Here is a 48,777-nt window from a genome sequence, read left to right as displayed (position 1 = left end):
GAAATGGCAAAAGGTAAGTTCGAACGTACCAAGCCCCACGTGAACGTGGGCACGATCGGCCACGTGGACCATGGCAAGACGACGCTGACGGCAGCGATCGCCACGGTGCTGTCCGCCAAGTTCGGCGGCGAAGCCAAGAAGTACGACGAAATCGACGCAGCGCCCGAAGAAAAGGCCCGCGGCATCACCATCAACACGGCACACGTGGAGTACGAGACGGCCAACCGCCACTACGCCCACGTGGACTGCCCCGGCCACGCCGACTACGTCAAGAACATGATCACCGGTGCTGCCCAGATGGACGGCGCCATCCTGGTGTGCTCGGCCGCCGACGGCCCGATGCCCCAGACGCGCGAGCACATCCTGCTGGCCCGCCAGGTGGGCGTGCCCTACATCATCGTCTTCCTGAACAAGTGCGACATGGTGGACGACGAAGAGCTGCTCGAGCTCGTCGAAATGGAAGTGCGTGAACTCCTCGACAAGTACGACTTCCCTGGCGACGACACCCCCATCGTGCGCGGCTCGGCCAAGCTGGCCCTCGAAGGCGACAAGGGCCCCCTGGGCGAGCAAGCCATCGACAAGCTGGCCGAAGCCCTGGACACCTACATCCCCACGCCCGAGCGCGCTGTGGACGGTGCCTTCCTGATGCCCGTGGAAGACGTGTTCTCCATCTCCGGTCGCGGTACCGTGGTGACGGGCCGTGTCGAGCGCGGCATCATCAAGGTCGGCGAGGAAATCGAAATCGTCGGTATCCGCGATACGCAAAAGACCACCTGCACCGGCGTGGAAATGTTCCGCAAGCTGCTGGACCAGGGCCAGGCTGGCGACAACGTCGGCCTGCTGCTGCGCGGCACCAAGCGTGAAGACGTCGAGCGCGGCCAGGTGCTGTGCAAGCCCGGCTCCATCAAGCCCCACACCCACTTCACGGCTGAGGTGTACGTGCTGTCGAAGGACGAAGGCGGCCGCCACACGCCCTTCTTCAACAACTACCGTCCGCAGTTCTACTTCCGCACGACCGACGTGACCGGCGCCATCGAGCTGCCGGCCGACAAGGAAATGGTCATGCCCGGCGACAACGTGTCGATCACCGTCAAGCTGATCAACCCCATCGCCATGGAAGAAGGCCTGCGCTTCGCCATCCGCGAAGGCGGCCGTACGGTCGGCGCCGGCGTCGTGGCCAAGATCATTGCCTGATCAGGACATAGGGGTATAGCTCAATTGGCAGAGCGTCGGTCTCCAAAACCGAAGGTTGTAGGTTCGATTCCTACTGCCCCTGCCAGTCACCTGGCATAAAAAAAGCCCGCCAGACACCTGGCGGGCTTCGGTGTCTTGTGAAAGCGCAATTTTTGCAACCGGAATGAAGAATGGCAGCGTCTCAGCAAATTGAAACCGTAAGTACAGGCGCCGACAAGGCCAAGCTGGCCGCTGTCGTCGCGCTGCTGATTGCGGGTATTGCCGGTTTCTACCTTCTGTCCAGGCAGGGTCCCCTGGTCCAGTGGGCGATTCTGATCGTCGCGATCATCGCGGCTGCAGCCGTCTTCGCGGTGTCCGAGTCGGGCCGCCGCTTCACCGGCTTCGCCAAGGATGCCTGGAAAGAAGTCAAGAAGGTCGTGTGGCCCACCCGCAAGGAAACCTTGCAGATGACGGCCTACGTGTTTGCATTCGTTCTGGTGATGGCACTGTTCCTCTGGTTCACCGACAAGACGCTGGAATGGGTGCTCTACGATCTGATCCTGGGCTGGAGGAAATAACATGAATGACGCTGTCGATCAAAACCTCTCGCCTGCCCAGGCGCCTGCATCGTCTGCCAATCCGGATCTGCGCTGGTACATCGTGCATGCCTACTCTGGAATGGAGAAGGCGGTAGAGCGCAACATCACGGAGCGCATCAACCGGGCTGGCATGCAGGACAAGTTCGGCCGGATCCTCGTCCCGACGGAAGAGGTCGTGGAAATGAAGAACGGCCAGCGCAAGACGACCGAGCGGCGTCTTTTCCCTGGCTACGTGTTCGTCGAAATGGTCATGGACGACGACACCTGGCACCTGGTGAAGCACACTAGCAAGGTGACGGGCTTCGTGGGCGGCGCCAAGAACCGTCCTGCTCCGATCTCGGAAGACGAGGTCCAGAAGATCGTCAACCAGATCCAGGAGGGCACCGAGAAGCCCCGCCACAAGATCGAATTCATGGTGGGCGAACTGGTGCGGGTCAAGGAAGGTCCGTTCGCGGACTTCAACGGCTCGGTCGAGGAAGTCAATTACGAGAAGAGCCGCGTGCGCGTCTCCGTGATGATCTTTGGCCGCTCCACCCCGGTGGAGCTGGAGTTCGGACAGGTCGAGAAGACCTGACGGCTCACTGATTGCATGCGCTTTTTGACTCGGCGCACCTAAATGGAGTCAACCAACCCCGGGGAGCCTTCCATGAAGGCGTTATCACCCGCAAGGAGTCGCTATGGCGAAGAAAATCGTCGGCTTTATCAAGCTGCAAGTGCCGGCAGGAAAGGCGAACCCCTCTCCTCCGATCGGTCCCGCGCTGGGTCAGCGTGGCCTGAACATCATGGAGTTCTGCAAGGCGTTCAACGCCCAGACCCAAGGCGTCGAGCCGGGTCTGCCGTTGCCCGTGGTCATCACGGCTTTCGCGGACAAGAGCTTCACCTTCATCATCAAGACGCCTCCGGCGACGACCCTGATCAAGAAGGCGATCAAGCTGGAAAAGGGCTCCGCGAACGCCCTGAGCACGAAGGTCGGCAAGATCACCCGCGCACAGCTGGAAGAGATCGCCAAGACCAAGCTGAAGGACATGAACGCTGCCAACGTGGACGCTGCCGTCCGTACGCTGGCTGGCTCCGCCCGTTCCATGGGCGTTACGGTGGAGGGCCTGTAAATGGCTAAGCTGACCAAGAAGCAAAAGGCCCTGCAAGGCAAGGTCGACAGCACGAAGCTGTACGCATTCGCCGATGCCGTGGTGCTGGTGAAGGAAGCCGCAACCGCCAAGTTCGATGAATCCATCGACGTGGCCGTTCAGCTGGGCATCGATGCCAAGAAGTCGGACCAGGTGGTGCGTGGTGCCGTCGTGCTGCCGAACGGCACCGGCAAGACGACCCGTGTGGCCGTGTTCGCCCAGGGCGCCAAGGCTGAGGAAGCCAAGGCTGCTGGCGCGGACATCGTGGGCATGGACGATCTGGCTGCACAGGTGAAGGCCGGTGACATGCCGTTCGACGTGGTGATCGCTGCTCCCGATGCCATGCGCGTCGTGGGTACGCTGGGCCAGATCCTGGGCCCGCGCGGCCTGATGCCGAACCCCAAGGTGGGTACGGTGACGCCCGACGTCGCCACGGCCGTGAAGAACGCCAAGGCCGGCCAGGTGCAGTTCCGTGTCGACAAGGCCGGGATCATCCACAGCACGATCGGCCGCCGTTCTTTCGACAACGAGAAGCTCCAGGGCAACCTGGTGGCGCTGATCGAGGCGTTGAACAAGGCCAAGCCGGCTACCAGCAAGGGTCAGTACCTGCGCAAGGTGGCTGTGTCCTCGACGATGGGCGTTGGCGTCCGCGTCGATACCCAATCCATCTCGGCGGCCTGACGCCAACACGAGATCTTGAGGTGCCGCAAGGCGCCTCGGTGGTGGGCCGGCGCAGCGATGCGCCGGGCCATCCAAGACCGCTGGTGTGCAGCCCCGGCTGCATTTAAATCCACGGAGCCAGCGCAGATGGCGATCCCGCTGCAGATGGAATTAGATTCCGAAACAGTTGGTCGCTGCAACAAGAGCGCGCACGAGGGATTCCCCGAGTGTGCATATGAAGGAGTAGACCTTGAGTCTTAATCGCAGTGAGAAAGAAGCGGTCATCAATGAAGTGACCAGCCTCGCCGCAAAAGCTCAAACGCTCGTGATCGCGGAATACCGTGGCATCACGGTGGCCGACATGACGAAACTGCGCGTTGACGCCCGCAGCAAGGGTGTGAGCCTGAGTGTTCTGAAGAACACTCTGGCCCGCCGTGCTGTGGCTGGCAGCCAGTTCGACGTGGTGGCCGACCAGATGACCGGTCCTCTGATCTATGGCTTCTCCGAAGACGCTGTGGCCGCCGCCAAGGTGGTGGCCGATTTCGCGAAGACCAACGACAAGTTGGTGATTCGCGGCGGCGCCTTCGCAGGCAAGGCCCTGGACGTGAACGGCGTGAAGCAACTGGCCAACATCCCTTCCAAGGAAGTGCTGCTGGCCCAGCTGTGTGGCTTGCTGATGTCGCCGATCTCCCGCACCGCCGTGGTGCTGGGTGCTTTGGCTGCAAAGAAAGGCGAAGGCGAAGCAGCAGCCGCTTGAGGCTTTGCTGCAGTCGTCCCCTCTTTAAACCAATTGTTAGGAAAAAATTATGGCATTCGATAAAGACGCATTCTTGACCGCCCTGGACAGCATGTCCGTGATGGAACTCAATGACCTGGTGAAGGCCATTGAAGAGAAGTTCGGCGTGAGCGCTGCCGCCATGGCCGCTCCCGCTGCTGCTGGCGGCGCTGCAGCCGGTGGCGCTGCTGCCGAAGAGAAGACCGAGTTCAACGTCGTGCTGACCGAAGCCGGCGCCAACAAGGTGTCCGTCATCAAGGCTGTGCGCGAAATCACCGGCCTGGGCCTCAAGGAAGCCAAGGACCTGGTGGACGGCGCTCCCAAGAACGTCAAGGAAGGCATCGCCAAGGCCGACGCCGAAGCCGCTGTCAAGAAGCTGGTGGAAGCCGGCGCCAAGGCTGAACTCAAGTAATTCGGCTGCTTTGGCAAGGCTGGAGGCTCCCAAAGGGCCTCCAGCCTTTCCGCGCTTCTGAGAAGCGCATGTGCGCAGAGTGCACCAGAAAGCAGGGAGCGGCCGCCCGCCGCGGCATTCCCTCCCTGCTTTCTAGTGTCTTCTGACAACCCGACAACAGAAGACGCCTTGGTTCGGGCGATGTGCAACGCATCGCCGTCCGCCATGGTTGGTAGTGGCCAACCGCCAAGCCCGCAAGGCCGCGCTCCTTGTGGGGCAGTAGTCGTCGAAGACCCCAATCCATGTCTTTGCCCGGAGATCTCATGGCCCCAACATCCACGTACAGCTATACCGAACGCAAGCGCATTCGCAAGAGTTTCGGTAGCCGCGACAGCGTGCTCAAAGTGCCGTACCTGCTGCAGATGCAGAAGGACGCGTACACCGCTTTCCTCCAAGCGGACATGGCACCGCAGAAACGCACCAACGAAGGCCTGCAGGCCGCATTCAACGCAGCGTTCCCGATCGTCTCGCACAACGGTTTCGTCGAGATGAAGTTCGTGGAATACAACCTGGCCAAGCCGGCGTTCGACGTGCGCGAGTGCCAGACCCGCGGCCTGACGTTCGCCTCGGCCGTGCGCGCCAAGGTGCAGCTCATCATCTACGACCGCGAGTCCTCGACGTCGCAGTCCAAGGTGGTGAAGGAAGTGAAGGAGCAGGAGGTCTACATGGGCGAGGTGCCCCTGATGACCGACAAGGGCTCGTTCATCATCAATGGCACCGAGCGCGTGATCGTGTCCCAGCTGCACCGTTCGCCCGGCGTGTTCTTCGAGCACGACAAGGGCAAGACGCACAGTTCCGGCAAGCTGCTGTTTTCCGCACGCATCATTCCCTACCGCGGCTCCTGGCTGGACTTCGAGTTCGACCCGAAGGACATCCTGTACTTCCGCGTGGACCGTCGCCGCAAGATGCCGGTCACGATCCTGCTGAAGGCCATCGGCCTGAACCCGGAATCGATCCTGGCGAACTTCTTCGTCAACGACAACTTCCGCCTGATGGACAGCGGCGCGCAGATGGAGTTCGTGGCCGATCGCCTGAAGGGCGAAGTGGCGCGCTTCGACATCACCGACAAGTCCGGCAAGGTCGTCGTGGCCAAGGACAAGCGGATCACCGCCCGCCACACCCGTGAGCTGGAGCAGTCCGGCACGACCCACATCAGCGTGCCGGAAGACTTCCTGATCGGCCGCGTGGTCGCGCGCAACATCGTGGACGGCGATACCGGCGAGATCGTGGCCAAGGCCAACGAGGAACTCACCGAAGCGCTGCTGAAGAAGCTGCGTTCGGCCGGCGTGCAGGACCTGCAGGTCATCTACACGAACGAGCTGGACCAGGGCGCGTACATCTCGCAGACGCTGCGCATCGACGAGACGGTGGACGAGTTCGCCGCCCGCGTGGCGATCTACCGCATGATGCGCCCCGGCGAGCCGCCGACGGAAGACGCCGTGCAGGCCCTGTTCCAGCGCCTGTTCTACAACCCGGACACGTACGATCTGTCGCGCGTGGGCCGCATGAAGTTCAACGCCAAGATCGGCCGCGACGAATCCACCGGCCCGATGGTGCTGTCCAACGACGACATCCTGGCCGTGGTGAAGATCCTGGTGGACCTGCGCAACGGCAAGGGCGAAGTCGATGACATCGACCACCTGGGCAACCGCCGCGTGCGTTGCGTGGGCGAGCTGGCCGAGAACCAGTACCGCACGGGCCTGGCGCGTATCGAGAAGGCCGTGAAAGAACGTCTGGGCCAGGCGGAGCAAGAGCCGCTGATGCCGCACGACCTGATCAACAGCAAGCCGATCTCCGCCGCCCTGAAGGAGTTCTTCGGTGCGTCGCAGCTGTCGCAGTTCATGGACCAGACCAACCCGCTGGCGGAAATCACGCACAAGCGCCGCGTCTCGGCCCTGGGCCCGGGCGGTCTGACGCGCGAACGCGCCGGCTTCGAAGTGCGCGACGTGCACGTCACGCACTATGGCCGCGTCTGCCCTATCGAAACGCCTGAAGGCCCGAACATCGGTCTGATCAACTCGCTGGCCCTGTACGCCCGCCTGAACGAGTACGGCTTCATCGAGACGCCGTACCGCCGCGTGGTGGACGGCAAGGTGACCGACCAGATCGATTACCTGTCGGCCATCGAGGAAGGCAAGTACGTCATCGCCCAGGCCAACGCCACGCTGGATGCCGAAGGCCGCCTGACCGGCGACCTGGTGTCGGCCCGCGAGAAGGGTGAATCCACGCTGCTGTCCGCCGAGCGTGTGCAGTACATGGACGTGTCGCCCGCGCAGATCGTGTCGGTGGCCGCATCGCTGGTGCCCTTCCTGGAGCACGATGATGCGAACCGCGCACTGATGGGCGCCAACATGTCGCGCCAGGCCGTGCCCGTGCTGCGTCCGGAAAAGCCCATGGTGGGCACCGGCATCGAGCGCGTGGCGGCCGTGGACTCCGGCACGGTGGTGACGGCCAGCCGCGGCGGTATCGTGGACTACGTGGATGCTACCCGCATCGTGGTGCGCGTGAACGACGACGAAGCCGTGGCCGGCGAAGTCGGCGTGGACATCTACAACCTGATCAAGTACCAGCGTTCCAACCAGAACACGAACATCCACCAGCGTCCCATCGTGAAGAAGGGCGACGTGCTGGCCAAGGGTGACGTGATCGCCGACGGTGCCTCCACCGACCTGGGCGAGATTGCCATCGGCCAGAACATGCTGATCGCGTTCATGCCCTGGAACGGCTACAACTTCGAAGATTCGATCCTGATCTCCGAACGCGTAGTGGCCGAAGACCGCTACACCTCGATCCACATCGAGGAGCTGGTGGTGATGGCCCGCGACACGAAGCTGGGCGCCGAGGAAATCACGCGCGACATCCCGAACCTGTCGGAACAGCAGCTGAACCGCCTGGACGAGTCCGGCATCATCTACGTGGGTGCCGAAGTGCAGCCCGGCGATACGCTGGTGGGCAAGGTCACGCCGAAGGGCGAGACCACGCTGACGCCGGAAGAGAAGCTGCTGCGCGCCATCTTCGGCGAGAAGGCTTCCGATGTGAAGGACACCTCGCTGCGCGTGGACCAGGGCTCCTCGGGCACCGTGATCGACGTGCAGGTGTTCACGCGTGAAGGCATCCAGCGCGACAAGCGCGCCCAGCAGATCATCGACGATGAACTCAAGCGCTTCCGCCTGGACCTGAACGACCAGCTGCGCATCGTGGAGGCCGACGCATTCGACCGTATCGAGAAGCTGCTGAACGGCCGCGTGGCCAACGGCGGCCCGCAGAAGCTGGCCAAGGGCACGAAGATCGACAAGGCCTACCTGGCTTCCGTCGAGAAGTTCCACTGGTTCGACATCCGCCCGGCGGAAGACGAGGTGGCGACGCAGCTCGAGTCCATCAAGAACGCCCTGGAGCAGACGCGCCACAGCTTCGACCTGGCTTTCGAAGAGAAGCGCAAGAAGCTCACGCAAGGCGACGAGCTGCCGGCCGGCGTGCTGAAGATGGTGAAGGTGTACTTGGCCGTCAAGCGCCGCCTGCAGCCTGGCGACAAGATGGCCGGCCGTCACGGAAACAAGGGCGTGGTGTCCAAGATCGTTCCGGTCGAAGACATGCCCTACATGGCCGACGGCACGCCTGCCGACATCGTGCTGAACCCGCTGGGCGTGCCTTCGCGGATGAACATCGGGCAGGTGCTGGAAGTCCACCTGGGCTGGGCCGGCAAGGGCATCGGCCAGCGCATCGGTGACATGCTGCGCGACCAGGCCAAGGCAGCCGAGATGCGCAAATTCCTCGAAGAGGTCTACAACTCGCGCGGCCGCAAGGAAGACCTGTCGATGCTGAGCGACGACGAGGTGATGGCCATGGCCGGCAACCTGACCAACGGCGTCCCGTATGCGACGCCGGTGTTCGACGGCGCGTCGGAAGCCGAGATCAAGGCCATGCTGAAGCTGGCCTATCCAGACGACATCAAGGAGCGCAAGGGCCTGACCGACAGCCGCACGCAGGCCTACCTGTACGACGGCCGTACGGGCGAGCAGTTCGAGCGTCCCACGACGATCGGCTACATGCACTACCTGAAGCTGCACCATCTGGTGGACGACAAGATGCACGCCCGTTCCACCGGCCCGTACTCGCTCGTGACGCAGCAGCCGCTGGGCGGCAAGGCCCAGTTCGGCGGCCAGCGTTTCGGGGAAATGGAAGTGTGGGCGCTGGAAGCGTACGGTGCCTCGTACGTGCTGCAGGAAATGCTCACCGTGAAGTCCGACGACGTGCAGGGCCGTACCAAGGTGTACGAGTCCATCGTCAAGGGCGAACATGCGATCGAGGCAGGCATGCCCGAGTCGTTCAATGTGCTGGTCAAGGAAATCCGTTCCCTGGGCCTGGACATCGAACTGGAACGTTCTTAAGAAGTACTAGGAGATAGGGTTTATGAAGTCTCTACTCGACCTGTTCAAGCAATTCACGCCGGACGAGCATTTCGATGCCATCCGCATCGGCATGGCGTCGCCGGAGAAGATCCGTTCCTGGTCCTTCGGCGAGGTGAAGAAGCCCGAGACGATCAACTACCGCACGTTCAAGCCCGAGCGCGATGGCCTGTTCTGCGCCAAGATCTTCGGCCCGATCAAGGACTACGAGTGCCTGTGCGGCAAGTACAAGCGCCTGAAGCACCGCGGCGTGATCTGCGAGAAGTGCGGCGTGGAAGTGACGCAGACCAAGGTGCGCCGCGAGCGCATGGGCCACATCGACCTGGCCGCGCCCTGCGCGCACATCTGGTTCCTGAAGTCGCTGCCTTCGCGCCTGGGCCTGGTGCTCGACATGACGCTGCGCGACATCGAGCGCGTGCTGTATTTCGAAGCCTACGTGGTGACCGACCCCGGCATGACCCCGCTGAAGAAGTTCGGCATCATGTCCGAGGACGACCATGACGCGAAGCGCAAGGAATACGGCGACGAGTTCATCGCCAAGATGGGCGCGGAAGGCATCAAGGACCTGCTCGAAGGCATCGACATCGATCTGGAGATCGAGAAGCTGCGCGGCGACCTGACCGGCTCCGAAGTCAAGGTGAAGAAGAACGCCAAGCGCCTGAAAGTGCTGGAGGCGTTCAAGAAGTCGGGCATCAAGCCCGAGTGGATGGTGCTGGACGTGCTGCCCGTGCTGCCGCCGGACCTGCGTCCGCTGGTTCCGCTGGACAGCGGCCGCTTCGCGACCTCCGACCTGAACGATCTGTACCGCCGCGTCATCAACCGCAACTCGCGCCTGCGCCGCCTGCTGGAGCTGAAGGCTCCGGAGATCATTGCGCGCAACGAGAAGCGGATGCTGCAGGAAGCCGTCGATTCGCTGCTGGACAACGGCCGCCGCGGCAAGGCGATGACGGGCGCCAACAAGCGCGCGCTGAAGTCGCTGGCCGACATGATCAAGGGCAAGTCCGGCCGGTTCCGCCAGAACCTGCTGGGCAAGCGGGTGGACTACTCCGGCCGTTCCGTGATCACCGTGGGCCCGACGCTCAAGCTGCACCAGTGCGGCCTGCCGAAGCTGATGGCTCTGGAGCTGTTCAAGCCCTTCATCTTCTCGCGCCTCGAGCAGATGGGCATTGCCACGACCATCAAGGCCGCGAAGAAGGAAGTCGAATCCGGCACGCCGGTGGTCTGGGACATCCTGGAAGAGGTCATCAAGGAGCACCCGGTCATGCTGAACCGTGCTCCGACGCTGCACCGCCTGGGCATCCAGGCCTTCGAGCCGATCCTGATCGAAGGCAAGGCCATCCAACTGCACCCGCTCGTCTGCGCGGCTTTCAACGCCGACTTCGACGGTGACCAGATGGCCGTCCACGTGCCGCTGTCGGTGGAAGCGCAGATGGAAGCCCGCACGCTGATGCTGGCCTCCAACAATGTGCTGTTCCCCGCTTCGGGCGAGCCCTCCATCGTGCCTTCGCAGGACGTGGTGCTGGGCCTCTACCACGCCACCCGCGACAAGATCAACGGCAAGGGCGAGGGCCTGATCTTCTCCGACACGGGCGAAGTCCAGCGCGCGCTGGATGCCGGCCAGGCGGAGCTGCATGCCCGCATCAGCGTGCGCCTGACCGAATGGACCAAGGACAAGGCCACCGGCGAGTTCGTGCCTTCGACCTCGCTGGTCGACACGACCGTCGGCCGTGCACTGCTGTCGGAGATCCTTCCCAAGGGCCTGCCCTTCAGCAACATCAACAAGTCGCTGAAGAAGAAGGAAATCTCCAAGCTCATCAACGTGAGCTTCCGCAAGTGCGGCCTGAAGGAGACCGTGGTGTTCGCGGACAAGCTGCTGCAGAACGGCTTCCGCCTGGCCACGCGCGCCGGCTTCTCTGTGGCGATCGACGACATGCTCGTGCCGCCGCAGAAGGCCGACATCCTGGCACGCGCCGAATCCGAAGTGAAGGAGATCGAGCAGCAGTACGTCTCCGGTCTGGTGACCGCCGGCGAGCGCTACAACAAGGTGGTGGACATCTGGGGCAAGGCCGGCGACGACGTGTCCAAGGTGATGATGGACCAGCTCAAGGTCGAGAAGACCACCGACCGCCACGGCAAGGAAGTGAACCAGGAGTCCTTCAATGCCATCTACATGATGGCCGACTCGGGCGCCCGGGGTTCCGCCGCGCAGATCCGCCAGCTGGCCGGCATGCGCGGCCTGATGGCCAAGCCCGACGGCTCCATCATCGAGACCCCCATCACGGCGAACTTCCGTGAAGGCCTGAACGTGCTGCAGTACTTCATCTCCACCCACGGCGCCCGGAAGGGCCTGGCGGATACGGCGCTGAAGACCGCGAACTCCGGCTACCTCACCCGCCGCCTGGTGGACGTGACGCAGGATCTCGTGGTGACCGAAGAGGACTGCGGCACGAGCAACGGTTCGGTGATGCGGGCCATCGTCGAAGGCGGTGAAGTGATCGAGTCGCTGCGCGACCGCGTGCTCGGCCGCTCCACGGCCGAAGAGGTGCTGCACCCCGAAACCCGTGCCGTGCTGGTGCCGGCCGGCCAGATGCTGGACGAGGACACCCTCGAAGAGCTGGAAGCCGCCGGCGTGGACGAGGTGAAGGTGCGCACCGCGCTGACCTGCGAGACGCGCTACGGCCTCTGTGCCAAGTGCTATGGCCGCGATCTGGGCCGTGGCGGCCTGATCAACCTCGGCGAAGCCGTGGGTGTGATCGCTGCCCAGTCCATCGGCGAACCCGGCACGCAGCTGACGATGCGTACGTTCCACATCGGTGGTGCCGCTTCGCGTGCCGCCATCGCCTCGAGCGTGGAAGCCAAGTCCAACGGCGTGATCGGCTTCAATGCCACGATGCGCTACGTGACCAACAGCAAGGGCGAGCTGGTCGTCATCGCGCGGTCGGGTGAAGTCATCATCCAGGACGAGCATGGCCGCGAGCGCGAGCGCCACAAGGTGCCGTACGGCGCGACGCTGACGGTGAAGGCCGACCAGCAGGTCAAGGCCGGCACGATCCTGGCCAACTGGGATCCGCTGACGCGACCGATCATCACGGAATTCGCCGGCCAGGTGAAGTTCGAGAACATCGAGGAAGGCCTCACCGTCGCCAAGCAGGTGGACGACGTGACCGGCCTGTCCACGCTGGTCGTGATCGATCCGAAGCGCCGCGGCTCCGCCAAGGTGGTGCGCCCGCAGGTGAAGCTCGTCGATGCGAACGGCGCCGAGGTGAAAATCCCCGGTACCGATCACTCGGTGACGATCGGCTTCCAGGTTGGCGCGCTGATCCAGGTGCGCGACGGCCAGGACGTGGGCCCCGGCGAAGTGCTGGCGCGTATTCCGGTCGAAGGCCAGAAGACCCGCGACATCACCGGGGGTCTGCCCCGCGTGGCCGAGCTGTTCGAAGCCCGCTCGCCCAAGGACAAGGGCATGCTGGCCGAGATCACCGGCACGGTGTCCTTCGGCAAGGAAACCAAGGGCAAGGTGCGCCTGCAGATCACCGATCCGGACGGCAAGGTCTGGGACGAACTGGTGCCCAAGGAAAAGAACGTGCTGGTCCACGAAGGCCAGGTGGTGAACAAGGGCGAGCTGATCGTCGACGGCCCGGCCGATCCGCAGGACATCCTGCGCCTGCTGGGCATCGAGGAGCTGTCGCGCTACATCGTCGATGAAGTGCAGGACGTGTATCGCTTGCAGGGTGTGAAGATCAACGACAAGCACATCGAGGTGATCGTTCGCCAGATGCTGCGCCGTGTCGTGGTCGAGAACCCGGGCGAGTCCGGCTACATCGCCGGCGAGCAGGTCGAGCGTTCGGAGATCCTCAACACCAACGAACAGCTGCAGTCCGAGGACAAGATCCCCGCGACCTACAGCAACGTGTTGCTGGGTATCACGAAGGCATCGCTGTCCACCGATTCGTTCATCTCGGCCGCTTCCTTCCAGGAAACGACCCGCGTGCTCACCGAGGCTGCCATCATGGGCAAGCGCGACGAGCTGCGCGGCCTGAAGGAGAACGTGATCGTGGGCCGCCTGATCCCGGCGGGTACCGGCCTGGCCTACCACCAGGCACGCAAGGCCAAGGAAGCCATGGACGACGCCGAGCGCCGCGCCATCGCCGACGCCGAGGCTGCCGAGATGGCCACGACGGCCCCCGAGGAAGCCCCGGAAGTCGAAGGCTCCGGCGTGGAAAGCGGCTCGGCCGAGTAACCCACGGCCGCGCCTGCAAGCCGAACGGCCTGCCGCAACGCTCCCGCTCTGCCGCCCTTGGCAGGCCGGGAGCGTTTTTTCAGGCGCGGCGGCGGTTGCTGGCGGGCCGTGCCCTTTTTCTTTTTTTGATTTCGCGCCTTCGCGGTGGTCCGCGGGGCCCTTGCCATTGCTGCGATGCTGACGACCTGGATTTTTCTGGCGGTGCTGCTGTTTTGGGCGGTGGGCGCCTACAACCGGCTGGTCCGGCTGCGCTCCGCGGCCATTCAGGCGTTCGGCGGCCTGGACGTGCATTTCGTGCGTATCACGGGCATGCTCGGCGAGTACGAGGCGGCGCAGAGCCCCGCGCTGCCCGCGCAATCGGAGGTGCGCACGGCCCTGTGGGCGGCGACCACCCAGTTCGGCGCCTGCCTGGCCGTGGCGCGCGCGCGTCCGCTCGATGCCGGGGCCGCTGCGGCGCTGGCCGCTGCCCGCGAGGTGCTGCGCACGGCCTGGGCCGCGATGGTGCGGGCGGCCCGTGAACCGCGCGAGGGCGCTGCCGGGCCCGACGGTGGCGAGGCGAGCGCGCCGGACTCGTCGCTGACGACCGTGGCGGTCCCGGGCGAGGACGCCCTGGCGCTCTGGGAAACACGGTGGCAGGAGCTCTGGGCCCATGCGGCCCTGGCGACCGGGCAGTTCAATGATGCCGTGGCTTCCTACAACGGCGCCATCCGGCAATTTCCCGCCCGGCTGCTGGCCTGGCTTTTCGGCTTCCATGCCGCGCAGGCGTTCTGACGGCGGCTGCGGCGTTCCTGATTTTTTCCTTTCTTCGTTCGCCCTTTCGCGGCCCTCCATCCATGCCAGCCTCCCCCGCGCATCCTTCCACTTCCCGCCCGGATTCGCCCGCAGGGGCCATTCCCCTGTGGCGGCAGCTCGACGCGGTCGTGGATGCCGTGATGGCGGTGCGCGGCGGCCAGTCGGGGACCGCGGCCCTGGCGGCAGTGGATCCGGTGCTGCGCGCCGGGGTGCAGGCGCTGTTCTTCGCGGTGCTGCGCCAGCTGGGCCGAGCGGAGGCGCTGCGGGCGCAGCTGGCCCCGCGGCGGCCCAAGCCGCGCGTGGATGCGCTGCTGTGTTCCACCCTGGCCCTGGGCTGGCAGGCGGGTGCCGCTCCCTATGAGCCGTTCACGCTCGTGAACCAGGCGGTGGAGGCGGCCAAGCGCCATGCCGCAACGCGCGGGCAGGCGGCTTTCGTGAATGCCTGTCTGCGGCGCTTCCTGCGCGAGCGGGATGCGCTGGTGGCTGCCACAGATACGGATCCCGTCGCCCGGTGGAACCACCCCGCGTGGTGGATCGAGCGCCTGCGGAAGGACCATCCCGGCCATTGGGAGCAGATCCTGCGCGCCAACAACGCGCAGGCCCCGATGGCGCTGCGCATCCACCGTGGCAAGGTGGACATGGCCGGCTACCTGGCTGCGCTGGAAGCGGTGGGCATGAAGGCCTGGCCGGTGACCGACACCGGGCTGGTCCTGGAGGCTCCGCAGCCCGTGCAGCGGCTTCCCGGGTTCGCCGACGGCTGGGTTTCGGTGCAGGATCTCGCGGCCCAGCAGGCCGCCCCCCTGCTGCTGTCCGGCCTGGACCTGGGGCTGCCGCTGAGGGTGCTGGATGCCTGCGCGGCGCCGGGCGGCAAGACCGCACACCTGCTCGAATATGCCGGTGCCGGGTCGCCGGTCCAGGTGACCGCGCTGGAGATCGACCCGCTGCGCAGTGCGCGCATCGGCGAAACGCTCCAGCGGCTGGGCCTGCAGGCGCAGGTGCTGGTGGCCGACGCCGGGCGCCCGGAGGACTGGTGGCAGCAGGCCTGCGGCGGAGAACCCTTCGACGCCATCCTGCTGGACGCACCCTGCACGGCGTCGGGCATCGTGCGACGCCATCCGGACGTGCGCTGGCTGCGGCGCCCCGGGGACATCGCGCAGCTGGCCGCCCAGCAGGCGCGGCTGCTGTCCACGCTCTGGCCGCTGCTGCGGCCGGGCGGTCGCATGCTGTATTGCACCTGTTCCGTGTTCCGGGCGGAAGGCGATGACACGGTCCAGTCGTTTCTTGCGAACAACAATGATGCCCATTTGCTGCCTTCGCCCGGACATTTGCTGCCCCGGGATCCCGGCGATGGCGGCAGCGTCCGCGAGAATCCACCCCGTGAGCATGACGGTTTCTTCTACGCACTTCTGGGCCGGCAGCCCGCCTGAGGCCCTGCCGGCGCGGGGCTGGCGCGCGCGCCAGCAGTCCGCATGGGCCGCCGTACGGCGCCGCGCCTGCTGGACGCTCCTGCTGTGCCTGGGGCTGTGGCTTTCCCTGCCGGGGCCGGCTGCCGCGCAGGCCGGGAACGACAAGCTCACAGACCTGAAGCTGGAGGCCGCGGATACCGGCCTGTACCTTTCCGCCGCCCTGCATTTCGAGCTGCCGGACCTGGCGGAGGATGCGCTGCTCAAGGGCATCACCCTCTATTTCGTGGAAGAGGCCGAGGTGCTGCGGGAGCGCTGGTACTGGTCCGACAAGACCGTCGCGCGCGCCACCCGCTACCTGCGGCTGAGCTACCAGCCCCTCACGCGCCGCTGGCGGCTCAACCAGTCCACGGTGCCGTTTCCCGCGAGCGGGCTGGGCGTGGCTCTGGGCCAGAGCTACGACGAGCTGGAGGAAGCACTGGTGGCGATGCAGCGCATCGCGCGCTGGAAGATCGCCGATATCGACGACATCGACCGCCAGGCCGCGCACCTGGTGCATCTGCGCTTCCGGCTCGACATGTCGCAGCTGCCGAGGCCGTTCCAGATCGGCGCCATGGGGCGTTCCGGATGGGATCTCGCGATTTCGCGCACCGAACGCCTGGCCATCGAGCCGCAGCCATGAGCCCGACGCCTTCCGATCCCGCATCGCCCCGGGAACCCGTGACCGTCCGCAGCGGCCGGCAGGCCCGCGCCGCGCGCTGGGCACTGGGCGTGTCCGTCGCCGTGATGAGCGCCATCGGCCTGGTGCTGCTGTTCCTGCTCACCGTCTCGACGAACAACCGGGCCATGTACGAACGCAACTACGCGTGGCTCTTCGGGCTGAACGTGCTGGTGGCGCTGCTGCTCTTCGCGGTGTTGATATGGGTGGCGGTGCGCCTGGTGGTGCGGCTGCGCAAGGGCCGCTTCGGCAGCCGGCTGCTGGTGAAGCTGGCGGGCATCTTCGGGCTGGTGGGACTGGTGCCGGGGCTGCTGATCTACGTGGTGTCCTACCAGTTCGTGTCGCGGTCCATCGAGAGCTGGTTCGACGTGAAGGTGGAGGGGGCCCTGTCCGCCGGGGTGAGCCTGGCCCGGGCCACGCTCGATACGCTGGCCAGCGACATGGCGTCGCAGGCGCGCACCGCCAGCATCCAGCTGGCACCGGTGCCGGATGCGGCCGCGGGCCTGGTGCTGGAGCGCATCCGCGACCAGCTGGGCGCGACGGACGTGGTGCTTTTCAACTCGGCGGGGCAGCCGGTGGCGAGCGCCGGGCAGTCCCGCTTCGACCTCAATCCCGAGCGGCCGGCGCCGCAGCTGCTGCGCAATGCCCGGCAGCAGCGCTCGGCCTTCCAGATCGAGGGGCTGGACGAAGCGGCCGACCCGCAGGCCGTGCAGAACGCGCGGGTCAAGACGCTGGTGATGGTGGGCACCACGACCGTAGGCCTGCTGGAGGAGCCGCGCTACCTGCAGGCCACGATGCGCCTGCCGCAGGTGGTGGTCGCCAACGCCCTGGCGGTGCAGGAGGCGAACCGCGAATACCAGGAGCGCGCGCTGGCCCGCGGCGGACTGCGGCGCATGTACATCGGCACGCTCACGCTCAGCCTGTTCCTGGCGGTGTTCGGCGCGGTGCTGCTGGCCGTGCTGCTGGGCCGGCAGCTGGCGAGGCCGCTGCTGGTGCTCGCTGAAGGTGTGCGCGAGGTGGCCTCGGGCAACCTGAGCCCCAAGGCAGTGCTGCAGACGGGCGACGAGCTGGGCGGGCTGACGCGCTCCTTCGCGGTCATGACGCAGCAGCTGGCCGACGCGCGCTCCGCGGTGGAGCACAGCATGGGCGAGGTCGACGCCGCGCGCGCGCGCCTGCAGACCATTCTGGACAACCTGACGGCCGGCGTGATCGTGCTGGACGCGCAGGGCCGCATCCAGTCCACGAACCCGGGCGCGACCCGCATCCTGCGTGCGCCCATGGCAGCGTTCGAGGGCCGGCCGCTGGCGGAGGTGCCGGGGCTGGCGGCCTTTGCGGCGGCCGTGCAGGCGCATTTCGACGCCTTCCTGGGCGACCGCGAGCAGCAGCACGGACTGGACCACTGGCAGCACCCGTTCGACCTGCACGTGGGCGGAGGGGACCCCGCCCATGCGGGGCCGGCCGGCAACGGGACGAGCCTGGTGGCGCGGGGCGCGGAGCTGCCCGACGCGCTGCGGCTGCTGGTGTTCGACGACATCTCGGAAATCGTCTCGGCCCAGCGCGCCCAGGCGTGGGGCGAGGTCGCGCGCCGGCTGGCGCACGAGATCAAGAACCCGCTCACGCCGATCCAGCTGTCGGCCGAGCGGCTGGAGATGAAGCTGACCGGCAAGCTGGGCGCCCCGGAAGAGGCGGTGCTGGCCAAGTCGGTCAAGACCATCGTCGACCAGGTGGATGCGATGAAGCGCCTGGTCAACGAGTTCCGCGACTATGCGCGGCTGCCCGCGGCCGAACTGCAGCGCCTGGACCTGAACGGGCTGGTGGGCGACATCCTGCACCTGTATGGCGCGGAAACCGCCACGGTGCCGGTGGAAGCCGAACTCGACCCGCGCTGCCCGGCGATCGCCGGCGACGCCCAGCAACTGCGGCAGGTGATCCACAACCTGCTGCAGAACGCACAGGATGCGAGCGAGCAGCGCGCGCGCGAGCAGGGCGTGGCGCCCGCCCCGGTGCGCATCGCCACGCGCTGGAGCGAGACCTCGCGCCGGGTACGCCTGACGGTGAGCGACGCGGGCACGGGTTTTCCGGCACACATCCTGCAAAGGGCCTTCGAGCCCTATGTCACCACCAAGCCCCGCGGCACCGGCCTGGGCCTGGCGGTGGTGAAGAAAATCGCCGACGAACATGGGGCGCGCATCGATCTTTCCAATCGCGTGGAGGACGGCGTGATCCGGGGGGCACAAGTGTCGCTATCATTCGCGCCTGAACACCCCGTGGTTTATTAACAACACGTTACACGCAGCCCCGCTGCAGCATCCCTACCCATGGCAAACATATTGGTGGTTGACGACGAACTCGGTATCCGCGATTTGCTGTCCGAAATCCTGAACGACGAAGGACACAGCGTGGATCTGGCCGAGAACGCCACCCAGGCCCGGGCCGCCCGGTCGGCGAACGCCTACGACCTGGTCCTGCTCGACATCTGGATGCCCGATACCGACGGTGTCTCCCTGCTCAAGGAATGGGCGACCGCCGGGGCGCTGACCATGCCCGTCATCATGATGAGCGGGCACGCCACCATCGACACCGCGGTGGAGGCCACGCGCATCGGGGCATTCTCGTTCCTCGAGAAACCGATCACGCTGCAGAAGCTGCTCAAGGCCGTGGAGCAGGGACTGGCCCGCACGGTGCCCGCGCCCGCGGCGGCCGCACCGGCCGCGGCGCCTGCGCTGTCCGCGACGCCGGCGTCGGCCGCTGCTGCCGCCTCTGCATCCGATGCTTCCCAGGCCCCCACGTCGGCCAATGCGGGAGGACCGGGGCTCGCCTCCAGCGGCCCCAGTGCCCACCAGGGGTTCGACCTCGACCGCCCGCTGCGCGAGGCGCGCGACGGCTTCGAGAAAGCGTATTTCGAGTTTCACCTGGCGCGCGAAGGCGGCTCCATGACCCGCGTGGCCGAGAAGACGGGGCTGGAGCGCACCCACCTGTACCGCAAGCTGCGGCAGCTGGGCGTGGACCTGGGGCGCAGCAAGCGCAGCCAGTGACCGGGAGGGCACGGACGACGATTTTTCAGAAAATTCGTGGCCTGGGTTCCAGGGGCGTTTTTTCTGGCTATAATTCAAGGCTCAGGCCCGGTAGCTCAGTTGGTAGAGCAGCGGATTGAAAATCCGCGTGTCGATGGTTCGATTCCGTCCCAGGCCACCATCTTCCTTTCTCAGACGATCCCAAGTCAGCCCAAAAGTCCTTGTAAATCAAGGGCTTAGCCTGAAAAGGCGGCTCAAGCGGTATCGCTGAATCCCACAAAGTCCTGTTTTTGCGTGTACCCAACGGTGTACCCCAGACTGCTTTTCAACCGCAGTCGATTTTGGGTACACCATGGGGCAACTCAACGAGCTTCAGATCAAGGCGGCGGCGCCGCGTGACAAGGAATATTTGCTGGCGGACGGCGACGGTCTCTACCTTCGCGTGCGGCCGACCGGCAAGGTGTGGGTCTATCGTTACAAGCAGCACGGCAAGGAGGCCAAGCTCAGCATCGGGCACTACCCGGTGGTGACGCTTGCGGCGGCGCGAAAGAAGGCGCGTGCCGAAGCCGAGAAGCGCGCCGACGGCGTCGATCCCCGCGAGGCGCGGCGCGTGGAGGAGGAGCGCGATCGCGTTGCCCACCTCAATACCTTTGAGCGGACGGTCCGCGCCTGGCATGCCCAGGCGAAGAAGGACCGCGAATGGTCGGCCAGCTATGCCGAGAGGGTGATGCGCCACCTGGAGCTGCACATCTTCCCGTGGATCGGGGCGCTGGCCATGGAAACCATCGTGCCGACCGAGGTGGTCCGCTGCCTGCACCGCATCAAGGAACGCGGCAATCTGGAAACGGCGCAGCGCGTGCGTGAAGCGGTGCAGCATGTATTCCAGTACGCCGTCGACGTGGGCACGCTGGATCCGGCCAGGAACTTCGTGAACAACCGCACCGGCGGCCTGCCGCCGCCGCGAGCCCGCCACTATGCGGCCATCACGGATCCGCAGAAGCTCGGCCAGTTGCTTCGCGACATACGTGCCTACAACGGCAACGTCATCACGAGCGCGGCCTTGCAGTTGTCGCCCTTGCTCTTCCAGCGGCCTGGACAGCTGCGGCTGGCGCATTGGGAGGATGTGGATCTGGACCAGGCGGTGTGGCGTTGTCCGCCCGAGAAGATGAAACTGCGGGAATGGAAGAAGCGTGACATACGCACCCCGGCTCACCTCGTGCCGCTGCCGACGCAGGCGGTCGAGATCCTGCGCGACATCCATCCGCTGACCGGCCCCAGTGGGCCGATCTTCCGCCGCATGGCCAAGCGCTCCGAGAAGACGCGCTACATGAGCGACAACACGGTGAACAGCGCGCTGCGCACGTTAGGCTATGACACGAAGGAGCAGATCACAGGCCATGGCTTCCGCGCCACGGCGCGGACCACTACCGAAGACTGAGACCGTCAAGCTGACCTTTACGTGCTCGGCCAGTTTGAAGAACGACCTCGACCGCTACGCAGCATTGCATGCCCAGACATATGGTGAAAGCGTCGACGCATTGGCGCTGATTCCGCACATGCTGGAGGCGTTCATGGCAAGGGATCGCGGGTTCAACGCTCATTCGTCCAAAAAACCTGCTGCGTCTCTAGCTGTGGCGAAACCGCTATCGTGACTCGATAGTGGCGCCTGGTCACAAGCGCCTCTATCGGCGATTGCGTCGCTTCGACGACTGGGATGCCTTTGCCTTCCGTTTGTCCTTTTTCCTGTCCCGTTTCGGCGATTGCGTCGACGACCTTCCCGGCTCCGAGAGCGGACGCAGGGAAGGAAATTCTGTCGCATAGCCGTTGTGGGTTGTCAGTCCACTGCCGAGTATTCCGAACTCCCTCCGGAATTTCTCGACCTCTGCTCTTTGCTCAGATGTGTATTCATCGCACGTGAATACGATGACGTCTTCGGACGACATGTCATAGTCTTTGGCGGGATGATCGAGGCCGAGGCCGATGAATGTGTTGGCCTTCGGGAACTTGAGCTTGGCGCTGCGACAGTACAGATACAGCATTGCCACCCGGGCCCTTCTGTATTCGTCGTCGGTCTCGGTCTGGAGTTTGGGTGTGACGAGAAAGATGTAGACGAGGTCCGGCTGCTCGTGCGTTGTGAACAGGCGTGCCCGCCGCTTCTTGGGCTCCTTGGCGGCTGCGGCCAGCATCTCGACCAGCGCCTCGGTGAGGAGGTGACGGCGAAATCGCGGTTCGGCTGCCATCAGCCGCAATCCCTGCTCTGTCTCGTGGTTGGGCTGATTGACCTCCTTGTGAACGAGCCTCGGGTCGCCCAATCGAATGAGCCGTTCGAGCATCTCGTCCCATGCGCGGCTGCGTTCGTCCTGAAGTTTCTTTTCCACATATTCGGGCCGCTTCTTGAGGCCGGAGTAGTGCGAATCGTCATACATGACGAGGTCAGGTCTCTCGGGGCCGATGCCGTCGGGCAGAAAGTCGTGTTCGCTATCGTCCCCCTGTGAAATATAGACCGCCATCAACTGCTCTTCACCGGTGGCCATCACCGTCATCGACGCATCGCTTAAGAAAGCCTCTCTTGCGACAAGGTACTGCACGAAGTCAGTGATGGTGTCGACCTCATCCATCACCACTTCCAGAGAGAACTCGTCGAGCACGTGCACGAAGTGCTTGGAGCGGTCCAGCACTCCGATGGTGAACGCAGCCTGCTCGTGGGTGCGGCCTTCGATGCTGCTGTTGATCTGGAGAGTGCCAAGGCCGTCAGCGAATGCCTTCAAGCAAGCTTGCCGGCTACCGCGCGTCACCGCGACCAAGTGGTAGCGCGCACGCTCGGCAGCCGGCAGCACTATTGGCAACGGCCGCTTGCAAGCAGCGTCCAGAAAGATGCGGTCGGGGCAGCGCCTAAGCCAGCTCATGGCGCCATGCAACTGCTTCGCTGATTCGGTCACGGCGCGCTTGAACCACCGCGGCCAGGCGATCTTCAGGTCCTTGTCTTCCTGGAACGCGATGTGCTTGTCGGAGAAAATGATGACGTCATCGCCAAAAACCACGAGCACGTCGGCAAATTCTTTAGCACTGCCCTTGCCTTCATGCATGTCCTGTGCCGTATGCAGGTTCGCGTGCGCCCAGAGACTGAGGAATGATTTGCGGCACAAGCGCATCAGGAGCCGCTCGGACTCATTGACACCCTCGGCACTCGAAAGGTCGAACACGCCGGGGAAAGGAGGAGGGCTGCGATCGTTCTCTAGTGGCATGGGCGTCATCATGCCGGCATCTTCCTGGACACCAATGCGAAGCACGACAAAATCGGCCGACGTGCACATAGGAGCAGGAGATGAAGCGCAGCGAACTGTATGTGAAGGTCTGGGCGAAGCCGATGACTCAGTTGGCGGCCGAACTGGGCATTTCGGATGTAGGCTTGGCCAAGGCCTGCCGCCGTCATGCGGTGCCAGCCCCGCCTCGGGGCTATTGGGCCAAGCTCAAGGCGGGCCAAAAACCTGCGCAAACCCCGTTGCCCACGCCTGAGCTGGACGTTGTCGTGCATTTCGCGACGAACGATCCGGAGGAGCGAGAGCGACAGAAAGTCATGGAGCGCAAGCGCGCCGAAACGCTGAAGGAAGATGCCGCTGCCGCGGTGGTGAATGTCGCCGCCCAGTTTTCTGAGGTTCTGGATGATGCGCACCCGCTGGTCAAATCAACCCAGCGGTATTGCGACCGCATCCCCAAGCTGATCGTGCAGTACAAGCGTCGAGGCGTTAGCGCGTGGAGCTCGACGAAACAGGAGGACCGCCCGCCAAGCGACAACCATGGCAGATACAGCCTTCTTCATCACGGATTGCTGGACATCACGGCTTCGTTGGAAGCGATGGACTGGGTGCTGCGGTTTCACGCCTCGATCTTTCGAGGCCTTGTGGCTGGAGGCATGGCGATCGCCCGCCGTGAAGCGCCGACGGGGCGTCCGATCGGCCGATCTGAAGGTCCGGCCATCGAGGCTCGATTCAAGGGCGAGACTTTCACCATTCAATTCATCCCAGGGCTATCGGCGGGTCTACTTGGACTCTGACGAACTTGCGGAGAAGAGAAAAGAACACTCCTGGGCGCGCGACTACGAGAATCGACCTTCCGAAAAGCTCTCCTTCAGCATCTCGGGGACCGAATACCGTGCGAGCAAGACATGGCAAGGCACGCAAGAGAAGCTTCAGGGTCAGGTTGACGAGATCGTGCGGACCGCCTTCCAGTTGGTGCCACTGCAGGTGGAGTTGCGAAAGGAGCGTGAGGCCGCAGCCGCGGTTGCCAGGCGAGAGGAAGAGGCCCGCGCGTTGGAGCGCCGGCTGAAGGGGGCAGGTCAGAGCAGCTCAAGCAAGCGTTCCTTATGATGGAGGCTGACGAGCGTGTTCGGCGCCTGAAGGACTTTCTGGCGCAACTCGAGCAGATGGCCGACGGGCTTCGACCTCCCTACGATGAGCGAGCCAAGGTCTGGGTGCAGGTGGTCGCGAAGGAACTGGCCGCCAGAAATCCGATGGAGGAGATCTTGCAGCGCTGCCTGTCTGTCCCGTCGTGGAGTACGTGGCCGCCAGACTGGTGGCCGGCGGAGCCAGATGCTCACTCTTCATCCGACGCATCAACTTGATCTAGCGGTCGCGTCGGGCCTGGATCAAGGGGGGGGCGTTGTGTGAGCTTGGCTGGAAGCGTCAGAAGACGCCGCACTTCTCGAACTCTTCTCGCAGCCGTGTCAAAACATCCGCCAGATCTATGGCTTCAAGTCGGTTCTTCCTCAAGAATGCCGCCCATTGCGTCCTCTTCGCCCCGTCGTCAGAGAAGCTATCGCTCAATCCGGTAGGAAGGCTGCTGGGCATCGCGAGTTTCCGACGCTCGAACGTGGCCGCAATGGCACGCTGCAGTTCGGTGATGTCCAGGGTCCCCTCGGTCATCAGCACCCAGAGATCGAAGTAGTCCTTCATTCGGGTATTGGCCATGCCCAGCAGGCAGACAGCATGGAACTTCTCGGCCACAACGGTGTACTTGGGATAGCTGCGCAACTGTGGGGCGGGCAAGTCATCGAGTAGCACAGGGTAGCTGACGGCTTCCGGCGCGGGAGTCACTGCATCGCCGAATCCGATGTCCACCTGCAGGGCGATGCGCGCGCCGTCCAGCGTCGCTCTCAGGTCGACCCGTACGCCGCCGTAGCCGGCTTCCTTGCGGATGACGGTCCCTTGCACCGAGGCAGCATCGAAGATGATCCCATCCTCCGCCGCGATCTGGCAGATATCATGGAAGGCTTTCACCGCCGATTCGACGTCGTCTGGACCGAACCCCAACAGATCGGCGTCGCGGGTGGGCCGATGCGGCTGGTCGTACCAGAGCGAGAACAGCAGTGCTCCCTTGAGCAGGTAGTTGGAGGCATGGGGCGAGATGGACAACCGGTACAGCAGACGCTCAAGGCCATAGTGGGTGAGCGTCAGGTTGAAGTCCTGCTTCTTGGCATCCGCATGCTGCTTCAAGCGTGCTCGGACCGAGGCTGCGATGTTGCGGCTCACGTGGTGACGCTTTCGAGGTAGGGGCGCATCACATTGGATACGCGGTCGATCGTGGCGTAGTGCCAGAGCGCGTCAACTGTCGCCTTGCGCTGTGCCAATCCCTCGCGCAACGCTTCCAGCGCCACGTCCAGGCCGATCTTGTTGCGAAACTTGAAGCAGTCGGCAATGGTCTTGGCAGCGTTGAAGACAGGGACGCTGACGCCATCGATCTGCATGGGCTCGATGCCTTCGGACAGGGCAGGGCCAGACATGCGGATGGCGCGCAGCGCAGGCTGGTCGAGCTTGGGTGTTGGTGAGTTGCGGGGGATTGCGATCCACACTTCGAACGGCGCTTGCGTGCCGATCCCATGGACGCGCAGCGCCGACAGCAGGCAGACGACGCCCTGCGGCACGCGAAGGGTTGCTTCTGCAAGAGAGCGGTGCTCGCTGAGTGTGCGCCCCGGCAGGCTGTAGACGCCCCGGGCAATTCGTTCGAGTCGGCCTGCGGCGACCAGTCTGGTGAGCGTCATCGTTGGGAGGCCGTGCTCTGCCAGATCGCGCGCGCGCAGGAGTGGCCGTTGCTTGGCCAGCGCGAGGACGGCTTGTTCGAGAGTCGCAACAGATGCCATGCTGAAGTCTGTTGCTTTTGCTAGTTACTTGTCAATAAAAGATGAAAATATGCAACGCGGCCGCCGCATTCAGTCCAGCGAAGTGGGATAATTTGCGGAAGCGACGAGGTTCCAAACCGGAATCGAATCGCTGCTACTGGTCTGGTGTACCCAGCGGCGTACCCAGGAACCAGGACAGTCAGGGAAAAGTGAGTGTTGGTGCGGGTTGCAGAGGTTTTTTCGAAGCAGTCCCAGGCCACCAAAACGCAAAGCCCCTGATCTTTCACGAGGTCAGGGGCTTTTTGCTTGGCAGCAACGGCGACCGCGGCAGAAGCGTGAACGCCGTCGACGCCGCCGCCAGCATGCCGGCGATGCAGAGCATCACCGCCTGATAAGGGTCATGGCCGTGGTGCTGTGCCCAGGCGGCCAGCAGCCCGGTCAGCCACTGCATCAGCGCCACCCCGAGGAACATCGACATGGTGTAGAGCGACAGCGCACGGCCCGTCATCTGGGCCGGGTAGGACGAGCGCACGTCGGCGTACTGGAGCACGCTGTAGCCCGACAGCAGACCCATTGCGAAGATCAGCACGACCGTGGCCGCGGCCTGGTGCAGGAACGCCATCAGCAGGAAGAAGGCCCCCATGAGCAGCGAGAAGAAGGTGATCCACCGGCGGCGGCGCTGCGCACCCGGGTCCAGGCGGCCGAAGAGCGCGGGAACGAACAGGGCGATCAGCGACAGCACCAGGGCCACGTTGCCACTCTCGACCAGCGAGAAACCGAACCGGCCCATCAGCAGCGGCCCCAGCCACAGGCCGCGCAGCGTCAGGAAGGCGGCATAGCAGCACATGCCGAGGATCAGGATGCCCCAGGTGTGCGGCATGCGGAACAGGTCTGCGAACCGGCTCGCCGCCTGCCCCCAGGATTCTTTCGGCCGGTCGTTGGCGTGGGATTGCGGCAGTTCCGGTTCATGCACGCGCAGGTAGATCAGCAGCCAGGACAGCAGCGAGAGCGCCGCCAGCACCCCGAATCCCAGCCGCCAGCCGCCGTGCTGCACGAGCCAGGCCAGGGGCGTGCCCGTGAAGATCAGGCCCAGGCCGCCCACGCCCATGCCCACGCCCGAGAAGAACGCGAAACGCTGGGCCGGAAAGTGCCGGGAAATGAAGACGGTGCAGGCCAGGAACGCCGGCGAGCAGCCCACGCCGATCAGCAGTTGCCCCAGCATCAGCCAGCCGTAGCTCGGCGCAGCGGCGGACACCGCCGCGCCGATCACCGCCAGGGGGAAGGCCACCAGCACCGTGCGGCGCAGGCCGTACAGGTCCATGCCGATGCCCATGAGCAGCTGGGCCACGCCGAACGACAGGCCGAACAGGCCGGCGAACGCACCCAGCGAATCGGGCGAGATGCCGAAGTCGGCCTGCAGGCCCGTGGCGATGATGCTCGTTACCGTGCGGAAGGCCTGGCTCAGCGCGAAGCCCGACAGCAGGCACAGGAACATGGCCCACAGGGCGCGGGAGGGCGGAGCGGGGTCTGCCGCAGGCTCTGCAGGACGGGTGGAGGGGGCGGGCACGGCGAAGGGGGATGGGCGGACGGCGGTGGAGGCGGGCCGGCCTCCTTGAGTGGGATTCTCGCCGGCTTGTGCAGGGTTTGCAGGCCGGCGGAAAAGCCCGAGCCCAGCGAATCCGCGCCCGGTTGGCGGTCACGGTGCGGACATGCGTGGGACCGCCATCGAACATTCATTCATGGTGCTCCATCCTGGCTGGCCAATCGGTGCGCAGCATTCTGCAAGCCGTCCAGGATGCTGCCAGCCAACTGCTCGGGAAATTCCATAGGCAGTTTTGCCCGCACCGCCGCGATCACCTGGGGCGTGCGCGCGGCCAGGTCATCGAGGATGAACGCAACCTCCCGGCCGTCGTCTGTCACGATGCCATGGCGGGCTCCCAGGGCCAGCCAGTTCCGGCGCAGGATGTCGCGCATCTTCCAGTGCGCATTCTTCGAGCGCACCGCCATGGCCATCCGGGCCTTGAACGGTGAGAGCTTTCCGGGCCCCTCACCGAGCACCGGCCAGGCCGACAGCACGTCGTAGAGCGGGGTGAGCTGGTACCGCCCGCCAGGCCTCTGGTGCAGGCTGAAATTCTTGGCGTGGCCGTCCGTGGCGCAGAGCATCCAGAACAGCACCTGCGCCTGGAAGAAGGTTCGGCGGTCATGCTCTCGCGTCACCGAACCTGCCAGTAGGTCCAGGATGCGGTCCATGCCCGGGCCGCCATCGGCTTCGTACCTGGCATCGGGATGCGTGCCGGTGGCCTGGCACATGTCCTCCTGGGGAAGCCGGACGAGGCGGCGATCGCCCGCAGGGCTGTTCCACCATGCCCGGTCGAAGCGTTCGACCGCCAGGGCCTTCATGTCCTCGAACTGCAGGAGTTCACACACCGCCACGGGCAGACCGAATTCGCGCAGGATCAGCGAGCACAGCCACTCGTTCTCGACGGAGTCGCGCATGTCGATCCTCAGGCCACCGATCAGTCCCAGGGGCAGTTTGAGGATGTGCGTGGTCGGCGTGCTTGCGCGGGGCAGGTGCCATTGCCCGTCGTGGTGGAGCAGTGCGGTCTTTTCCTGGGCCCCTGCGATGGAGATCCGGAAACCGTCGTCGCTGCCCACCATGCCCAGGATGTTCGTGGCCGTGGTGCCGCGCAAGATCTGCGCGACCTGTGATTCGCTCAGGGGCTCTGCCCGCAGGGGGACGATGCCCGCCGAGGCTCGGCCCGCAGGCAGGATTTCCAGCGCACCCACGCAATCGCGGCCGACCTCTGCCAACAGGTCGAAAGCGTCGGTGGTGCCGGTCCGGTAGCGCCGGGCGATCCGCTCGCGGATGTCCCTGCTGTCGGGCAGCAGATTCTCGAAGTAGGTACGGACCTGGGGGCCGCGATGCGGCGCATTGCCCGGGGTGAAAGGCAGGGACAGAGACAGCGCTCGCCCTTGCTCCGACCGGGTCCACGCGGTGTCGTACTGCAGGGTGTCAGGCGCGTTCGGAGACAGGTGCCAGGTGCCGACGAATGCACCGTTCATCCAGAGATCCAGAGAGCGCTTGTGCGAACGGCGACCCATGGCGTTCACCAATTCGGGGTGTCGTCCACCACCTGCCGCGACTCCGGACTCGGGGACGGTGCGGAATTGTCGAGCACCATCTCCACGCCCAAAACGCTCAATAGCTGCAACAACCGTGCTGCACCCATGTTCCCGGCATTGCGCTCCAGTGCGGAATACGTTTGCTGAGTGACACCCAGGCGCAAGGCCACATCGCTTTGCGTCAGCCCACTCTGCTTGCGGAAGGCCTGGAGCAGGGCGGGCAACTGATCTGCCGTGCGTACCGTGAATCCGGGCATACAAACCCTAGGCTGTATTTAGAATTTACATATTATAAGCAGTAAACTGGAATTACAGCTTTTGACCTGTAAATTGCTTTTCTTTCAGGGACGCCCGTGCACGGCACGGCACCGTCATTCCGAGGCCGATTTGTCCTCCTCCTCGCCCCGGATCTCCCCCGCGTTGAACGCCTGCCGGTACCGTGCCGCCGCCGGATACGCCGCGCGGCGCACGCGCATGATCGAGCCCAGGGGGCGGTGCGCGGCCAGGCCGCGCCAGGGGCTGAAGGACAGGCGGTCGTCTTCCTGCGGGCCGTGCTCCGGGTCCCAGGTTGCCTGGGCGGGCACATGGACGCGCGCGACGGCCACGTAGGGTGACAGGTCCTGCGGCCATTCCACGGAGGCGTCCTCCAGCGGCATCTTCTCGATGTCCACGCACAGTTGCACGCGCAGCTCCCAGGTGCCGCCGTGGGTGCGCAGGGTGCCCGACACCGCATCGCGCAGTGCGTGCGGGCTGGCGGAGAGGTCCATGGGCGCTTCCTTGAGGGCCGCGATCTCCGGCGATACGGGGGCCAGGCAGAGTTTGGCCATGTAGGGGCCGAACAGCAGCGGCACCTGCGTGAAATAGGTTTCCCCCAGCGGATGGGTGGCCGGGTGCCCGCCCATGGCCTTGAGGGTCGCGCTTTCGCCGCCGGCCTGCTCGACGAGGCTCTCCAGCCCGCGCAGCGCGGCCGAGAGGATCTTCTTGGCCTGCGGTGCCTTGTCGGTGGTGGCGGCCAGGAGTTTGAGGCTGCGCAGGAACTGCTTCGCCGTGGCCGCGGTGAAGACAGGCCCGTTGACCATGAGGAAGTCCTGCTCGGCGAGGCCGTCGGCCGGATCCAGCCGGGGGCCGTCCGCGCCCAGCACCTTGAGCGCCAGGCCGCGCGGCGTGGATACGCCGTCGTCCAGCAGGTCGCCCGGCGTGCTGGAGATGCGCATCACGACATCGTGCGTGCCGGGCCGTGCGAACAGGCCCTGCGCGAGCGGCGGCAGCAGGGGCAGCACTTCCAGGGTGCCGTGCAGGATGCCGTGGGACTTGGCGTGCACGCTGCGGTAGGCACGGCCTTCGTCCCGGGCGACGGTCTCGCTGATGCGGCGCATGGCCGCCAGCAGTTCCGCGTTGGTCTGCGCCTCGTCCTCTTCGGGCACCTCGTAGTCCGGGCGGTAGGGCAGGGGATGAGACGGCGGCGGCGTGGGGGTGGATTGGGGCATGGCGGCCTCGCGGAAAAGGTGTGGGGAAGAAACGTTGGGTTCAGGCGTGGGCCGGAGGCATGAGGGCGCTCGCCGGTGCCTGCTCGACGCGGACCGGAATGCACTTGGATGCGGGAACGTGGCTCTTGTCCGCGTGGTGGCCCAGCGGCACGAGCAGGTTGCATTCCGGGAAGTAGCCCGCCACGGAGCCGGCCGGCAGGTCGAAGGGCACGGCCTGGAGGCCCGAGAGCCGGCGCGAATGCCCGTCGTCCACGGCGGTCGTCACGTGCACGGCGTCGCCCTGCGCGAGGCCGCGGCGGGCCATGTCGTCAGGGTGCATCAGCAGCACGTTGCGCGTGCCATGGATGTTGCGGAAGCGGTCATCCAGGCTGTAGACGGTGGTGTTGAACTGGTCCTCGCTGCGCAGGGTCATGAGGTTCAGTACGTCGGCCTCCTGCTCCGCGCCGGCATCGGCAGGGGGCACCACGAAGCAGGCCTTGCCGCCGGGGGTCTTCCAGTTCCGCTCACGGGCGGCGTTGGGCTTGGGCAGTCCCCCGGGCTCGCGCAACCGGTGGTGGAAGTTCCGGAAGATGTCCGGCCAGGTGGCTTCGATGGCGGTGCGCACGAGCGTGTAGTCGCCCGTCCAGGCCTCCCAGGGAACGTGGGGATTCCCGGGCAGCGTGGCCCGGGCGATGCCCGCGACGATCGCCGCCTCGGAGCGCAGCGTGGGCGCGGCGGGGTCGGCGACGCCGCGCGACGGGTGGATCACGCCCATGGAATCCTCGATCGACACCGTCTGCGGACCGGTCGCCTGCGTGTCCACCTCGATGCGGCCGAGGCAGGGAAGCAGGTAGGTGTCCTGTGCGGGAACGACGTGGGTGTGGTTGAGGCGCGTGGCCACGTGCACGGCGAGCCGCAGGCGGCCCCAGTCCGCTTCCAGCCGGCGCGTGTCGGGCACGGCGCGCACGAAGTTGCCGCCCAGGCCGATGAAGGCGCGCACCGAGCCGTTGATGATGCCCTCGCAGGTCGCGATCGTGTCGCGGCCCTTGTGGCGCGGGGGCTCGAAGCGGTAGAGCCCGGCGAGGCGGTCCAGGGGCGCGAGTTCGGGCTTTTCCGTGATGCCGACGGTGCGCTGGCCCTGCACGTTGGAGTGGCCGCGCACCGGGCAGATGCCCGCGCCCGGCTTGCCGATGTTGCCGCGCAGCAGCAGCAGGTTGCTGACCATCTGCACGTTGGCGACGCCGTGGCGGTGCTGGGTCAGGCCCATGCCGTACACGGCGATCACCGTGCCGGCCTGCGCATAGGTCTGCGCGGCCTGCGAGAGCGCGGCGCGCGAGAGGCCGCTGTCCCGTTCGATGTCGTCCCAGCGGCTCGCGCGCATCGCGGCGGCGAACGCGTCGATGCCCTGCGTGTGCTGCGCGATGAAGTCCGCATCCAGCACCCGGATGGCACCGTGCATCTGCGCCTCGTCGTCGGCCTCGATGAGCCATTTGCACAGGCCCGTGAGGGCGGCGAGGTCGCCCCCGTTGCGCACCTGCAGGTACTGGGTGCTGATCGCCGTGTCCTTCGGCGTGAGCATGTCCACGGGCGACTGCGGGTTGGCGAAATGCAGGAGCCCTGGCTCCTTGATCGGGTTGAACGTCACCACGGGCATGCCGCGCTCGCGCGCTTCCTGCAGCGGATGGAGCATGCGCGGGCTGTTGGTGCCCACGTTCTGGCCGAAGAAGAAGATGGCCCCGGCGTGCCCGAAATCCTCCAGCCGCACGGTGCCCACCGGCACGCCGATGGTTTCCGGCAGCGCCACCGAGGTGCTCTCGTGGCACATGTTGGAGCTGTCGGGCAGGTTGTTGTTGCCGTACAGCCGGGCCAGCAACTGGTACATGTAGCTGGTTTCGAGCGAGGCGTGTCCGGAGGCGTAGAAGATGGCCGTGTCCGGGTCTTCGGCGCGCAGTTCCTTCAGCGCACGGCCGATGCCGGCGAAGGCTTCGTCCCAGGTCACGGCGACGTACCGGTCCTGCGCGGCGTCGTAGCGCAGCGGCTCGGTCAGGCGGCCTGCGCTTTCGAGGTCGAGGTCGGACCACTGCCGCAGTTCAGACAGCGTGTGGCGTGCGAAGAAGTCCGGGCCTGCGCGCTTGTCCGTGAGCTCCCACGCCGTCGCCTTGGCACCGTTGTCGCAGAACTCCGCGGCACGCGGCCTGGCCGGTTTGCCCCAGGCGCATCCTGTGCAGGCGAAGCCGTCGGCCTTGTTCTGGTGCCGCAGGGCATTGAGCGTGGTGAGCGGTGCGCCTTCCTTGAGGACGCTGACGGCGACGGCCTTCATCGACCCCCAGCCGCCAGCGGCGTGCGGATAGGGCGGTATGGGATCGGTAGGGGAGACGGCACGGGAACTCATCGCGCCTCCCTGGCCGGAGCACTGCCCGCCGTGTGGCGGACAAAAAGGGAGGAGGCGTGATGGAGGCGCATGCGGGCCACGGCGGTGTGAAGGGGTGCTCCACTGTGCGCGTGGCGGTCCGGCCGCAGGCGTCAGCCGGACCGTGGCGGCGGAGTAGGAGGCCATGCCGAGCTCGGCAGGGGCCCCACCGGAAACCGTTGCGTCGTTCTGTACGCGCCCGGCCCGGATGGCCTCAGCGCGGCAGGGCGATGCGCAGCACGTCGAAAGGCAGCTGCGGAGGCGGCGCCTTCTGCCTGTCGAGCTGCCCGTTCACCACCAGCAGTGCGGAGCCGTGCAGGGCGGCCGTGGTCGGGTACTTCAGCCGCGGATCACGCAGGCGTTGCACGATGCGGCCGCTGCCCCAGTCGCTGGTGAGGGCGACACGCACCAGTTCGTTGTTCGCGTTGCGCATGACGTAGAGATCGCCGGGGCCTGCGAGCACGAGCCCGTCCCCGTTGCGCAGGTCGCCGCCTTCGAGGCGGACTTCGGCCACGTCGCGCGTGCCGGTATCGATGCGCCAGAGCTGGCCGGTCGCATGCTGCACGGCGAGCAGGCGGTGGCCGTCCGCGGAGGCCACGATGCCGTTCAGGTTCATCTGGTTCGGCTGGTAGCGGATCGGCGTGTTGCGCAGATCGAGCCATGGTTCCAGCGCGGCGGGCGCACCGGGTGCCGTGGCGATGCGCCAGAGCACGGGCCGGAAGGAGTCGGTGACGTACGCATGCTGGGGCGCGAGCGCGATGTCGTTGAGGAACGCCTGTCCGTCCTTCGGCCCTTCGATGACGGCGAGCGTCGCGGCGCTCTGCAGGTCCACCACGGCCACGGTGTCGGTGGCGCCGCCCGCCACCCACAGGCGGCCATTGCCGTCCACCTTCATGCCCAGGGCGGCCTGGCGGCCCGGCGAGCCGCCGAGCTGGAAGCGCTCGGCCTTCTGCGTGCCCCGTGCGATGCGGTAGAGGTGGCCTTCGGTGCTGGAGCCGACATAGGCGATGCCCGTGCGCGGATCGACGGCGATGCCTTCGGGATAGGCGTTGGCGCCTTCGAGGGTGGCGCGTCCCTGCACCATGCTGGGCGCGGCCGGCTCGATCAGGCCGCAGGCCAGGCGGCTGCCGGAGTTGCCGGCCGGGTCGCTGGCGTAGTCGTCCTGCTTCTCGTGGACGATGAGGGTGCGCCCGAGCACCGAGGTCTTGCCCGCGAGCAGGGTCACGTGCGGGTTGGTGAACCGCAGCGATCCCCTGCCGTCTGCGCCCACCTGGATGTTGGGCGCCTCGCCCGCGTGCGCCTCGTACGGCGACTGGCCCGGGCGGCCGTGGTTGCGCGTCGTGTAGGGATCGAAATGGCCGCCCGCGGCACCGAAATCGACGACGCGCCCCGTGGCGGCATCGGGCCCGGGAGCGCACTCGCCGTTCGCGTGGATGTGGAAACCGTGCAGGCCCGGGGCCATGTCCTGCACCTCGATCGCGATCTCCACGCCGCCGCCCTGCGGCAGTTGCGTGAGCAGGGCACGGCCGGCCGGGGCGCCTGCGGCGGTTTTCAACGCCACGACGGCCGAGGTCGCATCGGGCGCGCCCATGTCGGTCGCCGTGCCGTCGCTGCCGGGGATGCCGATGGCGTTCTGCGCGGTGGGCATGTCGTAGTTCTGCAGGGCGGCGCAGCCACCGAGCAGCAGGGCGGCGGCGCCCGTGGCGCAGGCACCGGCGAGGGAGGAGAGGCGGAAGGGATGGTTCATGGCGGCACGCAGGGAATGTGGGGAAGGAGCGAAGTCCGCCGGTCAGCGGTTGCCGTGGCTGATGCGGTAGATCACGCCGTTCTGGTCCTCGGCGAGCAGCAGGGCGCCGTCGCGCGCCTGGGCGAGGCCTGCGAGGCGGCCGAACTGCGCGGGCCGGCGGGCCTTGTCCTGCTCCGCGGGCGCTGCAGCGGGGCCGGGCTGCGATGCCACCGCGGCGGGCGTGGACATGAGCCAGCCCGTGGCGAATTCCTCCGTGCCGGTGGGGCGGCCGTCGGCGTCGAAGCGCACCCGCACCACGTTGTAGCCGCTGGGCTGCGAGCGGTTCCACGAGCCGCGGAAGGCGACGAAGGCATCGCCGCGGTACTGCTGCGGGAACTGCTCGCCCGTGTAGAAGACGAAGCCGATCGGCGCGGCATGGGCGGTGTACTGCAGCAGCGGTGCTTCGGTCGTGGGGCAGAAATCCGCCTTGGTGGTGTTCGGCGGTTCGTTGACCTGGAACTTCGTCACCTGCCGGTCGCCCCAGCAGTAGGGCCAGCCGTAGTGCTTGTTGGGGAGGATGGCATTGAGTTCTTCGGGCGGCGTGTCGTCGCCCTGGAAGTCGGAGCCGTGGTCGAAGCCGTAGAGCACGCCGGTGCGCGGATGCCAGCCGAAGCCGATGGTGTTGCGCAGCCCCTGCGCCACCACTTCGCGGCCCGAGCCGTCCGGGCGCATGCGCAGCATCGTGGCCGATTCCCCGTTGGTCTCGCGGCAGTTGTTGCAGGTGGAGCCCACGGTGAGGTACAGCCAGCCGTCGGGCCCGAAGGCGATGGTGCGGTTGGGGTGCTGGCCGGCATCGGGCAGGTCGTCGGCGAGGATGCGCGGGGCCGAGAGCGTGCCGTCCGGCTGCACGTCGGCCACCATGAGCTTCTTGTCGGTCACGAGGTACAGCTTGCCGTCACGCAGCGCAAGGCCGTGTGCGTACTTCGCGTTCTGCAGCACCACCTTCTGCTGGTCCGCGCGGCCGTCGCCATCGCTGTCGCGCAGCCACAGCACGTCGCCCTGCTCGCGGCGGCTGGCGTACACGTCGCCATTGGGCGCGACGGCCAGCCAGCGCACGTTGTTCAGGTCCCTGGCGAACACCGACACCTTGAAGCCGGCGGGCACGCGCAGCTGCCCGAGCAGCGACTCATCGAAGCGCACGGGCGTGGGTTCGAGCACGCCGCCCGTCACGGGGGTGGGGCCATCGCCGGGCGGGAGCTGCGCCTGCGCGGCGAGGCTGCAGGCGGCGAGGGACAACAGGGTGGCGGCGGCACGGAGCGGGAATGCAGGGAAGGGCATGGATCGGCTCGCTGGTGGGCCCAACGATGGGTGGGCGGGTGGAATGCGGGTGTCGGTGGCCCACGCATTCTTCGAGTCCCGTTCGCTGCAAGTCGGTCGGCCAGGAGCCTTCCGCTGTGTAGGAGTGGCTGCGTTGAAACCGCGTTTTCGTAACAGCGATCAACGGCTGGCCTGAAGCGACAGCCTGTCAGTGGTCTGCCGCTGCAGGGCTGGATGGTGCCGGTGGCTGTGAAGGGGGTGGCGCGGGAGGGAGGTCTCCGGGCGGACGCGGCAGTTCATCGGGGACCTGGTGCAAGGGGTGGTGCGCGGGATCGGTGGCCATTGGGGTGTCTCCTGGACGTAGATATGCGGGCGGTCGTGAAGTGCCCACTCTGGAGGCGTGTCGGGCCAGGTCGCGTAGGACTGCCGCGCCCGCACCTGCATCGCTAACCTCGTGGCGCTCATGTTTGTATCTTTATTTTTCTGACGTAACTATATGAAAATATAATTACTCATCAGTGAGGCATGACTGATTGCCCTCTGAAGCAAGAAATTGGCGCAGCTCCGTCAGAGCGACGCGCCAGTCAGAGCCAATCCATCCCTGTTGAAAGTCTTCATGTACCGATTACGACTCATCGCGATGCTTTCCATCGCGCTGCTCCTTGGCGCGTGCGCGTCGCCCCTGCGGACGAGCCTGACCCCCGAGCAACGCGGCAAGGTCACCGAACTCACGGCCCATGTGGTGGTGGTGCAGGACGAAGTGATTGCCGCTGTGCAACCGTCTACGGCCGGGGCAGCCAATGGCCTTATCGGCGCCATGATCGACAGCCACATCACGAACAACCGGGTAAAGGAGTCTCAAAGCGCGCTCGGCCCTTTCTATGCCGCCATCGAGGATGTGGATTACCGCAAGGAATTCAACGAATCGATCCAGAAGGAACTTTCCGCCTATCCGATCAAGATCAGCCGGTTTACGACGACGCCCCGCTTCGTGTCGAAAGACGAACTCGCCCGGTTGCGCTCCGATCTCCAGCCGGGACAGGCGTTGCTGGTCATCCTTCCCAGATACACGTTAAGCATGGACTTCCGCACGTTCGACGTGGAGTCAATGGTTGGCATCTGGCTGCGGCCCGGCGAATCGGATTCCCAGATGCCGAGCCAGTGCGGGCAAATTCGCTATCAATCGGCGCCTGTGGGGCCTGGCGACAGGGAATCGCTCGCGCTGTGGGCGGCGCAAGGGGCGGCTCCTTTTCGCAATGCCATGCGCGAGTCCATTGCAGAAACCGTCCGGATGGTGATGCTGGACATCGACGTGGCCGCCAAAGCGCCTGATGAGAAGAATCTCCAGACTTTCCCGTTCAACCAGGGTATGGGTAAAGGGGAGATCAAGGGCCAGGTACTGAAGACGGGCAACGGCCGGGCCATCCTGCTGGGCTCCGACATGAAGCTCTACTCCTTGCCGCACAGCGGCAGCCTCGCGACGACAGCGCAGCAATGATTCCGGGAACCGACATGCATCAAATAACCAAACGGATTACCGGCCTGGCCGTTCTTCTGCTCAGCACGGCCGCTGCTGCGCAACCTGCAGTGCCTGACACCGACTCTGCATATGCCGTGAAGATGACATACGACCCGAGCGAGAGCGAGGCGGGCACCATGTCGTCCTTTCAGGCCAGCCCTTGTGTCCTGCACATCGCACCTGCTTCAGATGCCCGGCAAAACAAGGAAACCATAGGGCAGTCGTTCAGCGGCCCACTTCTGGCGGAAGGCGTCAGCCCGTGGATGACCGAGGGACTCAAGCAACTCAAAGCCTTCGGTTACACCATCGGGAGCACGCCGCCGGACGGCGCTCCTGCAGCAGATGGCCTGACTGTGCGGACTACCTTGACGCGGGCATACACCTGGCATGTCGGCATGAAGATTTTCAGCATGGTGGCGGTGAAGGCCGAATTTGCGGATCGCAACGGTGTGCTGCAGCAGAAGTATTACCGCGCCCATGGCGACAAGTCCAATATCTGGGGGGCGTAAGGCGAGTACGTGACGACGCTCAACTATGGTCTGAACAACCTGCTGCCTTTTCTGGCGCGGGACATGCAGTCGCTGTGCAAGGGAGAGAAGGTCGAGGGCTATACCTACGCCGGACCTGACGGGCTGCCAAAATAAGCGAAGGGGTGCGCGGCGGGGTTGGGTGGCTCGGCAACACCGGGAGGGCAGGAGGAGGACATGCGTTACTGGTGGGTCAATCAGAACCAAACATACCGCCATGAGGTGCGGGGCGGATATCTTTGGTCGCCCAAGCGCAAGGCCAACCAGGCAAGAAATCCGTTTTACGATTTCATGCGCGAGGTGGCTCCTGGCGATGTGGTCTTTTCATTCGCGGACACCGTGATCCGAGCCATCGGCATCGCAGAATCGCATGCGTACGAGGCCCCAAAGCCGTTGGAGTTTGGGCAGACCGGAGCCTACTGGGGTCAGATCGGCTGGCGCTTGGATGTGCATTTCCATCCCCTTCGGGCGCCTATGCGGCCCGCCTCCCACATGGCGGTGCTGGCACCACTGCTACCGGAGCGATACGCCCCTTTGCGGCCCAACGGAGTGGGACTGCAGAGCGTGTACCTGACGCGCCTTCCTGAGCGTCTGGCGGCGGCCTTGATCGATCTGCTCGGGGCTGAAGCCCATGACTTGGTGAAAGGCTTCCGTGTCGCAGACAGACCTCAAACTATCGTCTCTGCGGTGGGGCTTGTCCAATGGGAAGAGCACGAGCTTCAACGCGTCCAGACCGACGCCAGCTTGTCCGAGACAGACCGCCAAGCCCTGGTGCTGGCGCGCAGAGGACAAGGCGTCTTCAAGGGGCGTGTCATGGCTATAGAGCGAGCTTGCCGGATCACGGGTGTGACAAGGGAAGAGCACCTGCGAGCCAGTCACTGCAAACCCTGGCGAGATGCCACAAACGAAGAGCGGCTCGATGGTGAAAATGGTCTGCTTCTCACCCCAAGCATGGATCATCTGTTCGACCGTGGGTTCATTGCGTTCGACGACGATGGGCAGGTGATCTTCTCTCCGGTCGCGGATCAGGATTCGCTGGTCCGCATGGGGCTTGATCCCCGGCGGCCTTGGAATGTCGGTGCCTTTTCAAGCGGGCAGAAGCGCTTCCTCGAATTCCATCGCGAGAATGTGTTGCTGCGCTCCAGCTTTTTGGAGCATCTATGAAATGGCCTGGGGCTCTCGGTGTGGCGCGGCAACGCATGACCAGCAAAGCCTTTGGTTCTTATGGACCAGGGGCTTTTTGCTTGGTGGGTGCAGCTCGGCGCGGCCTCGGGGGATCATGAGCGGGCCACACGCCTGCGATCAAAAGAGGTTGGCAGCTTCCAAGAGGCTGGCCCCGCATGCCTTTCGCAATCGAGGTTCAGATGTGCTCGGGAAGCCCCGGCAGCACCACCATCACCAAGAGCCCTTCCTGGGTCGGATGGTGACGCTCCGTCCGGAGGGTGATGAGACGTCAACGATCGGGGCTTTATTCGTGGACTGCCTGGCTGGCTTGCGGGGTTTGTTGGCCGAAGCCGTGAAGGACAAGGGAGCCGCATCCGATTGGCTTGCGGTGGCTTCGAGCGTGTGGTCATCCCTCAACACCAGGGATGCGCGCAATGCGGAGAGCACCTTCATCAACTGTTCGACGCTCACGACGCCCGGGTTGCCTTCGATCTCTGCGACACGGGCCTGCCCTACGCCCAGCATCTGTCCGAGGGCGGCCTGGGTGAGGCCGCGCGCCTTCCGGAGTGCTCGCAGATGCTCGCGGAGCTGGCTGGTCAGGTGGAGGGGATAGTCCATGTGGTTTTATCGGCAAAGGCCAATATATATGCCAAAGCCAATTTTTTCAAGATACTGGCTTTGGCATATTTTTGCGGTGTATCGGGCATTATCGCAGGAGTCACAACCCTTCCAAGTCATGCGTGGTGGCCCGCACTGGCTACGCTGGGGATTTGATTTGCATTGGTTTTGGATCTCTATGATGGATGCTTTTTGTTTGGGTTGATAGGAGAGAGGGAATGGTAAGTTTCAAATCAAGCCAGCCGAAGCGGAGTTTTCGCTGGAAAGAGCGACTGGAAGGAAAAAAACAAAAGGAACCGCTTGCAATCAGCCGCCTGCGGAGAATTGAATCCATGATGAGTGGGTTGCCGTGGAAGTGGGTGGGTGCGCTACTCTTTGCCATTGGCTGCTTGCCATTGTTTGGCTACCTCGTTGTCATTGACTACATTCCCCCGAACCTCCTTGGTATCATTGGGTTGGCGAGCATCGCCTCCATCTGGCTTTTGCTGCTCTGGCTCGGTACGACAGTCGTGATGTTCGGGGTCACGGTTGCGGCATTTTTGTATGAAATCAAAAAGCTGGACTGGCGAACTACCGTTCTGGGGCAGCTTGGCCCCTTGTGCGTGATGATATGTTGGCTCTTTGGGCCGCAAGGGCTGTGGGTGCGCATCCTGTTTCCTATCTGCGCAATTGGGTCAAGCTTTATAACTCTTGTGAGACTGGGGGGTGGGAACCCCGAAAAGAGCAAATGGGAGACCTTCCTCGCATTCGCAGCATTGCTTCTTGGCGGTACGCTGGTATCTCTTGCCGTGTTGTTGGTCGTGACACATTCATCAATGCTCGGGTATCGCGGCAGTTCTAATGGCTGGTGGACGCTTGTATCGTGGGGTGGCGCAATCGCTGTGTTGATTTGTGCGAACGCGGCTTCGATGCATGTTCAAGCGGCACCACTGGCCATTTGGACTTTTTGCTTTGTCTGTTCGGGGTTGATGGTGCTAATTTTAGGTGGGCCAAGTTATGTGACGGCGGCGGTCGCTGCGAGGGTGGGGTTGCGATTGCCTGGAATCGCTGAAGTGATGGTTCCGATGAATACTTGCCTGTCGGCAATGGCTGTGACAGAGCGAAAGTGGAAGCTCGCAGAGAAAGGGCCAGTGCCTCCGTGCGAAGCCGCATCGAACACACTGCTGGTTGAGGTTCAACTGCGATGGGGCGATCGCTGGTTGGTTGCAATGAAATCCATCAACGGAATGCGATTGCCTGAGCCCAGCATCAGGATGACGATCCCCGACAAAGACACGGAATTGATTCTTCGCTGAGTTGCGTAAGGTGCTGTCGCTCAAGACGGCAGGGCGTGTCCCTCTTGGCCTTTCCGCAATTCCTCCGCCCTGCGGCGAATGGCCTCGCTCTCCTCCGGCCGCATTGTCTCCAGCCGCGCCAGCTGTGCCTCCATGCGTGGCACGCCTGCCAGCAGCTCCCGGTGCCGCAGCAGGAAGTCCCAGTAGAGCGTGGTGAAGGGGCAGGCCGTGTCGCCCAGGATGGCATCCGGGTCGTGGCGGCAGGTGGTGCAGGGGCCACCCATGCGCTGGATGTACTTGCCCGTGGCGATGTAGGGCTTGCTGGCCATCAGGCCGCCGTCGGCGTATTGGGACATGCCGAGGGTGTTGGGCAGTTCCACCCACTCGACGGCATCGACATAGACCGCGAGGTACCACGCATGCACGGCCTGGGGCCGCACGCCCAGCAGCAGGGCGAAGAGGCCCGTCACCATGAGGCGCTGGATGTGGTGGGCGTAGCCGTGGTCCAGCGTCTGCCGGATGGCCTGGCGCAGGCAGGCGAAGGGGGTGTCGCCGGTCCAGTACCAGGCGGGCAGGGGCGCATCGGCACCGAGTGCGTTGCGGTCCAGGTAGGACGGCATTTCGGTCCAGTAGATGCCACGCACGTATTCGCGCCAGCCCAGGATCTGGCGTATGAAGCCTTCGGCGCTGGCCAGCGGTACTTTGCCGCTTCGGTAGGCGGCCTCGGTCGCCGCGACCACCTCGCGCGGATGGATCAGCTTCAGGTTGAGCGCCGCGGACAGGTGGGAGTGGTAGAGCCAGGGCTCGCCCGGCCACATGGCGTCCTGGAAGGGGCCGAACGCCGGCAGCCGGTGGTCCACGAAGTCTGCGAGCGCATGCAGGGCCTGCGCGCGGGTGACCGGCCAGGCGAAGTCCTCCAGGAGGCCCGGGTGGTCGCCGAAGCGCCGTGAGACCGCCTGCAGTACCTCGCGGGTGAGGGCGTCGGGCTCGAACCCGCAGCGCGCTGGCACCATTCCCGGCCCTTGCGGGCCGAAGGGGCGCCGGTTGTCCTTGTCGTAGTTCCACGCACCGCCTTCGGGCCGGTCTCCGTCCATGAGCACGCCGTGCCGGCGGCGCATGGCCCGGTAGAACGTTTCCAGGCGCAGCGGCCGTCCGCCCAGTTGGCGCCGGAAGTCGGCGAACTCGCGCACGGTGGCGAAGAAGTGGCGGTCGGGGCGGGTGTCCAGGGGCAGCGTGGCATCGGCCGCGACGGCGGACAGTGCCTTCCAGACGCGCCAGTCCCCGGGGGCAGTCATCACGAGGCGCTGCGGCCGGTGCGTGCGGATCGCCGCGCGCAGCGCATCGGCCAGCGTGCGGCACGGTGCTCCGCGGTCGTCGTCCAGGTGCCGATAGTCCAGGGGGCGACCCATTGCCCGCAGTGCCTGCGCGAAATGCCGCATGGCGGCGAGGAAGAGGGCGATGAGCGGCCGGGAGGACCAGACGTGCGTGGATTCCTCTTCCACCTCCGCCATCCAGACGAGGTCCTGCTGTGGATCGAACCCGTCGAAGGCCGCTGCGCCCGGATCGAGCTGGTCGCCCAGAACGAGCACCAGGCTGCGCACCGGCCAGGCGGGTGTCGTCATGGCGGGCGGCGGTGATTCCATGCCCGGGAATATAGGCCGCCCGGAAGCCGCAGCGGGAACAGGGCGTTTAGGGCGCGGGTTAAGATGCCCGCAACGCTCCGGGGTGCACGCTTGTGCTGAGATCCACACCCGAGAACTTGAACCGGGTCATTCCGGCGGAAGAAGAGCTGTCACCACCATCCTCCAGCCTCCGCAGGCGCGCCGCGTGGCGTGCACGGCATGGCCGGGCGTGACCTTCGGAGCATCGTTCACAGGTCACGAAGGAAGAAGCTCCATGGACAAGGTCGCTGCGCTGGTCGCGGACATCCTCGCATTCATCGCGATGGAGGAAGAAGGCGGCTGCACCGACGCACAGTTCGACACGCTGGCTTTGCGGCTGTTCGCCCACCAGTATTCCGCCAATCCCGCCTACCGCACCTTCTGCCAGCGCCGCGGCGCCACGCTGCGCAGCGTGGAGCGCTGGAGCGACATTCCCGCGGTGCCGATCGACGCCTTCAAGGCGACGGAGCTGCGCAGCGAGCCGCCGCGGCCGGACGAGCGCGTGTTCATGACCAGCGGCACGACCCGGGGCGCGGAGGCGCGCGGGCGGCATTTCCACCCGCGGCTCGATGTGTACGACCTGTCGATGGCGCGCAATTTCCAGTGGCGCTTCATGCGCGGGGCCGGTCCCATGCCGATGGGCATCCTGTTCCCCGACGAGCATTTGATGCCGAATTCGTCGCTGGCGCACTACCTGGCGCTGGCCCGGGCCGTGTTCGGCAGCCCGGTCAGCCGGCATTTCGTGGGCGCGCACGGCATGCACGTGGTGAGCCTGTGCGCGGCGCTGGAGGCCGCGGAGCGCACCGGCACGCCGTATGCGCTGCTGGGTGCGAGCTACAGCTTCGTGCACCTGATGGAGGCGCTGCACGAGAAGGGCCGCCGCTTCCAGTTGCCGCCGGGCAGCCGCGTGCTGGACACGGGCGGCTACAAGGGCCAGTCGCGCGAGGTGCCGCCCGAGGATTTCTACGCCGGGCTCTCGTACACGCTGGGCGTGCCGCGCGAGCTGTGCATCAACATGTACGGCATGACGGAGCTGAGCACGCAGTTCTATGACGACGGCAATGCCGTGGTGCCCTCGGTCAAGTCGGGGCCGCACTGGATCCGGTCGCGGCTGGTGGACCCGGCCACGGGCCGCGACGTGCCGGCCGGCGAGCGCGGCATCCTCGTGCATTGCGACCTGGCCAACTACAACTCCGTGACCACCATCCTGACCGAGGACGTGGGGGCGTGGGCCGAAGGCGGCTTCCTGCTGCTGGGCCGGGCCGAAGGCGCGCAGGCCAAGGGCTGTTCGCTGGCGGTGCAGGACTTCATGCGGGCCACCGGGAAATGACACCCGGGGCGGCCACGACCGGCATGGCCGTGCAGCGGGTGCGGGCGGGCTACCTGCCCGGCATCGATGCGCAGGACGTGGCCTGGCAGGTGCTGCCTTTCGCCCAGGGCGCCGCCCGGCTGGAGGTGGAGGTGCCCGTGCTCACGCCCGCGCAGATGGACGCCCTGGCCCGCCGCGTGCGCGAGGCCGCTGCCCGCCATCTGCAGCCCATGGCGGTGGAGCAGGTCATTGGCGTGATCGACCGGGCCATCGCCCGCCTGCTGGACCGCAGCGATCCGGTGCGCCGGCAGGCCGAGGTGCTGCTGCCCCTGGTGAGCGGCTACGACGCCGAGATGGTGCGCCTGGGGCTCACGGGCTTTGTCAAGACCTTCCGCGCGCCGCAGCTGCGGCGCTTCGTGGCGGAGGATTTTGCCAACCCGCTGGTGCTCGACGGCTTCCAGCCTGCGCCGAAGGGCGGCGCGGTGCGTGCCTTCGGGCCGGGCCTGCTGGTGCACAGCTGGGCGGGCAATGTGCCGGCGCTGGCGCTCTGGAGCTTCGTGTGCGGCCTGCTGGTGAAGGCGGGCAGCATCGGCAAGCTGCCCAGCGCCGAACCGCTGTTCGCGGGCTGGTTCGCGCAATTGCTGGCCGAGGTGCATCCGCCGCTGGCCGACTGCTTCGCCGTGGTGTGGTGGAAGGGCGCGGGCGGTGACGACGCGGCGTCGCTCTATGCCCAGGCCGACACGGTGCTGGCCTATGGCGGCAACGATGCTCTGCATGCCATCCAGCAGCGGCTGCCCGTCACCACGCGTTTCCTGCCGCACGGGCACAAGCTGGGCTTCGGCGTCGTCTCGGCGGCCGCACTCGATGCGCTGGAGGCCCCGGCCGTGGCGCGCCGGGCCGCGTGGGACGTGATGCGCTACGACCAGCAGGGGTGCTACTCGCCGCATGTGTTCTACGTGCAGCGCGGTGGTGCCGTGTCGCCGCGCGCCTTCGCGGGCTATCTGGCGGGCGAGCTGGCGCAGCTGCACCGGCGCTTTCCGCGCCGGGCGCTGGACGTGGAAGAGTCTGCCGCCGTGGCGGACTGGCGGCAGGCGCTGGAATGGCGCGGCCTTTCTGCGGCCGGCGGTGCCGCGGCCGACGAGCTCATCGGTACGCCCGACGACCCCTGGAGCGTGGCCTATCGCGACGCCCCGCAGCCGCTCGCACCCACGGCACTGCAGCGCAGCGTGCAGGTGGTGGCCGTGGATGCGCTGGACGACGTGCCGCGTGCCATCGCCGGCCACGGGCCCTTGCTGCAGACCGCCGGCATCGCGGCCACGCCGGAAGAGTTACAGCACCTGGCGGCGCTGCTGGGGGCGGCGGGCGTCACGCGCATCAGCGCCATCGGCGCGATGAGCGTGCCCGAGGCCGGCTGGCACCACGATGGCCGTTTCAACCTGCTGGACCTGGTGCGCATGGTGGAGATCGAGCACTCCGCCGAAAGTGCGGCAGAGACGTTCGCGCCGTATGCCGATTGAGCCGACGGAGACCGCTGCGATGAATGGCGCCGGGCAGGGAGGCGGCGAGGCTTTCCTCGATATCGAGCAGGCCGTGTTCGCCTACCCCGGGCGCGCGCCGGTGGTGGATGGCGTGAGCTGGCGCATCGGCGCGGGCGAGGTACATTGCCTGGTGGGCCGCAGCGGCTGCGGCAAGACCACGCTGCTGCAACTGGCCGCGGGCCTGCTGCGCCCGCAGTCGGGCCATGTGCGCATGCGGGGCAGCGAGGTGTCCGCACCCGGGCCGCAGCTGGGTTTCATGTTCCAGGCGCCCACGCTGCTTGAATGGCGCAGTGCCATCGACAACGTGCTGCTGCCGGTGTCGCTGCAGCGCCGGCCGCAGGCGGCCGACGTGGCGCGCGCGCAGGCGCTGCTGGACCAGCTGGGGCTGGGCGCCCATGCGCGGCACCATCCGCGCCAGCTTTCGGGCGGCCAGCAAAGCCGTGTGGCGCTGGCGCGTGCGCTGGTCCTGGAGCCCGCGCTGCTGCTGCTCGACGAGCCTTTCGCGGCGCTGGACGCCATCACCCGCGCCGAGCTGCAGGACGACCTGCTGCGCACCTGCCGGCAGCGCGGCACCACCGTGCTGTTCGTGACCCACGACATCACCGAGGCCGTGTACCTGGGCGACCGCATCGCCGTGCTGCACGCGGGCCGCGTGGCGGACGACATCCGCATCGACCTGCCCGCGCCGCGCACCCAGGCCATGCGGCACGACGCGCCCTTCAATCGCCTGTGCGCGCGGGTGCGCGCCGGCCTGGACGGAGCGGGCGCATGAGTGCATCCCGCATGCAGGGCGCACCTTCGTCCGCCTGGCCATACCGCGCCCTGGGCGCCGCGCTGCTGCTGGCGCTGCTGGGCGCGTGGGAATGGGTGGCCCGGCATTCTGGACTCTCGGCGCTGGTGCTGCCCGCGCCCTCGGCCATCGCGGCATCGCTGTGGCAGGGGCTGCTCACGGGCTACTTCGAGCCCCATGTGCGGGCCACGCTGGCGGCGCTGCTGCTGGGGCTGGCGGGCGGTGGCCTGGCGGGACTGGCGATCGGCATCGCGCTGGCCGAGTCGCCGCTGCTGGAGCGCGTGCTGCGGCCCTACGTGGTGGTCAGCCAGGTGGTGCCCAAGCTGGCGCTGGCACCGCTGTTCGTGCTGTGGTTCGGCTTCGGCATCCCGTCCACCGCGCTCATCACCGGGCTGATCTGCTTTTTCCCGCTGATGGAGAACACCTTCACCGGGCTGCAGCAGGCCGATGCGCAGCGCCTGCAGCTCTTTCGCATGCTGGGCGCCACGCGCGCGCAGACGCTGCTGCGCCTGAAGCTGCCGCTGGCGCTGCCGGCCATCCTCGCGGGCCTGCGCATGGCCGTGGTGCTGGCGCTGGTGGGGGCCGTGGTGGGCGAGTTCATCGGCGCCAGCCAGGGCCTGGGCGCGGTGGTGATCGCCGCGCAGGGGATGATGGACACGTCCCTGATGTTCGCGGCGCTGGTGCTCATCGCGGCCATCGGGCTGCTGCTCTACCAGGCCACGCTGTGGCTGGAGCGCTGGCTGCTGCGGCCCTATGCCGACCGTTCATGAACGTTCTTTTCCCTTTCTCTTTTTCGACGACATGCAACGACCTGAACTCCTCTCGCGCCGCACGCTGCTGGCGGCTTCCGCCGGCCTCGCGGCCACGCGCTGGGCGGGCGCCGCAACGCCGGCGGCCACCCCGCTGGGCAAGATCACCGTGGCGGGCTGGAGCAAGCCCATCAGCGAGATCACCAACCTGCTGGCAGAGCCCGATAAGGGCTTCTTCAAGGCGCGCGGCGTGGAGCTGGCCTACCTGCCCGGCGGTGGTGGCGGCGATGCGTTGCGCAACACGCTGAGCGGGCAGGGCGACGTGGCCTTCACCGACCCGGGCTCGTTCTTCATGGCGCTGGACAAGGGCGAGAAGCTCACCGCCATCTACGACATCTATCCGCAGAACGTGTTCAACGTGGTGTCGCTTCAGTCCTCGGGCATCCGCACGCCGGCCGACCTGAAGGGCAAGCGCATCGGCGTCTACAGCCTCTCCAGCGGCACGCGGCAGAACCTGCTGGTGCTGCTGCACCAGGCGGGGCTGAAGGAGTCGGACGTGACCATCGTGGTCACCGGCCTGCTCAATTTCGCGCCGCTGCTGCAGGGCCAGGTCGATGCCACGGCGGCCACCGACACGGGCCTGGCCGTGGGCCGCCGCAAGGGCCTGGGCGCCGTGAACGTGATGCAGGTGCGCGACTACCTCAATGTTTCCAGCGATCTCTTCGTGGTGCGCAGCGAGGTGCTGCCACAGAAAAAGGCGCTGTTGCGCGCCTTCCTGCAGGGCTACCTCGACAGCGCCGCATGGATGATGGCCCAGCCCGAAGAAGCCGCCGCGCTGGCCGTGAAGGTCGCGATCGACGGCACGCAGCAGGATGCGAACCTGGAGGTGATCCGGCTGCGCAACGCCTCCGCCCAGCCCTCGGTGCCGGGCCGGCCGCTGGGCGCGTTCAACCTCGCATCGCTGCAGAAGGCGGCCGATGCCTACCGCGCGCTGGGCCTGGTGCAGCGTGACATCCGCGTGGCCGACGTGGTGGACGCCAGCCTGCTGCCCGCCGCGTGAGCCCATAGGCCTTGAAGAGCGAGGAGCACGCCATGAAGTTCAAGGGCCAGGTCGTTCTGGTGACGGGCGCGAGCCGGGGCATCGGCGCGGCCATCGCGCGGGCCTTCGCGCAGGAGGGCGCCACCGTGGTGGTCAATCACCTGTCCAACGACGCTGCGGCCGCCGAGACGGTGGCCGCCTGCCGCGCCGCCGGCGGCGATGCCTGGGCCGCGCGCGCCGACGTGGGCGATGCCGATGCGGTGCGCGCCATGGTGGATGCGGTGGTGCTGGAGGCCGGCCGCATCGACGTGGTGGTCAACAACGCCTTCCGGCCCTATGCCTTCGATGCACGGCGCCGCGCGCTGTTCGACGGCCTGCAGTGGAGCGACTACCAGGCCCAGTTCGACGGCGCCGTGGGCGGTGCCTTCAACGTCTGCCAGGCGGTGCTGCCGCACCTGCGCCAGCGCGCGCGGGGCAGCATCGTGAACATCGCCACCAACCTGGTGGAGCACCCCGTGGTGCCCTACCACGACTACACCACGGCCAAGGCCGCGCTGGTGGCCTTCAGCCGCAACCTGGCGGCCGAACTGGGGCCGGTCGGCATCCGCGTCAACTGCGTGGCGCCAGGGCTGGTCTATCCCACGCAGGCGAGCCAGTCCACGCCGGAGGCGCTGCGCGACGCGATCACCGCTGCCACGCCGCTGCGGCGCATCGCACGGCCCGAGGACGTGGCGGGGCCGGTGCTGTTCCTGGCCTCGGAGTGGAGCGGCTTCATGACCGGGCAGGTGCTGTTCGTCGATGGCGGCCTGGTGATGAAGTAACGGCGACGCCTGCGGCAGTGCGGGGGCGTGCGTGACCCGCGTATGAATGCGCACGGGACGCCCAGGTGATTTGAAGTCGCGGGCGCTTTCGCTACAGTGCCGGCATGGCTTCTTTCTCGCGTTCACTGCCCCTGGCGGGCGCCACCAATTTCCGTGACCTGGGCGGCTATGCCGGGCAGGACGGGCGCCCGGTGCGCTGGCGCCGCCTGTTCCGCTCCGACCACCTGGCCTGGCTCACCGCGCAGGATGCCGA

43 protein-coding genes and 2 tRNA genes (1 of these 45 cut by a window edge) are annotated in these 48,777 nt (G+C 66.0%); 33 read left to right on the top strand and 12 right to left on the bottom strand.

Going from position 1 to position 48,777, the window contains the following annotated elements; genetic code table 11:
- The first annotated feature begins 3 nt into the window (after positions 1-3).
- From tuf to BLR05_RS17050, 18 genes are all read left to right on the top strand, one after another.
- The gene (gene tuf / locus BLR05_RS17135) at positions 4-1,194 is read left to right on the top strand and encodes an elongation factor Tu (protein ID WP_011793521.1); all 1,191 of its coding nucleotides are present in this window, start codon (positions 4-6) and stop codon (positions 1,192-1,194) included.
- A 9-nt stretch (positions 1,195-1,203) separates the two neighbouring features.
- Positions 1,204-1,279, top strand: a tRNA-Trp gene (locus tag BLR05_RS17130).
- A gap of 85 nt (positions 1,280-1,364) precedes the next feature.
- The gene (secE, locus tag BLR05_RS17125) at positions 1,365-1,751 is read left to right on the top strand and encodes a preprotein translocase subunit SecE (RefSeq protein ID WP_092836378.1); all 387 of its coding nucleotides are present in this window, start codon (positions 1,365-1,367) and stop codon (positions 1,749-1,751) included.
- Position 1,752: 1 nt separating this feature from the next.
- Entirely contained in the window at positions 1,753-2,346 is a 594-nt protein-coding gene (gene nusG, locus BLR05_RS17120) for a transcription termination/antitermination protein NusG (protein WP_092836377.1), read from the top strand.
- Positions 2,347-2,449: 103 nt separating this feature from the next.
- On the top strand, positions 2,450-2,881 hold the full coding sequence (rplK, locus tag BLR05_RS17115) for a 50S ribosomal protein L11 (RefSeq protein WP_013596801.1): 432 nt from the start codon (positions 2,450-2,452) through the stop codon (positions 2,879-2,881).
- Positions 2,882-3,580, top strand: a complete 699-nt coding sequence (rplA, locus tag BLR05_RS17110) for a 50S ribosomal protein L1 (protein WP_092836376.1) — start codon at positions 2,882-2,884, stop codon at positions 3,578-3,580.
- A 229-nt stretch (positions 3,581-3,809) separates the two neighbouring features.
- A complete protein-coding gene (gene rplJ / locus BLR05_RS17105) occupies positions 3,810-4,316 on the top strand; it encodes a 50S ribosomal protein L10 (RefSeq protein WP_011797539.1) in 507 nt (168 codons plus the stop codon).
- Positions 4,317-4,365: 49 nt separating this feature from the next.
- The gene (gene rplL, locus BLR05_RS17100) at positions 4,366-4,746 is read left to right on the top strand and encodes a 50S ribosomal protein L7/L12 (protein ID WP_092836375.1); all 381 of its coding nucleotides are present in this window, start codon (positions 4,366-4,368) and stop codon (positions 4,744-4,746) included.
- A 302-nt stretch (positions 4,747-5,048) separates the two neighbouring features.
- On the top strand, positions 5,049-9,173 hold the full coding sequence (gene rpoB / locus BLR05_RS17095; RefSeq protein ID WP_092836372.1) for a DNA-directed RNA polymerase subunit beta: 4,125 nt from the start codon (positions 5,049-5,051) through the stop codon (positions 9,171-9,173).
- Positions 9,174-9,195: 22 nt separating this feature from the next.
- Positions 9,196-13,431, top strand: a complete 4,236-nt coding sequence (gene rpoC / locus BLR05_RS17090; RefSeq protein ID WP_092836370.1) for a DNA-directed RNA polymerase subunit beta' — start codon at positions 9,196-9,198, stop codon at positions 13,429-13,431.
- A 174-nt stretch (positions 13,432-13,605) separates the two neighbouring features.
- The gene (locus tag BLR05_RS17085) at positions 13,606-14,202 is read left to right on the top strand and encodes a LemA family protein (RefSeq protein WP_092836368.1); all 597 of its coding nucleotides are present in this window, start codon (positions 13,606-13,608) and stop codon (positions 14,200-14,202) included.
- Positions 14,203-14,264: 62 nt separating this feature from the next.
- Positions 14,265-15,650: a 16S rRNA (cytosine(967)-C(5))-methyltransferase RsmB gene (gene rsmB / locus BLR05_RS17080; RefSeq protein ID WP_092836366.1), complete on the top strand. Its 1,386-nt coding sequence runs from the start codon at positions 14,265-14,267 to the stop codon at positions 15,648-15,650.
- Complete coding sequence (locus BLR05_RS17075) at positions 15,607-16,308, top strand: DUF4390 domain-containing protein (protein WP_244160123.1); 702 nt, start codon at positions 15,607-15,609, stop codon at positions 16,306-16,308. The genes rsmB and BLR05_RS17075 overlap by 44 nt, the downstream gene beginning before the upstream one ends.
- Entirely contained in the window at positions 16,305-18,623 is a 2,319-nt protein-coding gene (locus BLR05_RS17070; RefSeq protein WP_092836365.1) for a sensor histidine kinase, read from the top strand. Before BLR05_RS17075 ends, BLR05_RS17070 begins: the two co-directional genes overlap by 4 nt.
- Before the next feature lie 39 nt (positions 18,624-18,662).
- Positions 18,663-19,379, top strand: a complete 717-nt coding sequence (locus tag BLR05_RS17065) for a response regulator (RefSeq protein ID WP_092836363.1) — start codon at positions 18,663-18,665, stop codon at positions 19,377-19,379.
- An 84-nt stretch (positions 19,380-19,463) separates the two neighbouring features.
- A tRNA-Phe gene (locus tag BLR05_RS17060) sits at positions 19,464-19,539 on the top strand.
- Positions 19,540-19,710: 171 nt separating this feature from the next.
- Positions 19,711-20,796, top strand: a complete 1,086-nt coding sequence (locus tag BLR05_RS17055; RefSeq protein ID WP_244160122.1) for a tyrosine-type recombinase/integrase — start codon at positions 19,711-19,713, stop codon at positions 20,794-20,796.
- A complete protein-coding gene (locus BLR05_RS17050; protein WP_092836361.1) occupies positions 20,756-21,010 on the top strand; it encodes a DUF2274 domain-containing protein in 255 nt (84 codons plus the stop codon). The genes BLR05_RS17055 and BLR05_RS17050 overlap by 41 nt, the downstream gene beginning before the upstream one ends.
- A gap of 30 nt (positions 21,011-21,040) precedes the next feature.
- On the opposite strand, the gene BLR05_RS17045 is transcribed toward BLR05_RS17050, so the two are convergent.
- Positions 21,041-22,615 carry a hypothetical protein gene (locus BLR05_RS17045; RefSeq protein WP_143015945.1) on the bottom strand — a complete coding sequence of 525 codons (1,575 nt, stop codon included), beginning with the start codon at positions 22,613-22,615 and terminating at the stop codon, positions 21,041-21,043.
- A 68-nt stretch (positions 22,616-22,683) separates the two neighbouring features.
- Between BLR05_RS17045 and BLR05_RS27245 the strand changes: the two genes are divergently transcribed.
- From BLR05_RS27245 to BLR05_RS17030, 3 genes are read left to right on the top strand one after another with little or no spacing between them, the layout of a single operon-like run.
- Positions 22,684-23,412, top strand: coding sequence for a hypothetical protein (locus tag BLR05_RS27245; RefSeq protein WP_092836357.1), 729 nt, complete (start codon positions 22,684-22,686; stop codon positions 23,410-23,412).
- Complete coding sequence (locus tag BLR05_RS17035) at positions 23,402-23,725, top strand: hypothetical protein (protein ID WP_092836355.1); 324 nt, start codon at positions 23,402-23,404, stop codon at positions 23,723-23,725. The genes BLR05_RS27245 and BLR05_RS17035 overlap by 11 nt, the downstream gene beginning before the upstream one ends.
- The gene (locus tag BLR05_RS17030; protein WP_092836353.1) at positions 23,722-23,979 is read left to right on the top strand and encodes a hypothetical protein; all 258 of its coding nucleotides are present in this window, start codon (positions 23,722-23,724) and stop codon (positions 23,977-23,979) included. The genes BLR05_RS17035 and BLR05_RS17030 overlap by 4 nt, the downstream gene beginning before the upstream one ends.
- A gap of 61 nt (positions 23,980-24,040) precedes the next feature.
- Here BLR05_RS17030 and BLR05_RS17025 read toward each other — a convergent pair whose 3' ends face one another.
- The 9 genes from BLR05_RS17025 to BLR05_RS16985 all read right to left on the bottom strand — a co-directional run bounded on the left by BLR05_RS17025 (position 24,041) and on the right by BLR05_RS16985 (position 35,536).
- Positions 24,041-24,886 (bottom strand): nucleotidyl transferase AbiEii/AbiGii toxin family protein, encoded by an 846-nt coding sequence (locus BLR05_RS17025; protein WP_092836350.1) that lies wholly within the window; start codon positions 24,884-24,886, stop codon positions 24,041-24,043.
- A complete protein-coding gene (locus tag BLR05_RS17020) occupies positions 24,883-25,494 on the bottom strand; it encodes a type IV toxin-antitoxin system AbiEi family antitoxin domain-containing protein (protein WP_092836345.1) in 612 nt (203 codons plus the stop codon). The genes BLR05_RS17025 and BLR05_RS17020 overlap by 4 nt, the downstream gene beginning before the upstream one ends.
- Before the next feature lie 262 nt (positions 25,495-25,756).
- Positions 25,757-26,968 (bottom strand): MFS transporter, encoded by a 1,212-nt coding sequence (locus BLR05_RS17015; protein ID WP_377777390.1) that lies wholly within the window; start codon positions 26,966-26,968, stop codon positions 25,757-25,759.
- A 242-nt stretch (positions 26,969-27,210) separates the two neighbouring features.
- Positions 27,211-28,575: a type II toxin-antitoxin system HipA family toxin gene (locus BLR05_RS17010; RefSeq protein WP_167361283.1), complete on the bottom strand. Its 1,365-nt coding sequence runs from the start codon at positions 28,573-28,575 to the stop codon at positions 27,211-27,213.
- Positions 28,576-28,580: 5 nt separating this feature from the next.
- Positions 28,581-28,853, bottom strand: coding sequence for a helix-turn-helix domain-containing protein (locus tag BLR05_RS17005; RefSeq protein ID WP_092836340.1), 273 nt, complete (start codon positions 28,851-28,853; stop codon positions 28,581-28,583).
- 114 nt (positions 28,854-28,967) lie between these two features.
- On the bottom strand, positions 28,968-30,083 hold the full coding sequence (locus BLR05_RS17000; RefSeq protein ID WP_092836338.1) for a catalase family protein: 1,116 nt from the start codon (positions 30,081-30,083) through the stop codon (positions 28,968-28,970).
- A 40-nt stretch (positions 30,084-30,123) separates the two neighbouring features.
- Complete coding sequence (locus tag BLR05_RS16995) at positions 30,124-32,454, bottom strand: FdhF/YdeP family oxidoreductase (RefSeq protein ID WP_092836336.1); 2,331 nt, start codon at positions 32,452-32,454, stop codon at positions 30,124-30,126.
- 232 nt (positions 32,455-32,686) lie between these two features.
- Positions 32,687-34,219, bottom strand: coding sequence for a superoxide dismutase family protein (locus BLR05_RS16990; protein WP_092836334.1), 1,533 nt, complete (start codon positions 34,217-34,219; stop codon positions 32,687-32,689).
- A gap of 42 nt (positions 34,220-34,261) precedes the next feature.
- Positions 34,262-35,536: a PQQ-dependent sugar dehydrogenase gene (locus BLR05_RS16985; RefSeq protein ID WP_092836330.1), complete on the bottom strand. Its 1,275-nt coding sequence runs from the start codon at positions 35,534-35,536 to the stop codon at positions 34,262-34,264.
- A gap of 583 nt (positions 35,537-36,119) precedes the next feature.
- On the opposite strand from BLR05_RS16985, the gene BLR05_RS16980 reads away from it, so the two are divergent.
- Genes BLR05_RS16980 through BLR05_RS16970 form a run of 4 tightly spaced genes read left to right on the top strand, consistent with a single transcriptional unit; the run spans position 36,120 to position 38,725 of the window.
- Entirely contained in the window at positions 36,120-37,013 is an 894-nt protein-coding gene (locus tag BLR05_RS16980) for a hypothetical protein (RefSeq protein ID WP_230681072.1), read from the top strand.
- Positions 37,010-37,543 carry a hypothetical protein gene (locus BLR05_RS16975; RefSeq protein ID WP_244160121.1) on the top strand — a complete coding sequence of 178 codons (534 nt, stop codon included), beginning with the start codon at positions 37,010-37,012 and terminating at the stop codon, positions 37,541-37,543. Before BLR05_RS16980 ends, BLR05_RS16975 begins: the two co-directional genes overlap by 4 nt.
- A gap of 9 nt (positions 37,544-37,552) precedes the next feature.
- The gene (locus BLR05_RS27525; protein ID WP_269059177.1) at positions 37,553-37,678 is read left to right on the top strand and encodes a hypothetical protein; all 126 of its coding nucleotides are present in this window, start codon (positions 37,553-37,555) and stop codon (positions 37,676-37,678) included.
- Positions 37,679-37,738: 60 nt separating this feature from the next.
- Positions 37,739-38,725: an HNH endonuclease gene (locus tag BLR05_RS16970; RefSeq protein WP_092836326.1), complete on the top strand. Its 987-nt coding sequence runs from the start codon at positions 37,739-37,741 to the stop codon at positions 38,723-38,725.
- 231 nt (positions 38,726-38,956) lie between these two features.
- On the opposite strand, the gene BLR05_RS16965 is transcribed toward BLR05_RS16970, so the two are convergent.
- Positions 38,957-39,343 (bottom strand): helix-turn-helix domain-containing protein, encoded by a 387-nt coding sequence (locus tag BLR05_RS16965; RefSeq protein WP_092836324.1) that lies wholly within the window; start codon positions 39,341-39,343, stop codon positions 38,957-38,959.
- 218 nt (positions 39,344-39,561) lie between these two features.
- Here BLR05_RS16965 and BLR05_RS26015 point away from each other — a divergent pair, with 218 nt between their 5' ends.
- A complete protein-coding gene (locus BLR05_RS26015; protein WP_143015943.1) occupies positions 39,562-40,638 on the top strand; it encodes a hypothetical protein in 1,077 nt (358 codons plus the stop codon).
- Between the two features lie 20 nt (positions 40,639-40,658).
- Here BLR05_RS26015 and BLR05_RS16960 read toward each other — a convergent pair whose 3' ends face one another.
- Positions 40,659-42,239 carry a cryptochrome/photolyase family protein gene (locus BLR05_RS16960; RefSeq protein ID WP_092836321.1) on the bottom strand — a complete coding sequence of 527 codons (1,581 nt, stop codon included), beginning with the start codon at positions 42,237-42,239 and terminating at the stop codon, positions 40,659-40,661.
- 274 nt (positions 42,240-42,513) lie between these two features.
- On the opposite strand from BLR05_RS16960, the gene BLR05_RS16955 reads away from it, so the two are divergent.
- The 7 genes from BLR05_RS16955 to BLR05_RS16925 all read left to right on the top strand — a co-directional run.
- Entirely contained in the window at positions 42,514-43,608 is a 1,095-nt protein-coding gene (locus BLR05_RS16955; RefSeq protein ID WP_092836318.1) for a LuxE/PaaK family acyltransferase, read from the top strand.
- Positions 43,605-45,104 carry an acyl-CoA reductase gene (locus BLR05_RS16950; protein ID WP_377777372.1) on the top strand — a complete coding sequence of 500 codons (1,500 nt, stop codon included), beginning with the start codon at positions 43,605-43,607 and terminating at the stop codon, positions 45,102-45,104. The genes BLR05_RS16955 and BLR05_RS16950 overlap by 4 nt, the downstream gene beginning before the upstream one ends.
- Positions 45,105-45,123: 19 nt before the next feature.
- Positions 45,124-45,897, top strand: coding sequence for an ABC transporter ATP-binding protein (locus BLR05_RS16945; protein ID WP_092836314.1), 774 nt, complete (start codon positions 45,124-45,126; stop codon positions 45,895-45,897).
- Positions 45,894-46,685 (top strand): ABC transporter permease, encoded by a 792-nt coding sequence (locus BLR05_RS16940; protein ID WP_092836396.1) that lies wholly within the window; start codon positions 45,894-45,896, stop codon positions 46,683-46,685. Before BLR05_RS16945 ends, BLR05_RS16940 begins: the two co-directional genes overlap by 4 nt.
- Before the next feature lie 31 nt (positions 46,686-46,716).
- Positions 46,717-47,724: an ABC transporter substrate-binding protein gene (locus BLR05_RS16935; protein ID WP_092836312.1), complete on the top strand. Its 1,008-nt coding sequence runs from the start codon at positions 46,717-46,719 to the stop codon at positions 47,722-47,724.
- A 32-nt stretch (positions 47,725-47,756) separates the two neighbouring features.
- On the top strand, positions 47,757-48,524 hold the full coding sequence (locus tag BLR05_RS16930) for a 3-oxoacyl-ACP reductase (RefSeq protein ID WP_092836394.1): 768 nt from the start codon (positions 47,757-47,759) through the stop codon (positions 48,522-48,524).
- 104 nt (positions 48,525-48,628) lie between these two features.
- Positions 48,629-48,777: the 5' portion of a tyrosine-protein phosphatase gene (locus tag BLR05_RS16925; protein ID WP_092836310.1), read on the top strand. It continues 604 nt past the right edge of the window; 149 of the gene's 753 nt are visible here — the first part of the coding sequence; it begins with the start codon at positions 48,629-48,631; its stop codon lies off the right edge, out of view.

Source organism: Paracidovorax cattleyae (assembly GCF_900104515.1).
GTDB classification, from domain to species: domain Bacteria; phylum Pseudomonadota; class Gammaproteobacteria; order Burkholderiales; family Burkholderiaceae_C; genus Paracidovorax; species Paracidovorax cattleyae.
The sequence above is the reverse complement of the archived record's forward strand: the minus strand, read 5'-3'. Positions and strand labels throughout refer to the sequence as shown.

Excerpts from the sequence above, each read along its gene's own strand:
- nusG (WP_092836377.1), top strand. The coding sequence starts at position 1,753 with ATGAATGACGCTGTCGATCAAAACCTCTCGCCTGCCCAGGCGCCTGCA.
- BLR05_RS16970 (WP_092836326.1), top strand. The coding sequence starts at position 37,739 with ATGCGTTACTGGTGGGTCAATCAGAACCAAACATACCGCCATGAGGTG.
- BLR05_RS16960 (WP_092836321.1), bottom strand. The coding sequence starts at position 42,239 with ATGACGACACCCGCCTGGCCGGTGCGCAGCCTGGTGCTCGTTCTGGGC.
- BLR05_RS16930 (WP_092836394.1), top strand. The coding sequence starts at position 47,757 with ATGAAGTTCAAGGGCCAGGTCGTTCTGGTGACGGGCGCGAGCCGGGGC.
- rplL (WP_092836375.1), top strand. The coding sequence starts at position 4,366 with ATGGCATTCGATAAAGACGCATTCTTGACCGCCCTGGACAGCATGTCC.
- rpoB (WP_092836372.1), top strand. The coding sequence starts at position 5,049 with ATGGCCCCAACATCCACGTACAGCTATACCGAACGCAAGCGCATTCGC.
- BLR05_RS17065 (WP_092836363.1), top strand. The coding sequence starts at position 18,663 with ATGGCAAACATATTGGTGGTTGACGACGAACTCGGTATCCGCGATTTG.
- rsmB (WP_092836366.1), top strand. The coding sequence starts at position 14,265 with ATGCCAGCCTCCCCCGCGCATCCTTCCACTTCCCGCCCGGATTCGCCC.
- BLR05_RS17070 (WP_092836365.1), top strand. The coding sequence starts at position 16,305 with ATGAGCCCGACGCCTTCCGATCCCGCATCGCCCCGGGAACCCGTGACC.
- BLR05_RS17075 (WP_244160123.1), top strand. The coding sequence starts at position 15,607 with ATGACGGTTTCTTCTACGCACTTCTGGGCCGGCAGCCCGCCTGAGGCC.
- BLR05_RS16955 (WP_092836318.1), top strand. The coding sequence starts at position 42,514 with ATGGACAAGGTCGCTGCGCTGGTCGCGGACATCCTCGCATTCATCGCG.
- BLR05_RS17005 (WP_092836340.1), bottom strand. The coding sequence starts at position 28,853 with ATGCCCGGATTCACGGTACGCACGGCAGATCAGTTGCCCGCCCTGCTC.
- BLR05_RS16990 (WP_092836334.1), bottom strand. The coding sequence starts at position 34,219 with ATGAACCATCCCTTCCGCCTCTCCTCCCTCGCCGGTGCCTGCGCCACG.
- BLR05_RS16985 (WP_092836330.1), bottom strand. The coding sequence starts at position 35,536 with ATGCCCTTCCCTGCATTCCCGCTCCGTGCCGCCGCCACCCTGTTGTCC.
- BLR05_RS17055 (WP_244160122.1), top strand. The coding sequence starts at position 19,711 with ATGGGGCAACTCAACGAGCTTCAGATCAAGGCGGCGGCGCCGCGTGAC.
- BLR05_RS16995 (WP_092836336.1), bottom strand. The coding sequence starts at position 32,454 with ATGAGTTCCCGTGCCGTCTCCCCTACCGATCCCATACCGCCCTATCCG.
- BLR05_RS27245 (WP_092836357.1), top strand. The coding sequence starts at position 22,684 with ATGAAGCGCAGCGAACTGTATGTGAAGGTCTGGGCGAAGCCGATGACT.
- BLR05_RS17020 (WP_092836345.1), bottom strand. The coding sequence starts at position 25,494 with ATGGCATCTGTTGCGACTCTCGAACAAGCCGTCCTCGCGCTGGCCAAG.
- BLR05_RS16975 (WP_244160121.1), top strand. The coding sequence starts at position 37,010 with ATGATTCCGGGAACCGACATGCATCAAATAACCAAACGGATTACCGGC.
- BLR05_RS17050 (WP_092836361.1), top strand. The coding sequence starts at position 20,756 with ATGGCTTCCGCGCCACGGCGCGGACCACTACCGAAGACTGAGACCGTC.
- BLR05_RS17000 (WP_092836338.1), bottom strand. The coding sequence starts at position 30,083 with ATGCCCCAATCCACCCCCACGCCGCCGCCGTCTCATCCCCTGCCCTAC.
- BLR05_RS17045 (WP_143015945.1), bottom strand. The coding sequence starts at position 22,615 with ATGATGACGCCCATGCCACTAGAGAACGATCGCAGCCCTCCTCCTTTC.
- BLR05_RS17085 (WP_092836368.1), top strand. The coding sequence starts at position 13,606 with ATGCTGACGACCTGGATTTTTCTGGCGGTGCTGCTGTTTTGGGCGGTG.
- rpoC (WP_092836370.1), top strand. The coding sequence starts at position 9,196 with ATGAAGTCTCTACTCGACCTGTTCAAGCAATTCACGCCGGACGAGCAT.
- BLR05_RS16950 (WP_377777372.1), top strand. The coding sequence starts at position 43,605 with ATGACACCCGGGGCGGCCACGACCGGCATGGCCGTGCAGCGGGTGCGG.
- BLR05_RS16935 (WP_092836312.1), top strand. The coding sequence starts at position 46,717 with ATGCAACGACCTGAACTCCTCTCGCGCCGCACGCTGCTGGCGGCTTCC.
- BLR05_RS16965 (WP_092836324.1), bottom strand. The coding sequence starts at position 39,343 with ATGGACTATCCCCTCCACCTGACCAGCCAGCTCCGCGAGCATCTGCGA.
- BLR05_RS16940 (WP_092836396.1), top strand. The coding sequence starts at position 45,894 with ATGAGTGCATCCCGCATGCAGGGCGCACCTTCGTCCGCCTGGCCATAC.
- BLR05_RS17030 (WP_092836353.1), top strand. The coding sequence starts at position 23,722 with ATGATGGAGGCTGACGAGCGTGTTCGGCGCCTGAAGGACTTTCTGGCG.
- rplA (WP_092836376.1), top strand. The coding sequence starts at position 2,882 with ATGGCTAAGCTGACCAAGAAGCAAAAGGCCCTGCAAGGCAAGGTCGAC.
- rplK (WP_013596801.1), top strand. The coding sequence starts at position 2,450 with ATGGCGAAGAAAATCGTCGGCTTTATCAAGCTGCAAGTGCCGGCAGGA.
- secE (WP_092836378.1), top strand. The coding sequence starts at position 1,365 with ATGGCAGCGTCTCAGCAAATTGAAACCGTAAGTACAGGCGCCGACAAG.
- BLR05_RS17015 (WP_377777390.1), bottom strand. The coding sequence starts at position 26,968 with ATGTTCCTGTGCCTGCTGTCGGGCTTCGCGCTGAGCCAGGCCTTCCGC.
- tuf (WP_011793521.1), top strand. The coding sequence starts at position 4 with ATGGCAAAAGGTAAGTTCGAACGTACCAAGCCCCACGTGAACGTGGGC.
- BLR05_RS17010 (WP_167361283.1), bottom strand. The coding sequence starts at position 28,575 with ATGGGTCGCCGTTCGCACAAGCGCTCTCTGGATCTCTGGATGAACGGT.
- BLR05_RS26015 (WP_143015943.1), top strand. The coding sequence starts at position 39,562 with ATGGTAAGTTTCAAATCAAGCCAGCCGAAGCGGAGTTTTCGCTGGAAA.
- BLR05_RS16945 (WP_092836314.1), top strand. The coding sequence starts at position 45,124 with ATGAATGGCGCCGGGCAGGGAGGCGGCGAGGCTTTCCTCGATATCGAG.